This is a genomic window from Methylobacterium sp. J-088 (assembly GCF_022829295.1).
Lineage (GTDB): Bacteria > Pseudomonadota > Alphaproteobacteria > Rhizobiales > Beijerinckiaceae > Methylobacterium.
Window position 1 is genome coordinate 1 of record NZ_JAKSYH010000280.1, and the last position, 45779, is coordinate 45779.

At 68.9% G+C, this 45779-nt stretch carries 50 protein-coding genes; 30 read left to right on the plus strand and 20 right to left on the minus strand.

From position 1 onward, the window contains the following. The 5 genes from MKK63_RS31090 to MKK63_RS31110 all read left to right on the plus strand — a co-directional run. Window positions 1-610: branched-chain amino acid ABC transporter substrate-binding protein (locus MKK63_RS31090; RefSeq protein WP_244008313.1), on the plus strand; the 610-nt coding region annotated here is incomplete at its 5' end. Window positions 611-1007: 397 nt separating this feature from the next. After that, the gene (locus MKK63_RS31095; RefSeq protein ID WP_244008314.1) at window positions 1008-1931 is read left to right on the plus strand and encodes an amino acid ABC transporter substrate-binding protein; all 924 of its coding nucleotides are present in this window, start codon (window positions 1008-1010) and stop codon (window positions 1929-1931) included. 79 nt (window positions 1932-2010) lie between these two features. Further along, window positions 2011-2733, plus strand: a complete 723-nt coding sequence (locus tag MKK63_RS31100) for an amino acid ABC transporter permease (RefSeq protein ID WP_244008315.1) — start codon at window positions 2011-2013, stop codon at window positions 2731-2733. 51 nt (window positions 2734-2784) lie between these two features. Then, complete coding sequence (locus MKK63_RS31105; RefSeq protein WP_243920397.1) at window positions 2785-3477, plus strand: amino acid ABC transporter permease; 693 nt, start codon at window positions 2785-2787, stop codon at window positions 3475-3477. 151 nt (window positions 3478-3628) lie between these two features. Continuing rightward, window positions 3629-4357: an amino acid ABC transporter ATP-binding protein gene (locus MKK63_RS31110; RefSeq protein ID WP_244008360.1), complete on the plus strand. Its 729-nt coding sequence runs from the start codon at window positions 3629-3631 to the stop codon at window positions 4355-4357. A 132-nt stretch (window positions 4358-4489) separates the two neighbouring features. On the opposite strand, the gene MKK63_RS31115 is transcribed toward MKK63_RS31110, so the two are convergent. Further along, complete coding sequence (locus MKK63_RS31115) at window positions 4490-5509, minus strand: gamma carbonic anhydrase family protein (RefSeq protein WP_244008316.1); 1020 nt, start codon at window positions 5507-5509, stop codon at window positions 4490-4492. A 143-nt stretch (window positions 5510-5652) separates the two neighbouring features. On the opposite strand from MKK63_RS31115, the gene MKK63_RS31120 reads away from it, so the two are divergent. Further along, window positions 5653-6120: a molybdenum cofactor biosynthesis protein MoaE gene (locus MKK63_RS31120; protein WP_244008317.1), complete on the plus strand. Its 468-nt coding sequence runs from the start codon at window positions 5653-5655 to the stop codon at window positions 6118-6120. Window positions 6121-6126: 6 nt separating this feature from the next. On the opposite strand, the gene MKK63_RS31125 is transcribed toward MKK63_RS31120, so the two are convergent. Then, complete coding sequence (locus MKK63_RS31125) at window positions 6127-6276, minus strand: hypothetical protein (RefSeq protein ID WP_244008318.1); 150 nt, start codon at window positions 6274-6276, stop codon at window positions 6127-6129. A 204-nt stretch (window positions 6277-6480) separates the two neighbouring features. On the opposite strand from MKK63_RS31125, the gene MKK63_RS31130 reads away from it, so the two are divergent. Continuing rightward, a complete protein-coding gene (locus MKK63_RS31130; RefSeq protein WP_244008319.1) occupies window positions 6481-7626 on the plus strand; it encodes an AI-2E family transporter in 1146 nt (381 codons plus the stop codon). A gap of 141 nt (window positions 7627-7767) precedes the next feature. Here MKK63_RS31130 and MKK63_RS31135 read toward each other — a convergent pair whose 3' ends face one another. After that, window positions 7768-8997 carry an amidase gene (locus MKK63_RS31135; RefSeq protein WP_244008320.1) on the minus strand — a complete coding sequence of 410 codons (1230 nt, stop codon included), beginning with the start codon at window positions 8995-8997 and terminating at the stop codon, window positions 7768-7770. Between the two features lie 109 nt (window positions 8998-9106). Between MKK63_RS31135 and MKK63_RS31140 the strand changes: the two genes are divergently transcribed. The 6 genes from MKK63_RS31140 to MKK63_RS31165 all read left to right on the plus strand — a co-directional run bounded on the left by MKK63_RS31140 (window position 9107) and on the right by MKK63_RS31165 (window position 14389). Next, the gene (locus MKK63_RS31140; RefSeq protein ID WP_409564582.1) at window positions 9107-10096 is read left to right on the plus strand and encodes an extensin family protein; all 990 of its coding nucleotides are present in this window, start codon (window positions 9107-9109) and stop codon (window positions 10094-10096) included. Between the two features lie 169 nt (window positions 10097-10265). Beyond that, window positions 10266-10727: a hypothetical protein gene (locus tag MKK63_RS31145; RefSeq protein ID WP_244008322.1), complete on the plus strand. Its 462-nt coding sequence runs from the start codon at window positions 10266-10268 to the stop codon at window positions 10725-10727. Between the two features lie 2 nt (window positions 10728-10729). Then, window positions 10730-11392 carry a ribonuclease T2 gene (locus tag MKK63_RS31150; protein ID WP_244008323.1) on the plus strand — a complete coding sequence of 221 codons (663 nt, stop codon included), beginning with the start codon at window positions 10730-10732 and terminating at the stop codon, window positions 11390-11392. Window positions 11393-11450: 58 nt separating this feature from the next. After that, window positions 11451-12299 (plus strand): 23S rRNA (adenine(2030)-N(6))-methyltransferase RlmJ, encoded by an 849-nt coding sequence (locus MKK63_RS31155; protein ID WP_244008324.1) that lies wholly within the window; start codon window positions 11451-11453, stop codon window positions 12297-12299. Between the two features lie 223 nt (window positions 12300-12522). Continuing rightward, the gene (locus tag MKK63_RS31160; RefSeq protein WP_244008325.1) at window positions 12523-13800 is read left to right on the plus strand and encodes a porin; all 1278 of its coding nucleotides are present in this window, start codon (window positions 12523-12525) and stop codon (window positions 13798-13800) included. A 277-nt stretch (window positions 13801-14077) separates the two neighbouring features. Next, entirely contained in the window at window positions 14078-14389 is a 312-nt protein-coding gene (locus tag MKK63_RS31165) for a hypothetical protein (protein WP_244008326.1), read from the plus strand. 129 nt (window positions 14390-14518) lie between these two features. Here the strand turns inward: MKK63_RS31165 and MKK63_RS31170 are convergent, their stop codons facing one another. After that, entirely contained in the window at window positions 14519-15064 is a 546-nt protein-coding gene (locus tag MKK63_RS31170) for a GNAT family N-acetyltransferase (RefSeq protein ID WP_244008327.1), read from the minus strand. 190 nt (window positions 15065-15254) lie between these two features. Here MKK63_RS31170 and MKK63_RS31175 point away from each other — a divergent pair, with 190 nt between their 5' ends. After that, window positions 15255-16751, plus strand: a complete 1497-nt coding sequence (locus MKK63_RS31175) for a peptidoglycan DD-metalloendopeptidase family protein (protein ID WP_244008328.1) — start codon at window positions 15255-15257, stop codon at window positions 16749-16751. Between the two features lie 63 nt (window positions 16752-16814). Here MKK63_RS31175 and MKK63_RS31180 read toward each other — a convergent pair whose 3' ends face one another. After that, on the minus strand, window positions 16815-17168 hold the full coding sequence (locus MKK63_RS31180) for a YidB family protein (protein WP_267423054.1): 354 nt from the start codon (window positions 17166-17168) through the stop codon (window positions 16815-16817). 152 nt (window positions 17169-17320) lie between these two features. Here MKK63_RS31180 and MKK63_RS31185 point away from each other — a divergent pair, with 152 nt between their 5' ends. After that, window positions 17321-17581 (plus strand): hypothetical protein, encoded by a 261-nt coding sequence (locus MKK63_RS31185; protein WP_244008330.1) that lies wholly within the window; start codon window positions 17321-17323, stop codon window positions 17579-17581. A gap of 1 nt (window position 17582) precedes the next feature. Here the strand turns inward: MKK63_RS31185 and MKK63_RS31190 are convergent, their stop codons facing one another. Next, window positions 17583-17990, minus strand: coding sequence for a YidB family protein (locus MKK63_RS31190; RefSeq protein WP_244008331.1), 408 nt, complete (start codon window positions 17988-17990; stop codon window positions 17583-17585). 122 nt (window positions 17991-18112) lie between these two features. On the opposite strand from MKK63_RS31190, the gene MKK63_RS31195 reads away from it, so the two are divergent. The 6 genes from MKK63_RS31195 to MKK63_RS31220 all read left to right on the plus strand — a co-directional run bounded on the left by MKK63_RS31195 (window position 18113) and on the right by MKK63_RS31220 (window position 23590). Next, complete coding sequence (locus MKK63_RS31195) at window positions 18113-18994, plus strand: alpha/beta fold hydrolase (protein ID WP_244008332.1); 882 nt, start codon at window positions 18113-18115, stop codon at window positions 18992-18994. 132 nt (window positions 18995-19126) lie between these two features. Then, window positions 19127-19459 carry a preprotein translocase subunit YajC gene (gene yajC, locus MKK63_RS31200; RefSeq protein WP_244008333.1) on the plus strand — a complete coding sequence of 111 codons (333 nt, stop codon included), beginning with the start codon at window positions 19127-19129 and terminating at the stop codon, window positions 19457-19459. A gap of 57 nt (window positions 19460-19516) precedes the next feature. Continuing rightward, window positions 19517-21121, plus strand: coding sequence for a protein translocase subunit SecD (secD, locus tag MKK63_RS31205; RefSeq protein WP_244008334.1), 1605 nt, complete (start codon window positions 19517-19519; stop codon window positions 21119-21121). A 237-nt stretch (window positions 21122-21358) separates the two neighbouring features. Further along, a complete protein-coding gene (gene secF / locus MKK63_RS31210; protein ID WP_244008335.1) occupies window positions 21359-22300 on the plus strand; it encodes a protein translocase subunit SecF in 942 nt (313 codons plus the stop codon). Window positions 22301-22313: 13 nt separating this feature from the next. Further along, on the plus strand, window positions 22314-22712 hold the full coding sequence (locus MKK63_RS31215; RefSeq protein ID WP_244008336.1) for an Mth938-like domain-containing protein: 399 nt from the start codon (window positions 22314-22316) through the stop codon (window positions 22710-22712). Next, a complete protein-coding gene (locus MKK63_RS31220) occupies window positions 22712-23590 on the plus strand; it encodes a phytoene/squalene synthase family protein (RefSeq protein ID WP_244008337.1) in 879 nt (292 codons plus the stop codon). Before MKK63_RS31215 ends, MKK63_RS31220 begins: the two co-directional genes overlap by 1 nt. Window positions 23591-23643: 53 nt before the next feature. Here MKK63_RS31220 and MKK63_RS31225 read toward each other — a convergent pair whose 3' ends face one another. From MKK63_RS31225 to MKK63_RS31255, 7 genes are all read right to left on the minus strand, one after another. Beyond that, window positions 23644-23955: a DUF6883 domain-containing protein gene (locus MKK63_RS31225; RefSeq protein ID WP_244008338.1), complete on the minus strand. Its 312-nt coding sequence runs from the start codon at window positions 23953-23955 to the stop codon at window positions 23644-23646. Window positions 23956-23981: 26 nt separating this feature from the next. Beyond that, on the minus strand, window positions 23982-24233 hold the full coding sequence (locus MKK63_RS31230) for a DUF4926 domain-containing protein (protein ID WP_244008339.1): 252 nt from the start codon (window positions 24231-24233) through the stop codon (window positions 23982-23984). Window positions 24234-24279: 46 nt separating this feature from the next. Beyond that, window positions 24280-24876 carry a protein-L-isoaspartate O-methyltransferase family protein gene (locus tag MKK63_RS31235; RefSeq protein WP_244008361.1) on the minus strand — a complete coding sequence of 199 codons (597 nt, stop codon included), beginning with the start codon at window positions 24874-24876 and terminating at the stop codon, window positions 24280-24282. A gap of 62 nt (window positions 24877-24938) precedes the next feature. After that, window positions 24939-25703, minus strand: coding sequence for a 5'/3'-nucleotidase SurE (surE, locus tag MKK63_RS31240; RefSeq protein WP_244008340.1), 765 nt, complete (start codon window positions 25701-25703; stop codon window positions 24939-24941). After that, entirely contained in the window at window positions 25703-27127 is a 1425-nt protein-coding gene (serS, locus tag MKK63_RS31245; protein WP_244008341.1) for a serine--tRNA ligase, read from the minus strand. The genes surE and serS overlap by 1 nt, the downstream gene beginning before the upstream one ends. Window positions 27128-27211: 84 nt before the next feature. After that, window positions 27212-27574: a YybH family protein gene (locus MKK63_RS31250; RefSeq protein WP_244008342.1), complete on the minus strand. Its 363-nt coding sequence runs from the start codon at window positions 27572-27574 to the stop codon at window positions 27212-27214. Window positions 27575-27652: 78 nt separating this feature from the next. Further along, a complete protein-coding gene (locus MKK63_RS31255) occupies window positions 27653-28096 on the minus strand; it encodes an OsmC family protein (protein ID WP_244008343.1) in 444 nt (147 codons plus the stop codon). Window positions 28097-28372: 276 nt separating this feature from the next. On the opposite strand from MKK63_RS31255, the gene MKK63_RS31260 reads away from it, so the two are divergent. Beyond that, complete coding sequence (locus MKK63_RS31260) at window positions 28373-29248, plus strand: ATP-binding protein (RefSeq protein WP_244008344.1); 876 nt, start codon at window positions 28373-28375, stop codon at window positions 29246-29248. On the opposite strand, the gene MKK63_RS31265 is transcribed toward MKK63_RS31260, so the two are convergent. From MKK63_RS31265 to MKK63_RS31275, 3 genes are all read right to left on the minus strand, one after another. Then, on the minus strand, window positions 29249-31297 hold the full coding sequence (locus tag MKK63_RS31265; protein ID WP_244008345.1) for a TonB-dependent receptor: 2049 nt from the start codon (window positions 31295-31297) through the stop codon (window positions 29249-29251). It lies immediately after the preceding gene. A 521-nt stretch (window positions 31298-31818) separates the two neighbouring features. Continuing rightward, a complete protein-coding gene (gene dut / locus MKK63_RS31270; RefSeq protein WP_244008346.1) occupies window positions 31819-32289 on the minus strand; it encodes a dUTP diphosphatase in 471 nt (156 codons plus the stop codon). Then, window positions 32286-33167, minus strand: coding sequence for an HpcH/HpaI aldolase/citrate lyase family protein (locus MKK63_RS31275; protein ID WP_244008347.1), 882 nt, complete (start codon window positions 33165-33167; stop codon window positions 32286-32288). The genes dut and MKK63_RS31275 overlap by 4 nt, the downstream gene beginning before the upstream one ends. Window positions 33168-33278: 111 nt before the next feature. Between MKK63_RS31275 and MKK63_RS31280 the strand changes: the two genes are divergently transcribed. After that, window positions 33279-34028, plus strand: coding sequence for a DUF429 domain-containing protein (locus tag MKK63_RS31280; RefSeq protein WP_244008348.1), 750 nt, complete (start codon window positions 33279-33281; stop codon window positions 34026-34028). Between the two features lie 12 nt (window positions 34029-34040). On the opposite strand, the gene MKK63_RS31285 is transcribed toward MKK63_RS31280, so the two are convergent. After that, window positions 34041-34409 carry a hypothetical protein gene (locus MKK63_RS31285; protein WP_244008349.1) on the minus strand — a complete coding sequence of 123 codons (369 nt, stop codon included), beginning with the start codon at window positions 34407-34409 and terminating at the stop codon, window positions 34041-34043. 35 nt (window positions 34410-34444) lie between these two features. Here MKK63_RS31285 and MKK63_RS31290 point away from each other — a divergent pair, with 35 nt between their 5' ends. Together MKK63_RS31290 and MKK63_RS31295 are read left to right on the plus strand one after the other, a co-directional pair. Further along, window positions 34445-34960 (plus strand): NUDIX hydrolase, encoded by a 516-nt coding sequence (locus tag MKK63_RS31290; protein WP_244008350.1) that lies wholly within the window; start codon window positions 34445-34447, stop codon window positions 34958-34960. Between the two features lie 42 nt (window positions 34961-35002). Next, window positions 35003-35668 (plus strand): carbonic anhydrase, encoded by a 666-nt coding sequence (locus tag MKK63_RS31295; RefSeq protein ID WP_244008351.1) that lies wholly within the window; start codon window positions 35003-35005, stop codon window positions 35666-35668. 118 nt (window positions 35669-35786) lie between these two features. Here the strand turns inward: MKK63_RS31295 and MKK63_RS31300 are convergent, their stop codons facing one another. Then, a complete protein-coding gene (locus MKK63_RS31300; RefSeq protein ID WP_244008352.1) occupies window positions 35787-36491 on the minus strand; it encodes a DUF4142 domain-containing protein in 705 nt (234 codons plus the stop codon). A 255-nt stretch (window positions 36492-36746) separates the two neighbouring features. On the opposite strand from MKK63_RS31300, the gene MKK63_RS31305 reads away from it, so the two are divergent. The 5 genes from MKK63_RS31305 to nudC all read left to right on the plus strand — a co-directional run bounded on the left by MKK63_RS31305 (window position 36747) and on the right by nudC (window position 40881). After that, the gene (locus MKK63_RS31305) at window positions 36747-37892 is read left to right on the plus strand and encodes an acyltransferase family protein (RefSeq protein WP_244008353.1); all 1146 of its coding nucleotides are present in this window, start codon (window positions 36747-36749) and stop codon (window positions 37890-37892) included. Between the two features lie 25 nt (window positions 37893-37917). After that, window positions 37918-38781 carry a universal stress protein gene (locus MKK63_RS31310; protein WP_244008354.1) on the plus strand — a complete coding sequence of 288 codons (864 nt, stop codon included), beginning with the start codon at window positions 37918-37920 and terminating at the stop codon, window positions 38779-38781. A gap of 85 nt (window positions 38782-38866) precedes the next feature. After that, window positions 38867-39472: a hypothetical protein gene (locus MKK63_RS31315; protein ID WP_244008355.1), complete on the plus strand. Its 606-nt coding sequence runs from the start codon at window positions 38867-38869 to the stop codon at window positions 39470-39472. 78 nt (window positions 39473-39550) lie between these two features. Next, on the plus strand, window positions 39551-39970 hold the full coding sequence (locus MKK63_RS31320) for an HIT domain-containing protein (protein ID WP_244008356.1): 420 nt from the start codon (window positions 39551-39553) through the stop codon (window positions 39968-39970). A gap of 8 nt (window positions 39971-39978) precedes the next feature. Beyond that, entirely contained in the window at window positions 39979-40881 is a 903-nt protein-coding gene (nudC, locus tag MKK63_RS31325) for an NAD(+) diphosphatase (RefSeq protein ID WP_244008357.1), read from the plus strand. A gap of 313 nt (window positions 40882-41194) precedes the next feature. Here nudC and cysG read toward each other — a convergent pair whose 3' ends face one another. Both cysG and MKK63_RS31335 read right to left on the minus strand, forming a co-directional pair. After that, the gene (gene cysG / locus MKK63_RS31330) at window positions 41195-42667 is read right to left on the minus strand and encodes a siroheme synthase CysG (protein WP_244008358.1); all 1473 of its coding nucleotides are present in this window, start codon (window positions 42665-42667) and stop codon (window positions 41195-41197) included. 107 nt (window positions 42668-42774) lie between these two features. Then, a complete protein-coding gene (locus MKK63_RS31335; RefSeq protein WP_244008359.1) occupies window positions 42775-45471 on the minus strand; it encodes a nitrate reductase in 2697 nt (898 codons plus the stop codon). Window positions 45472-45779: the final 308 nt, after the last annotated feature.

Sequence of the window (45779 nt, forward strand, 5' to 3'; positions counted from 1 at the left end):
CAAGGGTCTGGCCGACGAGACCCTGAAGGCGCTCAAGGCCAAGGGCGGCAAGGACGTGATGTACGAGGGCATCAACCCGGGCGAGAAGGATTATTCGGCGCTCGTGTCCAAGCTGAAGTCGGCCAATGTCGATGTCGTCTATTACGGCGGCTATTACACCGAGGCCGGCCTGATCCTGCGCCAGATGCGCGACCAGGGCCTGAAGGCGCCGATGATGGGCGGCGACGGCATGGTCGACCGCGAGCTGGTGTCGATCGCCGGCCCGGCCGCCGAGGGCACGCTGACCACGTTCCCGCCGGATGCCCGCAAGAACCCGAACGCCAAGGCGGCGCTCGCCGCCTTCAAGGCCAAGAACATCGATCCCGAAGGCTACACCCTCTACTCGTATGCAGCCGTTCAGGTGCTAGCCAAGGCCATGGCCGAGACCGGCTCCAGCGACGGCAAGAAGCTCGCCGATTGGCTGCACCAGGGCAAGGCGGTGGAGACCGTCGTCGGCCCGATCGCTTACGACAAGAAAGGCGACATCACGCGGCCCGACTACGTCATGTACGAGTGGAAGAAGGGCGCTGACGGCAAGATCGACTACACGGGCAATGAGCTGACCAAGTAAGACCGGTCGGTTCTCCGATCCCGTGAGTCAGTCCGACGCCGTTCCGCACCCTGTCCGCGGGGCGGCGTCGTCGTTTGAGATGCGGTGCATTCGTCAGTCTTGTTGGCGGATACGCCGTCGAGCCCCCGTGCGTACGCCTAAGAAGTGTGCATGATGCCGCCGGCACGAGCGGCAGGCCGGCTCGGCGCTTCGGAGGAGTTCATGAGGGGGGCTGGTATCGCGTCTGCGCGTATGCATACGAGCTTGGCCGCGCCCTATCCGCATTCAGCCGCGTTCGCGCGCGGCGCCTCGATCCTCCTCCCGGCACCATCATTGCAAAGGCGTCGCCCGAGCGGGCGAGCCTGTAGGCTCAGCCGCCTGCCGACACCGTTCGGCCCGATCCAGGAGTTCCGTACCGATGCAGTCTGATATCGCTCGCCGCGGCGTTGCCGCGGCGCTGGGTCTGACCCTCGCCCTCGCCCCCGTGAGTCTCCGGGCCGAGGAGCTGACCGGCACCCTCAAGAAGGTCAAGGATTCCAACGCCATCGTCATCGGCTACCGCGACGCGTCCGTGCCGTTCTCGTATCTCGGCGGCGACCAGAAGCCGGTCGGCTACGCGCTCGAGATCTGCAACAAGATCGCCGCCGCCGTGAAGACCAAGCTCAACCTCCCGAACCTCGAGGTGAAGCTCAACCCGGTCACCTCCGCCACCCGCATCCCGCTGATGGCGAACGGCACGATCGACCTGGAGTGCGGCTCGACCACCAACAATGCCGAGCGCGAGAAGCAGGTGTGGTTCACCAATTCGCACTTCCTGACCGCCACCCGCTACGTCTCGAAGAAGTCGGCCAACCTGCACACGATCGAGGACCTGAAGGGCAAGACCGTCGTGTCGACCTCGGGCACCACGAACATCAAGCAGATCAACGAGGCCAACACCGAGCGGAAGCTCGGCCTGACGATCCTGCCGGCCAAGGACCACGCCGAGGCGTTCCTGATGGTCGAGACCGGCCGCGCCGCTGCCTTCGTGATGGACGACGTGCTGCTCGCCTCGCTCGCCGCTTCCTCCAAGGACCCGTCGGCCTACGAGATCTCCACCGAGGCCCTGTCGAAGCCTGAGCCCTACGGCATCATGCTCCGCAAGGACGACACGGAGTTCAAGAAGGTCGCGGACGAGGCCACCGCCAAGCTCTACACGAGCCCCGAGGGCAAGGCGCTCTACGACACGTGGTTCACGAAGCCGATCCCGCCGCGCAACATCAACCTCAACCTGCCGATGAGCGCGGAGATGAAGAAGCAGTTCACGACCCCGATCTCCAGCCCTGATCCGGCAGCCTACTGAGACCCGGTCGGCACGACGATGCGCACCGCGGGCGAGGGCCTGCGGCGCGCCTCTGGAAGTTCACAGTAGAAGCGGCGCGATGAACTACAACTGGAACTGGCGAATCTTCTTCGATGCCTCGCCGGAGGGCAATGGCACCTACCTCGACATGCTCTTGTCGGGGCTTCTGTGGACGATCGCGACCGCGCTCTGCTCGTGGATCATCGCGTTTTTCCTAGGCTCCCTGATCGGCGTGCTGCGCACCCTGCCATCGAAGCCCGCCAACGCGATCGGCACGGCCTATGTCGAGTTGTTCCGCAACATCCCGCTGCTGGTGCAGATGTTCCTCTGGTACTTCGTGATGCCGGAGGTCGTGCCGACCCGGATCGGCGACGCGATCAAGCAATTGCCCGACGCGCCGTTCTACACCGCGGTGGTGTGCCTCGGCTTCTTCACCGCCTCGCGGGTGGCCGAGCAGGTCCGGGCCGGCATCCAGGCGCTGCCGCGGGGCCAGCGTATGGCCGGCACCGCCATGGGCTTCACCACCTATCAGACCTACCGCTACGTGCTGCTGCCCAACGCCTACCGGATCATCCTGCCGCCGATGACCTCGGAATTCCTCAACAATCTGAAGAACACGTCGGTGGCGCTGACCATCGGTCTCTTGGAGCTCACCGCCCGGGCCCGCTCGATGCAGGAATTCTCCTTCCAGGTGTTCGAGGCATTCACGGCGGCCACGATCCTCTACGTGATCATCAACCTCGTGGTCGTCACGGCGGCGACCTTCCTGGAAAAGGCGCTCGCCATCCCCGGTCAGCGCTGAGGATAGCCCGCCCCCGACCACCCGCCCGACGGCCACCGCGAACAGGCGCCGATGCTCTCGAATTTCGACTTCTCCGTCATCGTCTCCTCCCTGCCCTACCTGTTCGGGCAGGGCATGGTCTTCACCGTGACGCTCACCGCCATGGCGGCCGTCGGTGGCGTGATCATCGGCACCTTGCTGGCCATGGCCCGGCTGTCGGGCGTGCCGGGGCTCACCCAAGTGGCCAAGGGCTATGTCGAGCTGTGCCGCTCGCTGCCGCTGGTGCTGGTGATCTTCTGGTTTTACTTCCTGGTGCCGTATATCGGCGCCTACCTGACCGGGGGCTCGACCCCGATCCAGGTCGGCGCTTTCCCGTCGGCGCTGATCACCTTCATGGCCTTCGAGGCGGCCTATTTCTCGGAGATCATGCGGGCGGGCATCCAGTCGATCCCCAAGGGCCAGACCGCTGCCGCGCAGGCTTTGGGAATGAATTACTGGCAGACCATGGGCAACGTCGTCCTGCCCCAGGCCTTCCGCAACATGCTGCCGCTGCTGCTGACCCAGACCATCGTGCTGTTCCAGGACACGTCGCTGGTCTACGTTCTGTCGCTCACGGATTTCATGGGCGCCGCCTCGAAGGTGGCCCAGCGCGACGGCCGCCTCGTCGAGATGTATATCTTCGCGGCGGTCGTCTACTTTGCGATCTGCTTCTCGGCCTCGTTCCTGGTGCGCCGCCTGCAGCGCCGCGTGGCCATCATCCGCTGACCGACACTGGAGACCGCCGATGACCTCGTCCCCGATGCCGGCCCCGCACGCCACCGAACCCGCCGCCGAGGCGGCCTACGCGCCGACGGATGCGGGCCTGCAGCCCGGCCACCTGATCTACGGTGCCCCCGTGGCGGCGCCCGGCGAGACGATGATCGCCATCGACAACATCAGCAAATGGTACGGCGACTTCCAAGTGCTGACCAATTGCACGACCAAGGTCGCCAAGGGCGAGGTCGTGGTGGTCTGCGGCCCCTCGGGTTCGGGCAAGTCGACCCTGATCAAGTGCGTCAACGCCCTGGAGCCCTTCCAGAAGGGCCAGGTCACGGTGGCGGGCACCAAGGTCGTCGACAAGGCGACCAACCTGCCCAAGCTCCGCTCGCGGGTCGGCATGGTGTTCCAGCATTTCGAGCTGTTCCCGCACCTGTCGATCACCGACAACCTGACCATCGCCCAGCGCAAGGTGCTCGGCCGCAGCGCCGAGGACGCCAAGAAGCGCGGGCTCGACCTGCTCGCCCGGGTCGGGCTGGGTGCCCAAGCCACCAAGTTCCCGGGCCAGCTCTCGGGCGGCCAGCAGCAGCGCGTGGCCATCGCTCGGGCCCTCGCAATGAACCCGGTCGTCATGCTGTTCGACGAGCCGACCTCGGCGCTCGACCCCGAGATGGTCGGCGAGGTGCTCGACGTGATGGTGGAACTCGCGCGTGAGGGCATGACCATGATGGTCGTGACCCACGAGATGGGCTTCGCCCGCAAGGTCGCCGACCGGGTGATCTTCATGGATCGCGGCGAGATCGTCGAGGACGCCAAGAAGGAGGACTTCTTCGGCAGCCCCCGTTCGGAGCGGGCGCAGACCTTCCTGTCGAAGATCCTGCAGCACTGATCGAGACACGTGACGCGAAGGATCCCGAACGCTCCACCATCCTGATCCACTGGAGCGAAGCGTAGGTCTCTTCCAGGGACGCTGCTCTTGCATCTCAGGATGCGGTTGTGGGTGGCTCAGGAAGCACGGTTGCTAACCCAGCGCTTCCTGCGCCACGCGGTACTCCCGCCCGTGCCGGCAATAGCCCTCGACGATGCGGATCATCGTGGCGCGCTTCTCGGCGTCCAGCGGTGCGAGAATCCGCGCCGGGCGGCCGCCCCAGAGATAGCCGGCCTCCAGGATCTGGCCGGGATCCGTGGTGGCGCCGGCCGCCAGCATCACGTCATCGGCGATCAGGGTGCCGGGCGCGATCGCCGCGCCGATCCCGATAAGCGCCCGGGCGCCGATCCGGCTATCGGCGATCCGTACGTTGTGGGCGATCGTTGTGTCGCGCCCGATCACCACGCCTTCGCCGCGGGTCCGGATGAGGGTGTTGTCCTGAATGTTGGTGTCGGCGCCGATCACGATCGGCCCGGCTTCTGCGTTGAGGTCGCAGCAGAACAGCACGCTCGATCCCGCGCCCAAGCTCACCCGCCCGCGCACGGTCGCGGTGCGGGCCACGAACACGCTGGCCTCGACCTCGGGGGGATCCCCGGCGGGCGGCGTGGGCCCCTCGCCCATCCGCTCGCGCAGACGTTCGGCGCGCTCGGCGACGTCTTCGGCATTCACCGGCTGCTTCGGCCGTGCCGGGCTGCCCGCATAGGCGAAGCCGCCGGGCAGCTGCGCCCGCGGGAAGACGGTCGAGCCCGCCTCGATCACGGCGCCGTCGCCGATCTCCGCCCCGTCTAGGATCACCACGTCGTCCTCGATCACCACATCCGAGCCGACCGTACAGGCATGCACGACGCTGTTGCGCCCGACGGTCACGCGGTCGCCGACCTGCGTGCCCCGCGCCTGGGTGGCGATGTGGACGGTGGAGCGCGGTCCGAGCCAGAATCGCTCACCTAGAATGACGCTCTGCCCGTCCGCGCGGATGACGGCGTCGTCGCCGATCCAGGACTGGGCGCCGATGCGGGCCGCGCCGATCACCGTGCTGCCGCGGCCGCACCAGACGGGCCGGCTCGCGAAGTCCGGCACGACGCCGTCGTAGGGCAGGATGAGCTCGGGGGTCACGTGGATATCCTTCTCCACCGCCGGCCCGGGGCAAAGCTCCCCGGGGCCGGCAGGGTGCGGCAGACCGTGTCATATAGAGGCATCGACCGGTGTGACAGGCAGGGGGCTGGCAGGAGCCGTCGCCGACGCCTATGGACCGGAGCATGAGCGCGCCCGTCCCGAGCATCGCCATCCAGGCCGAGCCCTTCGACACCGCGGCCGAGATCGCCCGCATCACCGCCGATCTCGGGGGTCGAGCCGGCGCCGTCGTCACCTTCTCGGGCTTGTGCCGGGACGAGGACGGCCGCCTGGCGGCGCTGGAACTCGAACATTACCCCGGCATGGCCGAGGCGGAGTTGTCGCGCGTCGCCACCGAGGCGTCGTCGCGCTGGCCGCTCCAGGCCCTGCGGATGATCCACCGCTACGGACGTGTGAGCCCGGGCGATGGAATCGTTCTGGTGATCGCGGTTTCGAGCCACCGGGTCGCCGCCTTCGAAGCGGCGAGCTTTTTGATGGATTATCTCAAGACCCGGGCGCCGTTCTGGAAGCGCGAGCACCTTGCAGACGGCACGACCGGCGCCTGGGTCGAGGCGACCGCGCAGGACGACGCCGCAGCCGGGCGCTGGGGCTGAGCCGGCCTACACGATCAGCGCGTTGAGCAGCACGGCCAGGACGCCCCCAGCGATGGCGATGCCCATCAGGACAACACTGCTGAGCTGATCGGCGGAATCGACCGTGTGGCCAGGGCCGAGGGAACGGATCGGCGTCTCGCCGTAATGGTCGCTCATCGCGTGTCTCCTGCTTGTGCCCCGTCGGGATCGGTCCGGCGGCCGCAACCAACGCGCGAACGACCTTTCGGTCCCCGGTCTGGGGATTACGGGTGTCTGTCATCCGCGCGGAAACGCGCGTCCGTGAATCGCACTTACCGCGCCGCGCGCACTTGACCCCGGGTGGCACCGCGGCGTTCGTGGAGCCGCACTGCGGGAGCGATGATGTTGGACAGGAAGCTTCAGGACGTCGAGGGCCCGGTCAGGCCGTGGCGCGGTGCGGCGCCGCTCGCCGCCTCGGGCATTGCGGTCGTCTGCTTCGCGGCGGCGCTGGCGCTGGCCTGGATGTCGGTGGGTACGCTGCTGCTGATTTTCGCCGGCGTGCTGTTGGGCGTCTTCCTCGACGGTCTGACGCGCGGGCTCGGCCATGTCCTGCCCCTGCCCCGTGGCCTGCGGCTGACCATCGCCAGCCTCGCCGTCGCGATCGCAGTTCTGGCCTTCGGATCCTATGGCGGCGCCACGATCGTGCAGCAGGGGCGCGACCTGGGCACCACGATCAAGGATCAGGCCGGAACGGTGACCGGTTGGCTCTCCGCGCGCGGCATCGATGTGCCGTCCTTCGCGCCGCAGGGCGGCGGCAAGGACGGCTCGACCGAATCCGGCCAGCGGGAGGGCGGACTCGGCGGCCTCGCCAACGGCCTCCTGAAGGGCAGCGGCTCGATCGTCTCGGATGCCGGCAGCGTGCTGGGGCCGGCAGCCGCGGTGATCCTCGGGCTGTTCGACGCGCTGGGCAATCTCCTGGTGATCGCCTTCCTGGGGCTCGCCTTCGCGGCCGATCCGAAGGCCTACCGGGACGGCGTCGTACGCTTCGTCCCGCCGCAGAAGCGCTGGCGGGCGAGCCAAGTTCTCGACGGGGCGGGCGAGACCCTGCGGCACTGGCTGTTCGGCCAGCTCATCATCATGGCGGTGATTTTTCTGTGCACCTGGGCGGGGCTGGCCTTCCTGGGGATCGGCGGTGCGCTGATCCTCGGCCTCCAGGCCGGCCTGCTCGCCTTCGTGCCCACGGTCGGCCCACTGGTGGCCGGCCTCGTGATCGTGCTCGCCGCCCTGGCTTCCGGCACCAAGGCGGTCATCGGCGCGATCGGCGTCTACCTCGCCGTGCAGTGCCTGGAGAGCTATGGCCTGACGCCGTTCATCCAGAAGCGCGCCCTCGACATCCCGCCAGCCACGATCTTCGCCGGGCAGCTGATCCTCGGCGTGATCTTCGGCCTCTGGGGCATCGCCCTGGCACTGCCGCTGATGGCGGTGATCAAGGTCCTGTTGGAGCAGCTCTACGTCGAGGACACCCTCCACGAGCAGCCGAGCACGTGAAGGTCCCTGTTTCGAAAGGTCGAGATTTTTCGTGGGTGCAGGGCAAAGCTCTGCTGGGCTCGGGCAAAGCCCGATCGTCGGGGCCCTGCCCCGACACCCCGCCAAAGGGCTCGCCCTTCGGGAACCCCTGACTGGGCCGCGCTAGCGCAGGGCGTCCTCGAGCATCCGGGCCACGGCCAGGGCGCGCCCGTCGTCGCCGAAGCGGCCGATGACCTGGACGCCGATCGGAAGCCGGTCGCCCGGTACCGGTACGTTCACGCAGGGCACGCCCATCAGCGTCCAGAGCTGGTTGAAGCGCGGATCGCCGGTCGCTGCGAGCGTCGCGGGGGCCGGTCCCGGGGCCGAGAAGGTCAGGATCGCGTCGTAATTCGCGAACAGGTCCTTCAGCACCCTTCGGGCCCGGTGGGCATGGCGGCGGGCATCGTCGTACGCGGCCGGCGCGATCGCGGCGCCGGAATCGAGATGCGCCCGGACGAGCGGCGGTAGGGCTTCGGCCTGCGTGTCGTACTCCCAGGCCAGCGCCAGCCGACCTTCGTAGTTCTGGATGATCCGATGGCGCTCCCAGGCCTCGGCCAGCTCCGGCGGCAGCATGAGGTCGGTCACCTGCGCGCCCGCGCGCTCGGCCGCCAGTCGGGCCCGCGCCAGGGCGGTCTCGGCCTCCGGCTCCGGCGCCTCGGCGAAATCCTGCCGGACGAGGCCGATGCGCGGCGCGGATCCTGTCTCCGCCCCTTCGATCTGCGGCCGGCCGGTCACCAACGCCAGGGCGTGCGCGACATCCGCGACGCCGGCGGCGAACAGGCCGACGGTATCGAGCGCCCAGGAATAGGTCTTCACCCCAACCGTCGGGATCAACCGGAACGAGGGCTTCACCGCCGCGCAGCCGCAATAGCTCGCGGGCCGGATCACCGAACCCGCCGTCTGTGTGCCCAACGCCAGCGGCAGCATCCCGGCGCCGACCGCCGCGGCAGACCCCGCCGATGATCCCCCGGGCGTGTGGCCGGGATCGTGCGGGTTGACCGTCTCGGTCGGATCGCTGCTGGCGAAGGCCGTGGTGGTGGTCTTGGCCAGCGCCACCGCGCTGAGGCGCTTCAGGCGGGCTACGACGGCAGCGTCCCCCCGCGGGTGCCAGCTTTGGTAGATCGGCGAGCCCATCTGGGTCGGCAGGCCGGCGCTGTCGATGATGTCTTTCACGCCCACCGCGATCCCTGCGAGCGGCCCCGTCTCCGCGATCGTGGGTGCCGCGTCGAGGGTGACGAAGGCGCGCAACGTCGGCTCCCGGGCAGAGATCGCCGCCCGGCAGAGATCGATCGCGCCCGTGGGCGTCAGGGTGCCGGCAGCGATGCGGGCGCGGAGATCGAGGAGCGAGAGCATTTTGTATTCAGTGCTCCGGACGGGGTCTCTGTCAACTCAGCCACAGGTCCGGGCATTCGGGAAACGGCGTTGACGAACGCTTTACGCGACCATGCGCATCGTCCGTGTCATGTGGCGTGGCGTATCCCTGATTTCGGCCCTGGCGCTGTTCGGCGCAGGGCTCACCGCGTGCTCGATCAATCATTTCGAGCGGCGCGAGCCGTGGCGCGACCAGGCGGAGCAGGTCTGCCTGGCCAAGAAGCTGGTTGAGCCCACCGAGTTCATCACGCCGGTGGCGGCGATGGACGGTCCGGGCCCCTGCGGCATGCAGCAGCCGTTCCGGGTGACGCGGCTCGGCGGCGGCTCCGTGCTGATGAAGCAGCGCATGACCCTCGGCTGCCCGGCGCTCGCTGAGGCCGAGGCTTGGCTCGCCGACACGATCCAGCCCGCCGCCAACCTCTATTTCGGCGTGCCGGTGGCCGAGATCAACGCGGGCTCCTATTCCTGCCGGGGCCGCAACAATCAGCCCGGCGCCAAGCTCTCCGAGCACGGGTTCGGCAACGCCATCGACGTCATGTCGGTCAAGCTCGCCGATGGGCACGTGATTACCGTCAAGGGCGGGTGGCGCGGCACGGAGGCCGAGCAGGGCTTCCTGCGCGAGATTTTCCTGGGCGCCTGCCAGCGCTTCTCGACGGTGCTGGCGCCCGGCTCGAACGTGTTCCACTACGACCACATCCATGTGGACCTCGCCCGGCACGACCCGCGGGGCCTGAGGCGGATCTGCCAGCCGCTGATCAAGTTCACGCCGCAGCTCGGCACTGGAGTCGAGCGGCCCCTGTCGCGCCCGGTGCCACCGCCGCACCAGCCCGCCGCCCCGCAGGCCCCGGTGGATGTCGAGGAGGACGATCCCTACAGCGTCGCGCCGATGTCGAAGGCGGCGAGCCCGACCCAGGTCGCTCGCGCTCCGGCACGCCTGCCGGCGGCGACGGCCTACACGTCGGCGCCGCCGGTCCGATCCGCCCCGCGTGTCGCAACCGCCTCTCCGGAGGAGCCCGCTGGGGCCTACGACGAGCCGCTCCAGCTCGGCGCGCCGACGGCCGGAACCGGGCCGATCTACTGAGGCGACTTCGCGCTGCGCGTGGAATCGTTGACGTAGCCGGCGATCACTGTAGCGGCGAGGCCGCACCCGCCGTCAAAAGGGCTTTTCAGGCGCGGCCAGAGCTTGACTGGCGGGCCTGCCGAGTCATCGTCCTGGGATGCAGGACCGTACATCCGCCGAGGCTCGCGCCATGCGTTCGATCCGTCACGGCCTCGCCCTCGGGCTGGCCCTCGTCGCGCTGGCGCAGCCGGCGCTTGCCCGCTCGGCGCGCGAGGATATCGAGCCCGCCGAGGAGCGGGTCTTCCCGTTCGATGCGCAGATCCCAGCCTGTCAGGATCCCTCGGTGCTGGAGCGGGTCTCGACAAACTTCGCCGAGAAGGAGGCGAAGTTTTGGAACTCGTCGATGACGATCCTGTCGTTCGACACGATCGAGCGCACCGCGTGGCGCCCCTGGGGGCTCGACACCTATCCGCGCCGATTCTGCACCGCCACCGTGACGACATCCGACGGCATGCGCCGCAAGGTCGACTACTCCGTACGCGAGAGCCTCGGCATCATCGGCGCGACCTGGGGCGTCGAGTTCTGCGTCCACGGGCTGGACCGTGAACTCGCCTACGCCTACGCCACCGCCTGCCGGATGGCGCGACCCTGATCATGCGGGGGCTCGCAGCCTGTCTCGCCAGCCTGCTGATCGCCGGGCCGGCCACCGCTCAGGATTACGGCGGCTTCGCCCGACGCGGCAGCCCCGGCGAATTCGACTTCTACGTGCTGGCCCTATCGTGGTCCCCGACCTACTGCGCGGGCACGGGCGAGCGCCGGGACGACGTCCAATGCGCGCCGGGCCGCGGGCTCGGCTTTGTGGTCCACGGGTTGTGGCCGCAATACAGCCGGGGTTACCCCGAGAACTGTTCCGCCGTGGTGCGCGCACCGACCCGGCAGGCGATCGAGGTGGCCGGGCAGGTCTACCCGAGCGAGGGCCTCGCCCGCTACGAGTGGCGTAAGCACGGTACCTGCTCGGGCCTCGATCCGGCGACTTACTTCGCCGCCGCCCGGGACGCCCGGCTGGCCGTGACGATCCCGGATGGCCTCAAGGGCGGCGGCCCGTCGCAGACGCTGGCGCCGATCGAGATCGCCCGCCAGTTCGTCGCCGCCAATCGCGGCCTGCGCCCCGACATGATGGCGGTCACCTGTACCCGGGGGCAGCTGCAGGAGGTGCGGATCTGCTTCGGCAAGGACCTGAAGGGGTTCACCCCCTGCCCCGAGGTCGCTCGCAGCAATTGCCGCGCGCCTGAGATCTCCCTAGACGCAGCGCGCTGATTTTTTTTCGACCGCAGGCGCTGGACCCGGGTCGCCGGATCCGCTTCACCGCAACCCCATGAATTATCGGCACGCCTTCCACGCCGGCAACCATGCCGATGTGCTCAAGCATCTCGTCCTGGCGCGGGTGCTCGAACATCTGCGTCTCAAGGACAAACCGTTCCGGGCGCTCGACGCCTTCGCGGGGCTCGGCGTCTACGACCTCACGGCCGACGAGGCGTCCCGCACCGGCGAGTGGCGGGACGGCTGGGGCCGCATGGAAGAGCCCTTTCCGCCCGCCGTCGAGGCGCTGCTCGCGCCCTACAGGGCGGCGGTGGCGGCAGTGCAGGCGCGCCACGGCACAACCGCCTATCCCGGCTCGCCCGCCGTGATCCGCGAGGCCCTGAGGCCCGGCGACAAGGGTGTGTTCGTCGAACTGCATCCGGCCGATGCCGCGACCCTGCGGGCGCGCTACGAGCGCGATCCGCGCACGAAGGTGATGAGCCTCGACGGCTGGACCGCGGTCAAATCCCAGATCCCGCCTCCCGAGCGGCGCGGCCTCGTGCTGATTGACCCGCCCTACGAGGTGCCCGGCGAGATCGAGCGGCTCGGTGCCCACCTCGCCCGGGCGGTGGCGAAGTGGCCGACCGGCGTGTTCCTGGCGTGGTACCCGATCAAGGATACCGCGGCGCTCGACCGTATGGTCGGGGAGCTCGATGCCGCCCTGCCCCGCCCGGCGCTCCGCCTCGACCTGCTGATCGACCGGCCGGACGATTCGACCCGACTCACCGGCAGCGGCTTGATCGTCGTCAACCCGCCCTGGCGTCTCGCCGAAGAGGCGCTGCTGTTCCTGCCGGCCCTTGCCGAACGTCTGGCTCGACAGGACTTCGGAGGGTTTCGCTGTGATTCGATAGGCGCGCAGAGCTGAACCCGCAGAATTCGCGCAACTTTCATGACGTGCTGATCCGGACCCGCAGGCTAAGCGACCCGCCGATCCCGTTTTAGTTGCGTCAAAGACACATTTGAGCAGCATCGGTCAGCCGTGATGCTAAAATGCTCAAAAAATAAGCAACTGCCGTTTGTTTGATTTTGTGTCATTTGCTGGTCGATGTCAGCTTGACCGTAGACGAACCATAACGAGCGGCGACATCATGCTGACCCGATCCACCCTGTCCGGCCTTGCCGCTGTCCTGCTGTCTTCGACCAGCCTCCTGGCGGCCGATCTTGCTGCGCCGGCCCCCGTGCCCGTGGCGCCCCCGGCCGAGCCGTGCAAGGCGACGCTTCTCGGCCCGACCTACGGCGGCGTGATCAAGGCGAACCCGAACCCGACCTGCTTCGCCGCAGGCCCGCTGGGCGACCTCTATGTCGGTGGCGCTGTGACGGGTTACGGCTACACGCAGACCAATTCGTTCAAGTCGTTCGCGACGCCGGCGGCGCCCGATGATCGGGATCGCTCCGCGCGGTTCGACTTCTCGAACATCCAGGGCGTCATCCAGAAGCCCGAGGGCGCGTTCCAGTTCTACATCCAGGCCGGCGGCTACTCGATCCCGCAGCTCGGCTTCCCGACCCTCGGCACCTTCACGCAGACCGACCTGCTGTTCGGCCCGGTCCCAGTCGCCTTCGGCAAGATCCAGATCAACGACGAGTGGTCGATCCAGGGCGGCCGGCTGTTCACCCTAATCGGTAGCGAACTGCTGTTCACCTACCAGAACCTGAACATCAACCGCGGCCTCCTGTTCGTGCAGGAGAACTTCATCAACCAGGGCGTTCAGGTGAACTACAGCAGCGGCCCGCTGTCGGTGTCGCTGGCCGGCACGGACGGGTTCTTCTCCAACGAGATCACGTGGTTCACCGGAAACGTCGCCTACAAGCTCGACGACTACAACACGATCGGCGTGAACGGGGGCCTCAACCTCGGCCGGACGAATTCCTTCGCCCGGAGCGCGCGCTACCAGTTCGCGACGCCGGGCTTCCAGCAGAACAGCGGCATCTTCGACATCAACTACACCTACGCGAATGGTCCGTGGATCATCTCGCCGTACTTCCAGTTCACCAACGTCGAACGCGATCCGCGCGTGGGCATCAACGCCTCCGCGTCGACCTACGGCGGCGCCCTGCTGGCGGCCTACTCGTTCACCGACAACTTCTCTCTGGCGGGCCGCGTCGAGTACACGGAGCAGACCGGCGTGCGGGGTGGATCGACCCCGAACCTCCTGGGCTTCGGCGCCGGCAGCAACGCCTTCTCGGTAACCGTGACGCCAACCTTCACGTTCGACCGGTACTTCTTCCGGGTCGAGTACGCGCATGTCGAACTCGGCAACATCACCCGCGGCAACCTCGCGGAGGGGAGCCTGGGCACCGGCTTCGGCCGGACCGGCAACCGCACCTCCCAAGACCGCTACATGGTCGAGACCGGCATCACCTTCTGATCCGCAACTCAGACCGGCCGCTTCGGCGGCCGCTAGAAGCCCCCGTTCACGAGACGGGGGCTTTTTTTATTTCGATTTCTTTTAGGCCTCTGCGTGTAAATACCAATATGCAAAATATTTAATCCGTATCAGCATACATAGTTTGATGTAAGTAGTCCGTTATTACGCTTTTGTGCTTAGTAAGAGAAACGATGTGTGGATGATCACTTGAATGTCCATGCCAATGTCATGTACTTCTCCTCGCTATCGGGCTGCGGCCAGATCGGGAAACTTGGAGATGTTCGTGATGGAGGCTTTGTCCGCCACCCTTTGGAGCTTGGCGGTGCCGGGCATGACGCCGAAGGCGCTGCGCGCGGCCGTCCGCGAAAAGCATCCCGAGGCTTCGAAGAAGGATATCGTGCGCGCGGCGTTCTACGCGCTGATCGAGGCGCGGTCCCAGGACAATCAGGCCGTGGACGCGCTCCACCAGTTCGCCCTGGCCGAGCGGATACCGTCCGACGAGCCGCCCATGACGATCGGCAAGCGGCGGAAGAAGAAGCAGCGCCAGGCCGTCGAATCGGCCGTCCCCGAGGCCGCTGCTGCGGCTTGAGCGGCCCGCACATCAAGGCGCCCGGTCTCATGACCGGATGCGAGAGCAAAGCTAGATCGCATACGGCTCTCAATTCGCGATGTGACGCACTTCTCCGCCGGACCAATGTCCCCTTCGCTGCAGAGCGCTCTAAGTCCGCCGGAGCAACCGCCGGCCGGGCCGGTGGCCCTCCTCACCCGTGTCTCGGAACCCGAGTTTCGCCAGAAGCCCCCAGGACGCGACGTTGGCGGGGCGGCATTCCGCCACGATGGTGCGGCTCGGGAAGCGTCTCACGAGAAGGTCGATGATCGCCGAAACCGCCTCGAACGCGAAGCCGCGTCCGCGCGCGGCGCCGCCGATCCAGTAGCCGATCTCGATCACGCCGGCGCCGCGCAGATGCGTGCCGACGACGCCGACAAGGTCACCCCCGACGGTCCCCGTTGCCGGGCCTGTCCCGCGGATCCAGGCGCCCAGGAAGCGGTCCTGTCCCCGCCGCCCGCTCAGGATCAGATCCTGGGCGTCCTGCAGCGTGAAGGGTGTCGGCAGAAAATCCACCGCGGCGGTGATCGCCGGGTCGTCCGTGAGCCGGCGCACGGCGTCGGCATCCTCAGGCTGCAGCGCCACGATCGACAGGCGCGCGGTGTCGATCCCGGGCAGGTCGCTGAGGGTGGCGCGGGCGGCGCGGATGGTAAACATCTCTCCGAGATGGGGTGCCGGACGGTGCAGAAAAGGCACGGTCAGGCCCCCCGCGATCATCCTGAAATGGGTCGCGAATACAGCGCCGCCCTCGGTGAGGGGGGCACAGTCGTGCGGAACGGGAACGGTTGCTTAACCTGAATCCGTCTTCATTGGGGCATCAAGTTGCGTCAGGCAAACGGGTGCGTCGATGCGGGTGCGCGGTAAGGGTCGGATGTTGCGGACGCTGTCGCGGGTCGCCCTCATCGGTATCATCGGTGGGGCGGCAGCCGCTTGTTCCTCGGACGCGTCGCGCCTGAGCAACCCGTTCTCGAATCCATTCGATTCGGAGCCGGCCGCCACCGGCAGCCTGCCGGACGGCGGCCTCAAGTCCGTGCCTCCGGTCCGCACCGGCCGGATCCAGTCGGAGGCGCTAAGCGCCCCCGGAGCATCGCGCACCGCCAGCGTTGCGGCCCCAATCCAGCCCCATGCGTCGGCGCCCGCGACCCGCGTCGCGTCGACCGGGCAGGTCGGCTGGAACGCCCAGGGCGGCACCCAGATCACCGTGTCGCAGAACGACAGCCTGAACCAGATGTCGACCCGCTACGGCGTTCCCGCCTCGGCGATCCTGTCGGCCAACGGCCTGACCAGTGCCAACCAGATCACCCCCGGGCGGCAGATCGTGATTCCGGTCTACAACGCCTCGGGCATGAACCCGGCCGCCGCTCCGATGACCGCCCGCCCGGCCCGGGCGGCGGAGGAGAAGCGCGAGGATTCCAAGCAGGTCGAGGGCAAGCTGGCCGCCAAGCGCGAGGATGCCGCTCGAGAGGCGAAGCGCGAAGAGGCCAAGCGTGACGAGGCCAAGCGCGAGGAGGCCAAGGAGGCCGCCAAGGAAGCGGCCAAGCGGGTCGCCGACAAGGAGACAGAGCGCAAGGAAGCGCTGGCGCGCGATGCTGCTGCCCGCAAGGTTGCCGACACCAAGTCCCGCAAGGAGACCGTGAAGGAAGCCGCGAAGATGGATGCGAAGGCGGACGACAAGCCGCGTCATGTCCGACCGGGGCAGCTCGCCAAGGCCGACGAGAAGAAGCCGGACCCGAAGGCCGAGGCGAAGGCCAAGGCCGAAGCGAAGGCAATGGAGGCCAAGGCCGAAGCCAAGGCCGCCGCGAAGGCCGAGGCGACCCAGAAGCTCGCCGAGGCCAAGGCCGCCAAGGAGGCGGCGCAGAAGGCCGCCGCCGCCGAGAAGGTCGAGAAGGTTGCCGCCAAGGAGGCGCCGAAGGCTGCCGCGCCCGTCGCTCCGGCGAAGCCCGAGCCTGCCGCCACCGGCTCGGTCGCCGACGCCTCCGAGAGCTTCCGCTGGCCCGCCAAGGGCCGGGTGATCTCGGGCTACGGTACCTCCGGCAACGAGGGCATCAACATCGCGGTGCCGGAGGGGACGCCCGTCAAGGCCGCCGAGGAGGGCACCGTCGCCTATGCCGGCTCGGACGTGAAGGGCTACGGAAAGCTGGTGCTGGTGCGTCACGCCAACGGCTACGTCTCGGCCTACGCCCATAACGGCGAGCTTGACGTGAAGCCGGGCGAGAAGGTCAAGCGCGGCCAGGTGATCGCCAAGTCCGGCGCATCGGGCAACGTAACCTCGCCGCAGCTGCACTTCGAGATCCGCAAGGGCGGCGCGCCGGTCGACCCGATGTCCCAGCTCGCCAGCAACTGAGCGGTCCGTTCCGATCAAAGCGAGCGGCGGTCCCGAGGGACCGCCGTTTTCGTTTCCGGAGGCTCAGGCCTTCGGTTCCTGCAAGGTTCCGTCGGGGCTGTGGTGATCCACGGCCTGCGGCAATGCCTCGGCCAGGGCCGGGAAAAGCTGATCCATCGGGATGCCGAGCTTCTGCGCCATCTGGCGAACCTGCTCGTTGTCCAGGACCTTGTGCAGATCGTCCGCGGTGATCGGCTCGTTCGGGCCGCGGCCGAGCCAGGAATTCACCTGGCTCTCGTAGCCGGATCGGCGCAACTGATCGAGCAGCGTGTTGAGGCCGCCAGGCAGTACCTGCTGGATGATGCCGGGCAAGGCCTTCAGCGCCATCTGGCCCAGCGAGCCGCCAAACGCGCCGCCAAGTGAGTCGAGCAAGCTCATACGGGTCCCCCGTCGATCAATCAGTCCAGTCTCAGTCTAGGGCACTTTGCCGACCGGGGGAGGCCGGCCCCGGGTGAACCGCAATTTAGTCGACAGCGTCGCCAGCTTGGCCCGGAATGCCGACCCGGTTCCCGCTCCCTGGTCGCCCGGTCATGAGATTTCTCGCCCCATCCCTGCTGCTCGCGCTCTGGGCAAGTGCGGCTTTGGCGTTGCCGGCCGAGACCGCCGGGCCGGCAACGCAGGACCGCGCCCTAGCGGACGCGGTGTTCGTCCGCCCGCTTTACGGCACCTACCGGCATTGCGGGGGCGCCTGCCTCAAGAGCGGCGAGCTGTCCTGGTTCTGCTTCCAGAAGCAGAGCTGCTACCTGAGCTGCGCGACCGCCCCGCCCCTGATGCGATGCGCCGTCCCGTAGCTCAGCGGATCTGCGTGCTGAAATTCGGCTGCGGCTTCAGCGCGCCGTTCTCGCTCTGCGCCGCCACCGCGGCCGGCAGGAACTCCGCGAGGGCGGTGGCCACCCGCCCCTCGGGGATGCTGAGGTCGTAGGCCAGACGCGTGGTGACCGCGTCGGGCAGGCAGGCCGCGACGGCGGAGGTCGGAACGGCCTGCCGTTCCTCGGGCAGCGCCCCCGCCGACAGCCAGGAGTCCACTGCCCCGCCGTGGCCGGTCTCGCGCAGGCGATCGAGGAAGGCCACGAGGCCGCCGGGATAGAATTTCGCCAGCGCCAAGGTCAGCTTGCCGCTGCCGGTATCCTCCAGGGCGCGGTCCATTGCGGCCACGACATCGCCGATCAGGTTCTTCGCACCATCCAGCAGGCCCATCATCGTCCCCCGTCACGCTTGCGTTGCGTGTCGAAAGGTCGGGCGCAAAACGCTGCCGGCAAGCGCATGCAGCGAATCCACGGCGGATCACGTAAGCTGCGCGGCGCGAAGCAGCGAGATTCGTCATGAAAAGTGTGCGCGCCGGCGTGCTGGAGGTCGCCTATCGGGAAGCCGGACCGCCGGACGGACCGGCTGCCGTTCTGCTCCATGGCTTCCCGTACGACGTCCACGCCTACGACGTCGCCGCCGAGCAACTCGCCGCTGCCGGAGTGCGCTGCCTGATCCCGTACCTGCGCGGCTACGGCCCGACGCGATTTCTCGATCTCGCTACGCCGCGTTCGGGCGAACAGGCTGCGCTCGGAGCGGATCTCCTCGCCTTCCTCGACGCCCTCCGCATCGACCACGCCGTGCTCGCCGGCTACGATTGGGGCGGCCGGGCGGCCTGCGTGGTCTCGGCCCTCTGGCCGGACCGGGCGAAGGGCTTGGTGAGTTGCGGCGTCGGCTACAACATCCAGAACATCCCGGCCGCCGGGCGGCCCGTCGCGCCGGAGGCCGAGCATCGGCTCTGGTATCAGTATTACCTCCACGGCGAGCGCGGCCGCGCCGGGCTGGCGGCTAACCGCGAAGCGTTCTGCCGCCTGCTCTGGCAGCTCTGGTCGCCAAGCTGGGCCTTTGACGCCGAGACCTTCGCGCAGACCGCCCGGTCCTTCGACAATCCCGATTTCGTGGACGTGGTGGTCCATTCCTACCGCCACCGCTTCGGCCTCGTGCCAGGTGATCCGGGATTGGTCGCGATCGACGCGCAGCTTGCGGCGCAGCCGGAGATCGCGGTGCCGTCGATCGCGCTGCTTGGCGCCGATGATGGCGTCGGGCCGCCGTCCGCGACCGACATCGATGCGCGTCACTTCATCGGCCCCTATCGGCGTGAGATCGTCGCGGGGGTCGGCCACAATTTTCCGCAGGAGGCGCCGGACGCCTTCGTGGCGGCAGTGCGCGCTCTTCTCTGACGGCCTCACAGGGGTCCGTCGCTTCGACGTTGCTTTCGGGAAGCCCCTGGCTATAGTCCGCGCGCTTTTCGATAGGTCTGTCAGCGCCGAAAACCGGCGGCAGGCCCGATCGCCATTTGCAGGAGACGCTCGTTGATCACCCCCGCCTTCGCGCAAGGGGCCACTACGGCCGCTGGCGGAGCGGAGATCGCCTTTCAGGTGATCCCGTTCGTCCTGATCTTCGTGATCATGTACTTCCTGATTCTGCGACCGCAGCAGAAGCGGGTCAAGGACCACCAGACCCTGCTGAAGGCCGTGCGCCGGGACGACACGGTCGTGACCAATGGCGGTCTAATCGGACGCGTGACCAAGGCGTCGGACGACCAGCCCGAGATCGAGGTGGAGATCGCCCCGAACGTCCGCGTGCGGGTCGTCCGTTCGATGATCTCCGAAGTCCGCGCCAAGGGTACCGTGAAGGCTGCCTGATTTCCCGATTGAAACGGCCGGCGTAACGCGCCGGCCCAAAAGAGAAAAAGACGGCCGATGCTGCGCTTCTCCCGTGCGAAGATCATCGCGACGCTGGGTCTGATCCTGGTGGGGCTGATGCTCGCCGTGCCGAGCTTCTTCTCCCCCGAGCAGCGCAAGGGCTTCGTCGCCAGCCTGCCGCCATGGTTCCCCACCTGGATCGTGCCGACGCGCGCCATCGTGCTCGGTCTCGACCTGCAGGGCGGCTCGCAACTCCTGCTCGAAGTCGATCAGAACGAGTTGATCGCCTCCCAGGCCAAGGCGCTGCGCGACGACGTGCGCCGCACCCTCCAGCAGGAGAACGTTCGCGCCGATGGCGGCATCGGCCTGCTCCAGCGCGGCGTGCAGGTGAAGATCGCGGATGACGCGGCCCGCGCCAAGGTGCTGCCGAAGCTTCAGGACCTGTCGCTGCCGATCACCACGTCGATCGGCCAGACCGCCGCGCGCACCCTCGACGTCACCGAGCAGCCCGGCGGCCTGATCCGCCTGACGCTCACCGATGCCGGCATCACCGACCGCACCCGGCGGGCCGTCAGCCAGGGCATCGAAGTCATCCGGCGCCGCCTGGATTCGACCGGCACCACCGAGCCGTCGATCCAGCAGCAGGGCGCCGATCGGATCCTGATCCAGGTGCCCGGCGAGCAGAATCCCGAGCGCCTGGAAAAGCTTCTCGGCTCTACCGCCAAGCTCGAATTCCGCATGCTGGCCGACAGTCCGTCCGGCGACGTCGACATGCTGCCCTCCAAGGACGAAAAGGGCGCCAAGGTCCCGGTCGAGCGCCGGGTCATGGCCGATGGCGGCGAGTTGACCGACGCGCAGCCGTCCTTCGACCAGCAGTCCCACGAGCCGATGGTGAGCTTCAAGTTCAACCTGCGGGGCGCCCAGCGCTTCGGTCAGGCGACCTCGGAGAATGTCGGGCGGCGCATGGCGATCGTGCTCGACAACGAGGTGGTGTCGGCCCCCGTGATCCGCTCGGCGATCACCGGCGGCTCGGGCCAGATCACCGGCAACTTCACGGTCCAGCAGGCCAACGACCTGTCGGTCCTGCTCCGGGCCGGTGCGCTGCCGGCGAAGTTCACCGTGGTCGAGCGCCGCGTCGTCGGGCCCGGCCTTGGCCGCGACTCCATCCAGGCCGGCAAGCTCGCGACCCTGGTGGCGGCAGCCCTCGTGGTCGCCTTCATGTTCGCGACCTACGGCACCTTCGGCTTCATCGCCAACATCGCCCTGATGGTCCACGTCGGGTTGATCCTGGGCCTGATGTCGGTGCTCGAAGCCACGATGACACTGCCCGGCATCGCCGGGATCGTGCTGACCATCGGCACCGCGGTGGACTCCAACGTGCTGATCTACGAGCGCATGCGCGAGGAGCAGAGGGCCGGACGCTCGCTGATCTCGGCGCTCCAGGCTGGCTTCGACCGGGCCTTCGCCACCATCATCGACTCGAACTCGACCATGGCGATCGCCGCCCTGATCTTGTTCTTCCTCGGCTCGGGCCCGGTGAAGGGGTTTGCCGTGGTCTTCATCCTCGGCATCCTGACCACGGTCATCACGGCGGTGACGCTGACACGGATGATGATCGCGGTGTGGTACAAGACCTTCCGACCGAAGGCCCTGCCGTTCTGATTTTTTTGGAGGGTCGACGCAGGAAGCGCGGACGGCGCGACGGACCCCCTCTCCCGTGCGGGAGAGGGTTGGGGTGAGGGACCGGAAGTCTCGGGATCGAGCCACAGGATCGATGCGCCCACGAGGCGCTTCATTCTGAGAGTTCTCGACCCTCACCCTGTCCCTCTCCCGAACGGGAGAGGGGACCCGCGCCTCGCCGACCTTTCGTCGCGACTGTCCGCGAACAGAGACACGACCATGCGCCTGCTCCGCCTCTGGCCCGATGAATCGCATTTCGACTTCATGCGATTCCGGCGCTTCACCTTCCCGCTCTCGGCGCTGCTCTCGCTCGCCACGGTGGTGCTGTTCCTGACCGTCGGGCTGAATTTCGGCATCGACTTCAAGGGCGGCACCCTGGTCGAGCTGCAGGCGAAGTCCGGTACCGCCGATGTCGCGGGGATCCGCCATACGGCCGCCGGCTTCGGCTTCGGCGAGCCGGAGGTGCAGGAACTCGGCAACCAGGGCACCGTGCTGGTCCGCCTGCCGCTCCAGCCCGGCGAGCAGGGCCAGACCGCGGTGATGAACAAGGCGCATGCCGCCTTCGACCAGGATTACGATTTCCGCCGCACCGAGACCGTCGGCCCGCGCGTCTCCGGCGAGCTGGTGCAGTCCGGCACGCTCGGCGTCGTGCTCTCCGTCGTGGCGGTGCTGCTCTACCTCTGGTTCCGGTTCGAGCGGGAATTGGCGCTCGGCGCCATCGTCGGCACGCTCCACGATATCGTGCTGACGGTCGGCGTGTTCATCATCACCCGGATCGAGTTCAACATGACCTCGATCGCGGCGATCCTCACCATCGTGGGCTACTCGCTCAACGAGACGGTGGTGGTGTTCGACCGGACCCGCGAGCTCATGCGCCGGTACAAGACCATCCCGACGGTCGACCTGCTCAACCTGTCGATCAACTCGACCATGTCGCGCACGGTGATGACCTCGATCTCGTCCGGCCTGTCGCTGCTGGCGCTGGTGCTGTTCGGCGGCGAGGCGATCAAGGGCTTCGCCACCGTGATGCTCTGCGGCGTGCTGATCTGCACCTACTCGGCGATCTTCATCTCGACTCCGGTGTTGATCTATTTGGGGCTGATGCTCTCGGGTGCCCGCGCGGCGTCAGAGCGCTCCGGCGTCCCGCAACCGGCGGAGTAGTCCTTTTTCCGCGATGGCCGATCAGCCAAATCCGAAGACCTTCGACTCCGGCTTCGTGCCGGGGCGCCACATCATCGACACCTACGGCAATGGCGGCTTCCGCTTCGCCGGGATGTCGCATCGCGGCTCGATCCTGATGCTCCCCTCCGGCGTGCGCGCCTGGGACGTGACGGAGCCGCGGGGCATCGACCGGACGGCGCTCCGCCCGGTCCAGGCCGAGTCCGCGGGGATCGAGCTGCTGCTGGTCGGCACCGGCCTCGATATCGCGGCGATCGATCCGGTCCTGCGCGGCTGGCTCAAGGATTTCGGCGTCGTGCTCGACGTGATGCAGACCGGGGCCGCCGCCCGGACCTACAACATCCTGGTGGCCGAGAACCGTAAGGTTGCCGCCGCCCTGATCGCGGTGGCCTGATGCCGGAGGTGGAGGGCCAGACAGCCGAGACCGGGCTCGCCTTTGCGCAGTCCCACTGCGAGGGCCTCGTGCGGGACGGCGATCCGGACCGCTATTATGCGACCCTGTTCGCGCCGGCCGCCGCCCGCCCCCACCTCTTCGCGCTTTACGCCTTCTCGCTGACCATCGCGCGGGTGCGCGAGGCCGTCTCGGCCCCGATGGCCGGGGAGATCCGCCTGCAATGGTGGCGCGACGCCCTGCAGGGCGAGGCGCGGGGCGACGTCCGCGCCAACCCGGTTGCTGCTGCATTGGAAGAGGCGATCCGGGTGAACAGCCTCGGCCGCCAGCCCTTCGTCGACCTGATCGATGCCCGGGTGTTCGACCTCTACGAGGATCCGATGCCCCGGGTGAACGACCTGGAGGGCTATTGCGGCGAGACCGCCTCGGCGCTGTTCCGGCTGGCGAGCCTCGTGATCGGCAGCGGCACCGAGCCGGGCGGCGCGGGGGCGGCCGGGCATGCCGGGGTCGCCTACGGCATCGCCGGCCTGCTGCGCGCCATGCCCTGGCACGCCCGTTCGGGGCAGGTCTACCTGCCGACCGAGATCCTCGATCGCTACGGCGTCACCCGCGAGGACATCGTCACGGGCCGTGGTGGTCCCGGCCTGCTCCGGGCCTGCGCTGACCTCCGCGCCCTCGCCCGGCAGCACCTCAAGGCCTTCGAAGCGGCGCGCCCGACCATCGCGCCCTCGGCCGGGGCCGCTTTCCTGCCGGTCGCCCTGGTGGAGCCGTATCTCGCCGCCATGGAACGGGCGTCCTACGATCCGCTCAACACACCCGTCGAGCTCCCGCGCTGGCGCCGGCTGTGGCGGCTGTGGCGGGCGGCGCGGCGGGTGGGTTGAGCTACCGTTGAGCGTCGGTAGACCCAGCGCAACGGTACGAACCGTACGCGCCGTCATCCGGTCATCGGGACAGCCGTGACGAAATGGGCGTTCCATCGGGCATCGATGCGCCACACCGTCCGCACATGGGGATTGCGGCCGTCCGGCGTCGTGATGGGTCCCTCGAAGATGACTTTGACGTCCCCGCGTGCGGAAACCGTTTTGCCGACAAACGTATCTTCGGATGGATGAGCGAGCAGCGACGTGGAAAGGATCAGCGGGTCGCCGATTCCGAAGCCGAAGCGCTTGAAGAACCGTGCTTTCGAGCCGCCTTCAATGTGAGTTTCGTCCAGCAGATAGCCGTCGATCTTGCGCGGATCGAGCAATTAGTTTTGCGGACAGTTCGGCAGGCTCAAGGGGCGGCGCGTTTCACGAGGCGCAGATCTCTCGCCTCGACGGTGGCAAGCGCGCCACTGGGCTGTGCGAACTCGACCTCGTAGGCTTCGCCGTCACGCCAGATGCCGACGATAGTTCCTTCGGTGCCCGCTTCCATCGCGACGCCGTCATCCGTCGTCGCGGCAGCCGTCAGCACGACGCGGTCAAGATCCCGGAGATCCGACCCCAGCTCATTGCGTCTTACAATGTAAAGCGCATCGACCGTCATGCCGGTAGGATGAGGGGTCTGCGATCGCGATGCAAGGCCCACCCTGTCAGAGCACCCGCGCCAGCCCCGGCATCAGCGCCGGCAGTCGGACCAGCACACCCGGTTCCGGCTCGGCCTCCGGCGATGCCAGGACCGCCACCCGACAGATCCCATTGCCGCTCAGGCCGGTCACGAGCCGGCCGCCGGGTTCGAGCGCCGCGCGCCAATGCGGCGGGATCGCTTCCACGCTGCCATGCACGAGGATCCGGTCGAAGCCGCCATCCGGCAGCTCCTGTGCGAGCCCGTCCGCCCGGACGACATGCGCCTCCGGCAGCGCAGCGAGCCGCCGCGTCGCCTCGACCGCGAGCGTCACGGAGCGCTCCAGGCTCAGCACCGCGCCGGCCCCGAGCCGAGCGAGCAGTGCCGTCACGTAGCCCGAGCCGGTGCCGATCTCGAGCATGCGCTGGCCCGGCTCGACGCGCAGCAGGGCCAGCATCACCGCCACCGTGGACGGCGCCGTCATGGAAGCGCCGCAGGGCAGCGGCAGGGCGATGTCCCGCCTGGCATGCTCCCGGTACTGCTGGGGCGCGAAAGCCTCCCGCGGCACCTGCTCCATCGCCCGGAGCACCGCGGTGTCGCGCAGGCCCCGGCCCCGGAGCGCCATCACGAAGGCCGCGTTTCCGGCAGCCGCCTCCAGGCTGCCGAGATCGATCGACGTCCTTTCGATCACTCGGCAAACGCCTGCGCGAAGCGCGTCAGGGTCGGCTCGTCGGTGAGGTCGAGGCGCAGGGGCGTCACCGAGATCCGCTTCTCGGCAATGGCCTTCAGATCCGAGCCGTGACCCGGCTCGAACCGGGCCTTGGCGAAGGCCAGCCAGAAATACGGGTTGCCGCGCCCGTCGACCCGGGCGTCGATCGATAGCAGCGCCTGATTGCGGAAACCCTGCGCCGCCACCGCGATGCCCTGCACGTCGGCCGGCTCGCAATCCGGAAAATTCACGTTGACCAGGATGCCGGGCTCGATCCCGGTCGCGAGGATTTTCTGAATGACCTTCGGCCCGTGCGTCCGCGCGCAATCCCATTTGAGCGCGCCGCGCCCGCCCGCCCCGTAGGCTTGGCTCAGGGCGATCGAGCGGATGCCCAGGATCGTCCCCTCCATGGCGGCCGCGATCGTGCCGGAATAGGTCACGTCCTCGGCGACGTTCTGGCCGCGGTTCACCCCTGACAGGACGAGGTCCGGCCCGTGATCGGCTAGGATGTGGCGCACGCCCAGGATCACGCAGTCCGACGGCGTGCCCTTCACGGCGAAGCGCTGCTCCGAGACCTGCCGCAGGCGCAGCGGATCGTTGAGCGAGAGCGAGTGCGAGACGCCCGACTGGTCGCTCTCCGGCGCTACCACCCAGACGTCGTCCGACAACTCGCGGGCGATCTCCTCCAGGGTACTGAGTCCCGGCGCGTGGATGCCGTCGTCGTTGGTGACCAGGATGCGCATCAGCGGGTGCCCTCGATCCGGTTGAGCCCGCCCATGTAGGGGTGGAGCACCGACGGGATCGTGATGCTCCCGTCCGGGTTCTGGTAGTTCTCCATCACGGCGATGAGCGCGCGGCCGACCGCGACGCCCGAGCCGTTGAGGGTGTGGACATAGGCGGGCTTCCCGTCCTTGCCCCGGTAGCGGGCGTTCATCCGCCGCGCCTGGAAATCGCCGCAGACCGAGCACGAGGAGATCTCGCGGTGAGTGCGCTGGCCCGGCACCCAGACCTCGATGTCGTAGGTCTTCTGGCTCGCGAAGCCCATGTCGCCGGTGCAGAGGGTCATCACCCGGTAGGGCAGATCCAGCTTCTTCAGCACCGCTTCCGCGCAGGTGAGCATCCGCTCGTGCTCGTTGGCAGATTCGTCCGGCGTCGTGATCGAGACCAGCTCGACCTTGTTGAACTGGTGCTGGCGCAGCATGCCGCGGGTGTCCCGCCCCGCCGCTCCGGCCTCGGCCCTGAAGCACGGGGTGAGCGCGGTGAAGCGCAGGGGGAGTTCCTCCTCGCGGAGGATCGACTCGCGGACGAGGTTCGTAAGCGGCACCTCGGCGGTGGGAACGAGCCATCGGCGAGAATGCTTCAATACTATCTCTCGGATACCGCGCAGCTCATTCTGTTTTGCAGCCGCCGCCGCCTCGCTCTCCGACTTTGCGACCGGATCAACGGAGTCAAGATAAGCGATAGCGTCAGAAACTCCGCTATCAATCTCACCAACATTGGCGGCGAAAAACTGATCGTCCTCGAATTTCGGTAGCTGCGCCGTCCCGAACATGGCTTCGTCACGCACCAGCACCGGCGGCGTCACTTCCAGATATCCGTGCTCCTGCGTGTGCAGGTCGAGCATGAACTGGCCGAGCGCCCGCTCCAGCCGCGCAAGCTGGCCCTTAAGCACCACGAAGCGCGAGCCCGACAGCTTGGCCGCGGCCTCGAAATCCATCAGCCCGGCAGCCTCGCCGAGTTCGAAATGCTCCTTGCCCTCGGTCAGCCGCTCGCGGGTCGAGGCGTGGCTGCGGTAGAGGACGTTGCCGTGCTCGTCGGCGCCTTCCGGCACATCGGCCTTCGGCCGGTTCGGGATCGCGGCGAGCCGGTCGAACAGAGCCTTGTCGGCCGTCTCCTGCGCAACCTTCAACTCCGGCTCGGCCGCTTTCAACTCTGCGACCTCTGCCATCAACGCAGCGGCGTGATCCTCGTCCTTGGCCTTCTTGGCGCCGCCGATCTCCTTGGCGAGCGCGTTGCGCCGCTCCTGGTTGGCCTGCGCGGCCGAAACCGACGCCTTCCGCGCCTCATCGAGCGCGATCAGGTCGGCCGAGAGCGGCGCGAGGCCCCGGCGGGCGAGGTCGCGGTCGAAGGCGTCCGGGTTGTCCCGGATGGCGCGGATGTCGTGCATCGAGTCGGCTCGGGTCTGTCGCGCGGCGTCGGCGCGCGGGCCTCGCTTTGCCGCATCGCGTCCGGTCGGACAAGCGCGCGCCGGTCAGTCCTTCGGCGGTGCGAGCTTGAGCTGGTCGATCACCCAGAGCCACGTCCCGTCCGCCTGCTCGCGGGCGACCTCCACCGAGAAGGCGCCCTTGGGCAGCCGGGCGAAGGTCAGGGCCAGCGCCCCGGTGCGCAGGGGCGGCAGGGTCTCCGGGCTCGGGAAGTCGGATTTCCGCGCCAGCAGGTCGGTGTAGAAACTGCGGATCTCGGCGTGTCCGGTGGCGACCACGCGGCCGGCTGCCAGCACCGCGTCGGTCTCATAGAGGGCTACGAGCCCATCCACGTCGCCCGCATTGGCGCGCTGGTTGAACAGGGCGGCCAGCGTTTCGGGGGCGCGGGCGGGCTCACGGGTCTCCGACATGGCGTCTCCTCATCCGGTTCGGCCGACCGGTTCGCGTTGCGGGAATGCGCCGTGCGGCGGATCTTTCCGCCGGCGGGCTCATTTCAGGCTCTTTCCGTCGCGATCCGTCACCGAGACGGAGACTGGGATCCCGTCTTTCACGCTCTCCGAGACGGTGCAGAACCGCTCGAACTGCTCCAGCACCCGGTCGATCCGCGGCATCTCGGCGGCGACTGCACCCAGGCCAATCCGCACGTCGATTCCGGCGATGCGCAGGCGGCCCTCGGCGTTGCGGTCCATCCGGCATTGCGCCTCGGCGACGACGCCCCGCGCGTCCTGCCGGAACTTTCCCAGCGCGAAGACCAAGCTGGCGCAGAGGCAGTTCGCGACGCCGGAGATCAGGATCTGCTCGGGGAACGGCCCGGTCCCGCCGCCGATCGGGGGGGCCTCGTCGGTGACGAGCGCCGGCAGAGCGGCGCCGAAATCCACGGTGAAGACGTAAGCGTCGACCTGGGTGATTCGGATCGTCGGTCCCGCGTCCATCGCTGTCCTCGTCATCGGTTCAGGCAAGTCGAGCGACGATCTGAGTGATGCGACGGGCCCCCTCTCCCGTGCGGGAGAGGGGGCCCGCGATCGATCTCCTCAAGCCATCGCGAGGGCCGGTCGGAGGCCTATCGTTCCGATCCTCGCGAAGTCTCCAACGCCCGATCGCGGTTCGCGTTCGGATGGTTGCGCCATGCATCCGCAACCGGATGCTTTCCGCCGATCTTCCCCGTAGAACCGGCCCCTGACCGCCGTGAACCCGAACCCCCCGATCCGATGACGAGCGCCCCGACCCTCGACACCCTGATGCCGCTCCTGGAGCGCATCGCCACCGCGCTGGAGCGGGCCGCGCCACCGACCCCGCCGGCCTTCGACCCGAACGCCGCCGACGCCTTTCTGTGGGGACCGGAGCGCCGGCTCACTCCGGTGCCCGAGGTGGCCCGCGTCGAGATGCGGCTGCTCACCGGCATCGATCGCGCCCGCGACACCCTGGTGGAGAACACCGAGCGCTTCGCGCGCGGCCTGCCGGCCAACAACGCCCTGCTGTGGGGCGCCCGCGGCATGGGCAAGTCGTCGCTGGTGAAGGCGGCCCATGCGGAGATCAACGCCCGCCGGCCCGCCGGATCGCGACCGATGAAGCTCGTGGAGATCCACCGCGAGGACATCGAGGCCCTGCCCGACCTGATGGCGCTGTTGAGGCCGGATCCGCACCGTTGGCTGGTCTACTGCGACGACCTCTCGTTCGATGCCGACGACACCTCGTACAAGTCCCTCAAGACGGCGCTCGACGGCGGTATCGAGGGGCGGCCCGGGAACGTGCTGTTCTACGCGACCTCCAACCGCCGACACCTGCTCGCCCGCGACATGATGGAGAACGAGCGCTCCACCGCGATCAACCCCGGCGAGGCCGTAGAGGAGAAGGTCTCGCTCTCGGATCGGTTCGGGCTTTGGCTCGGCTTCCATAAGTGCACCCAGGACGAGTATCTGGCGATGATCACCGCCTACACGGAGCGCTACAATCTCGCCGTGCCGCCCGAGACGCTGCGGGCGGACGCCCTCGAATGGGCCACCACCCGCGGCTCCCGCTCGGGGCGCACCGCGTTCCAGTTCATCCAGGATCTCGCCGGGCGGCTCGGCAGGACGCTGGATTGATCAGTAATCCACCGAGGCCGACAGCCAGACCGTGCGCGGTGCCCCGAGGATCAGGGCGCCGTTCGGGTTGGCGATCCAGGAGTGGCTGTCGGCGATGTTGCTGACACTCGCCCTCAGCGTGACGGGCTTGCCGCCGATCGCCGTGGCATAGCGTAAGCCGAGATCGACCGAGGTCCAGTCCGGGATCTTCTTCAGGCCCGTGGCGGCGCTGCCGGCATAGGAGGCGCCGGTATAGACGAGCGTCGCGGTGCCCGTCAGGCCGCGCAGGAACGGCACGTCCCATTCGAGCCCGGTGGTCGCCTGGAAGCGCGGCGCGCCCGTGGCCGGGCTGCCGTCGTAGGCGCCGCCCGGCGACTTCGCCCAGCGGGCGTCCAGGAGCGTCGCACCCGCGATGACGCGCAGATCCGGCCGCACCTCACCGAAGACGCTCCCCTCGAAGCCGCGATTGCGCTGGCTGCCGCCGGGGCTGAACCGGTTGGTCGTGGGGTCGGTGGTGCCGGTTGGGTTGGTGATCTCGAAGGCCGCCAGCGTCACGCCGAAGGTCTGGAAATCGAGTTTTGAGCCGATCTCGTATTGCCGGGTCCGGGCCGGGGCGAACACTTGGTTCACGTTGACCGCGGTGCCCGGCGCCCGCAACGCGGTCAGCCCCTCGACCGTATTGGCGTAGAGCGACAGGACCTGCGTCGGCCGCAGAACGATGCCGAAGGCTGGGGTCGTCGCGCTGCGGTCGTAGGCGGAACTGACCTGACCCGTCACCGGTGCGTAATTGCCGGCGTCGATCTCCTGCCGCCGAACCCCGACCAGCAGCTCGACCAGCCCATCGGCGAAGGTCATCGTATCGGCGAGGCCGACGCTGGTCAGCCGGTTGTAGCTCGACCGGCCGCGGGGGAACGAGGTTTTCAGGACCGGCTGACCGGGCGAGAGCCGCCGCACCGGCGCGGAGATGTTGGTCAGGTAGTCGGGATAGGTGATCTGACCCAGCGACAGGGACTGGTCGAGGGCGGTCGCGGTGAACACCGCCTCGTGGCGGATTTCGCCGGTCTCGAACCGGGCTCGCGCCCCCGCCTCGCCTGAGATCGTCGCGGTATCCCCGGTCTGGAACACGGAGTTCGACTTCGTGAGGCCGGTCACGTCGAGCAGTGAGAAGGAAGGGTTTTCCCGCTTGGCGTAGGTGAAGCTGTTGACGCCCAGAGCACCGATCAGCGTGATGTCGGAGGTCAGGTCGTATTCCGCGCGGGCCAGGCCGGTTAGGCTGTCGGAGCGGGAGAAATCGTAAGCCTGGGACATGTTCCGGCGCGGGTCGGGCGCCCGGGGGATGCGGAGCAGGCCCGGGGCCGGGAGGCCGCCCCGCGTCTGGCTGTCGTAGGCGTCGTGCTGATAGATCACGTCAGCCGAGAGCCGGAGCCGGTCGCCAGCGTAGTCGAGGCCGAGCGAGCCGGCGGCGTTGCGCTGGCCGGTGCGGTCGATCGGCGTGTCGCCACCGAGGCCCGCGGCGTTGATCCGCACCCCGACCTGCTTCGCGTCGCCGTAGCGCCGGGCCACGTCGATCTCGGCTCCACCGCGCGTCGAGGAGGCATAATCCACGGTGACCCGGTTCAGAGGCTCGTCGCCCGCGCGCTTGGTGACGACGTTCACGGTGCCGGCGATGCCCCCGTTCAGCGGCACCCCGAACAGGAAGGCCGCCGGACCCTTCAGGATCTCGACCCGCTCCAGCGGGGCCGGGTCGATCCTGTAATCCGGCACGAGGCCGTAGAGCCCGTTCAGCGCGAATTCCCGGTTCTCGATGCGGAAGCCGCGAATCGCGACGGCGTCGTAGCGGTTGCCGCTGCCGATCGCGGCGCGCACCGACGGATCGGTCCGGGTCAGGAGATCGCCGACGCTGATCACTTGGCTGTCGCGGATCGACTTCTCGGTGTAGCTCGCCGTGCTGAACGGTGTTTGCATGTAGTCCCGGTTGCCAAGCAGGCCGAGCCGGCCGCCGCGGGCCACCTGCCCACCCGCGAAGGACGGCGGAAGGCCGCCCGCCCCTGCCGGGCCGTGCGACTCCACGGAGAGCGTATCGAGCTGGACGGACGCGTCGGGTGCATCCTCGGCGCGTGCCGCGGTGGTTGCGACCGGAAGTAGGGTTATCAGTAAAACGAGCCGCCGCGCGTGTCGGGCTCTTTTGAGTTCGGACGAAGATGAGAGCATATCGTCTACTTCTGGCACGGCGACACGATCTGATCTGCCGAAACAGTCAGGTCAGGCGGACGTGTTGTGTTAGAAATCTTGTCGATTGAGCCGTTATCGGGCGAAAAACCCTTGATCAAGCGCTATGTTTTAGAATGAATTCAAAACGAGATTTGCGCTCTGTTTCGCCGGAGCGATGATAAAATAATATGACAGCGCTGAATGTCCGAAGACTTCCGCAAAAGCTATCACCCAAGCTTATGGCGCCGTGAACTCTACTCGCAGCGCGCAGATACGCTCACATCGAATTTGGAGCGTTACAGGCAGGGCGACAGGATCCATCTTGGCTGTTCAAGCCCCCGGTGGTGGAACGAACGGATCGCGCGGCGCCGGGCGCGGAGTCAGCGCCCGCTCGACCCGAATCCGCTCGCGCCGCGCTCCGAGCCCGGGCCCGCCTCGCCCTCCAGCACGGTCAGGACCGGCCGGGCGATGCGCGTGAACACCAGTTGGGCGATCCGCTCGCCGGGCTCGATCCGGATCGGGGCGGCCTCGGCACGGTTCCAGGCGGAGACCATCAGCGGCCCCTCGTAATCGGCGTCGATCACCCCCGTGCCGTTGCCCAGCACCAGCCCCTCCCGGTGGCCGCGGCCGGAACGCGGGAAGATCAACCCGCACCACGCCGGATCGCGAATCAGCACGCTGAACCCGGCCGGGATCAGAATCGGTGCCCCCCGCGGCGGAAGCTCCAGCGGGGTGTCCAGGCAGGCATGCAGATCGAGGCCGGCGGCTGCAGCCGAGCCCCAGCGCGGAAAGCCCCAGCCGGTCAGGCGCGGGTCGAGGATCCGCAGTCCGACTTCGGGCAGCGCGCTCACCCGCCGAGCCGTTCGATCGCGTTGGCGAGCGCCAGAATGCGCCGGGCCGACTCCACGTGCAGGCGCTCGACCATCTTCCCGTCCACGGCAACCACTCCGCGATCGCGGTTCTCCGGTGCTTCGAAGACGTCGAGCATCCGCCGCGCGCCTGCAACGGTTGCGGCATCCGGCCCGAAGGCGGCATTGGCCGGGCCGATCTGGCTCGGATGGATGAGCATCTTGCCGTCGAAGCCAAGGGCGCGGCCCTGCGCGCATTCGGCCTCGAAGCCGGTCGCATCGTTCAGATCGGTGAAGACGCCGTCGATCGCCTCGATCTCGTAGGCCCGCGCGGCGGCGAGCACCGTCATCAGCCAGTGCGTGAGCGCAGCCCGCCCCGGCGGTGGGATCCGCGCCGCCTTCAGCAGGTCGTTCGGGCCTATCACCAGAGCGGCGAGCCGCCCGTCGACGTCCCGCGCCGCCCCGGCGATCTCGGCGGCGTTCACCACTGCCATCGGCGTCTCGATCATCGCCCAGACCCGGGTTGCCGCCGGCGCGCCGAGCCGGCGCAGGCGTGAGCCGACGGCGATCAGCGCGTCGGAGGTGCGTACCTTCGGCACCAGGATGGCGTCCGGGGCGGCGGGGCCGAGGGCCTCGAGATCGGCCTCGCCGTCTTCGGTCTCCGGCGAATTGATCCGCACCACGACCTCGCGGCGGCCAAAGCCCCGGGCGGCTACCGCAGCGGCAACCTGCGCGCGGGCTGCCTCCTTGGCCCCCGGGGCTGTCCCGTCCTCCAGATCGATCAGGATCACGTCGGCGGGCAGCGTGCGCGCCTTTTCCAGCGCCCGTGCGTTGGAGCCGGGCATCGCCAGCACGCTGCGGCGGGGACGGATCTCGCTCATCACGCTTCTCCCGATTCGGCGGCGGCCAAGCGATGCGGATAGCGGTCCGCGCCAGCCCGGACAAGAACGCAGCCCCGGCCAGGTTCCGGCGCGGGCCACAGGAGGATCGCGATGGCGCGGTGGATCGCGGGACTCGATGGTTGCCGCGGTGCCTGGGCCGGGGCCCTGCTCGATCTCGACGACCCCGACCGGCACCGCTGCGCCCTGTTCCCGGACGTGGCCGCGATCCTCGACGCGCCGGAGCGGCCTCTGGTGATCGGGATCGACGTGCCGATCGGCCTGCCGGACCGGATCGTCGGTGGCGGCCGGGCGGCCGATCGGGCGGCGCGCGCCAAGCTCGGCCCGGCGCGGTCGTCGGTCTTCCCAATGCCGCCGCGGGCGGCCATTTACGCTGCCGACTACGACACCGCTAAAGCCCTGTCCCGGGCGGCGAGCGACCCGCCCTTCGCGCCCTCGATCCAGGGCTACAACATCTTCCGCTATGTCCGCGCGGTGGACACGCTCCTGCGGGCTCGGCCAGACTTGCGCGACCGGATCCACGAGGTTCACCCGGAGGTGGCATTCCACGCCCTCAACGGCGACCGGCCCCTCGGCCTCCCGAAGAAGGGGCGCAACGCCCGCCTGGGGCTCGATCGCCGGCGGGAACTCCTGTCCACGGCGGGGCTGCCGGCCGCGCTGCTCGACGCCCGGGCCAAGGGAGTCCCGCAGGACGACCATCTCGATGCGCTGGCCGCGCTGGTGGTGGCGCAGGATATCGCTTTGGGCCGAGCCCGGCCGCTCCCCGACCCGCCGGCGCGGGATGGGCACGGCCTGCCCGTGGTGATCTGGGCACCGGCCCGGCGGGAGACGCCGATCCCGTGAAACGAGCGTGCGTCAGCGCCGCGCCGCCTGGGCCGGCGGCGGCGTGAACGCGCCGCTCCAAGCGGTGGTCTGATTCGTCGGTGACGCGAAGACCGTGATGAACGCTCCGGTGCCCTTCAGGCCCGCGAACGCGACCGTCGCCTTCCCGACCTTGAACGTGCCCGTGCCTTTCACCGTGCCCTGCCCCCGGTCCATCGTCACCGGCTCCACGGTGGTGACCGGGGCGTTATCGAAGGGCTGGTTGGGGCTCCTGTTGAGGCCGGAGCCGCGCTCCGCATCGCGGCCGGTCGGAGCTGACGTCTCTGGCCACGTGTCATGATCGTCGGATGGCGCGGCGGCGCTTTGAGGCCGAAGCGATACAGCAAACGGGAACACATCCATGTCCGGCGCGATCCTTGCGCCCTAGCTTTGACCCCATGAAAGCTGCGCCCACTCTCGCCATCCGCCACGTCGCCCGGGCGATCGTGCTCGATCCGCAGGACCGGATCCTGTTGATCGCTTACGCCTCCGTGCACGCCAAGGGGGCGGACGGGTCGCCGCTGCGGTTCTGGTTCATGCCTGGCGGCGGCCTTGAGCCCGGCGAGGATCACGTCACTGCCTGCCGCCGGGAACTCGGAGAGGAGATCGGCCGCACCGACGCGGCGATCGGCCCGCAGGTCGCTGCGTGCGACGGGCCGTTCCATCTGTTCCGCCAGCCCCGGGATGCCCGCGAGCGCTACTTCCTCGTCCGCCTGCCCGACGACCAGGTCGACACCAGCCGCCTCGCCGAGACCGAGGACAACCACGTGCTCGGCACGCGCTGGTGGCCGATCGCCAAACTGCGCGCGAGCGGCGAACGCGTCGAACCGGCCGGCCTCGCCGATCTCGCGGCCGATCTCGCCCGCGGGATTATCCCGGCCCAGCCCCGCGTTCTGACTTGGCAAAGATCCTGATTTCAGCTGTATCACGATCGATAACGCAACGGAGCTGCTTTGATGTTTCCTGTCTATTTGACTGAAGGGTATCGATCGTTCCTTGAGCAGCGCTTTCCGGCCGAACGCCGCCGCTTCGCGCAACTGGCCGAATCGCAGAAGCCGGAGATCCTCGTCATCAGCTGCTGCGACAGCCGGGTCTCCCCGAGCGCGATCTTCGATGCCGGACCGGGCGAGCTGTTCACGATCCGCAACGTCGCCAACCTCGTGCCGCCCTATCAGCCGGACGAGAATTACCACGGCACCTCTGCGGCACTGGAATTCGCTGTCCAGGCCCTGGAGGTGAAGCATATCGTCGTGCTCGGCCATGCCACCTGCGGTGGCGTGAAGGCCTACGCCCAGAAGGCGAAGCCCCTCTCCGAGGGGAACTTCATCGGCAAGTGGGTCTCGCTCGTGGAACCCGCGGTGGCGAAGGCCGGCGATCCCGAGGCGCCGAACTACCTGACGCGCCTCGAATACGCCGTGGTGGCGCAGGGCCTCGAGAATCTGATGACCTTCCCGTTCGTCAAGGAACGGGTCGATGACGGCCGGCTCCAGCTCCACGGTGCACATTTCGGCGTGTCGACCGGGTCCCTGGTCGTGCGCGATCCGAAGACGGGGGCGTTCCAGCCACCGCTCGACACGGCCGGCCTGCAGGTCCGCTCGGCTGCCGCCGTCACGTGTGACTGACATCGTGGCGGCGCAGCAACTTTCGCCGCGCACACCTAAAAAAAAAGGCGGCTCGCCTGTGCGAGCCGCCTGTCCTGCCGGCCCAGCTCATGCCAGGCCGACACGATCGCAGTGGACCTTACCGGGCGCCAGCCAGACGCTGCGCGTGGTCGTAGTGCATCTGCAGGGCTGGAAGGGCCTGCTGGGCGTAGTTGCGCAGGGCCGGGTTTGGACCACCCTGAGCGTAGGCCTGGGTCATCGCGATGGCCATCTGGTGGGCCTCGATCTGCTGCGTTGCGTAGAGCCGGTCGAAGCGCGGGCCGGGCGGGGTTGCCGACAGCTCGGACAGCATCGCCTGCTGCTGCGGGCTCGGCTGCACCAGGGTGGAGGCCCCCGTCGCCATCATGTCACCGCCGCCGAGACGACCGCCGGCCGCAGCACCGTTCGCCGCGCCCGTGCCCGCACCCTGGAGACCGCCGACCGGGCCGCCCGACAGGGTGCCGCCGACCACGCCGGTCGCCGCACCGACGCCGGCGCCCACGGCGCTTCCTGCCACCGCGATCGGAGCCGTGATCAGTCCGCCGAGGCCCGGATCGCCCCCCGCCATTGCTCCGGGCTGCCCGCCGGCCAGCGCCACGTTAGCAGCCTGATGATCGCGGAGCGCCTCCTGGGCATAGGACCGGATCCGCGGGTTGCGCGACTTGGACAAGGCGATCTGCGAGGATTGGATCTCGAACGCGTTCGACTGCATCGACTGCAGACGGAAATCGTTGGCGCTCTGCGCCAGCGCTGGCGTCGACAGAGCCAGAACAAGTGCGGAGGCGGCGGCGTAATTCTTCAGCATCAGAAACCTCGCTACGAGATGGATGCGCAAACGGGCATGGGATATCCGGCGGAGATCGAAGACCTCACGCGGCGCGTTCGCGATATACTCTGTCAACGGGACCAACGACCTATGGTTCCTGCCGGTTTCACCCCGGATCCGGCCCGTGGTTGAGGTTTGGCCCAGGCGCGCCTGCGCCGGCGTCCCGGATTTCGGCTGCCCCGGGAGCCGGGTGGCGGGACCTAGGACTCGCCCGCGCCGATTGCTGAGCGCCGGATGATCCTCGTCCCGATCCAGATCCTGCGCGGCTGCGCCGCCCTGATGGTGGTCTGGCACCACACGCGGCACGAAGTGGAACTCCTGGCGCAGCGCGGCGGCCCGGCTTTCGATCCGGGCACTCTCCTGCCCTGGTGGGGCGGTGTCGACCTGTTCTTCGTGATCTCCGGCTTCGTCATCGTCCTGGCGAGCGGAGCCCTGTTCGGAGTGCCTGGCGGCCGGGCCCGCTTCCTGGCGCACCGGATCGCCCGGGTGGTGCCGCTCTACTGGCTGCTGAGCCTGGTCTATCTCGCCCTCGCCCTGGCCCGTCCGGACGTCCTCGGGGAGGCTGCCGCCCTCGTCCACGATCCGGCCGCCCTGCTGGCGAGCTTCCTGTTCTGGCCGGCTGCCCGACCGGACGGCACGATCCAACCGCTCTACGGCCTCGGCTGGACCCTGAACTACGAGGCCTTCTTCTACGGGCTGTTCGCCGCCGGGCTCGGCCTGGGGCGGCGCGGCGCGATGGTCTGGCTCGTCGCGGCCCTGGTGCTCCTCGTCACCGCCGGGACCGTTCGGCCGGACCTGCCCCTGCCGCTGCGCTTCTGGGCGAACCCGATCGTACTCGAATTCGCTGCCGGGGCCGGGCTCGCCCTCGCCTATCGGAGCGGCGTGCGACCCCCCGTTCCGCTTCGTGCCGGCCTGGCGGGGCTCGGCCTCCTCGGCCTGATCCTGGCGGCCAGGCTGCTCGCCGATCTCGGCGAGGCCGACGGCTTCGTGCGCCCGCTCCTCGTCGGCGTGCCGGCCGCCCTGCTCGTGACATCCGCCCTGGGGCCGGGGCGCGACGCGGCGCAGGTTGCGCGTCTGCCGGCCCCGATCCGCGCCCTGGTGACGCTCGGCGATGCCTCCTACGCCCTCTACCTCGTGCATCCGTTCGCCCTGCGCCTCGTGCGCGAGATCCTGGTGCGGATCGGCCCGGCGCAGGCGCTGCACCCGTACGGCGGCATGGTGCTGATGCTGGCGGCGAGCGTCGCAGCCGCCCTCGTGATCCACCGGTTCGTCGAGACGCCGTTGACCCGCCGGTTTCGGCGGATCCTCGACCCCGGGACCGCGCAAATCCGTGTGCCTTCCGGTGCGGACCCGGTTCCCCACGGGCGCCTGCCGGATTAGCTTCGATCCCGAGGAGGACGAAGCCATGAAGACGCTGCTCGTACCCGTCGCGATGCACGACGCCCTACCCTCCGTGTTCGAGACGACGCGGCTCGCCGCGACGCGCTTCGGCAGCCTGATCGAGGGGGTTTCGCTGCGCCCGGCGCTCGCTGAATACGTCCCCGTCGATATGGTCGGCGGCATGACGTGGCTACGGGACGAGGAGGCCGACCGGGCCGAGGCCGAGGAGGCGGGTGGCCGCTTCGTCGCCTTCATGGATGCAGCCGGCATCCCCCGCCACGCCCGCGACGGGCTCTGCATACCGGAGCGGGTGCCGGATGCCGGGCCGCGCTACCGCTGGCGGCAGGACGTGCCGACCGGCGATGCATTCCTCGGCCAGTACGCCCGGCTGTTCTCCGCCACGGTGGTGGGCCGCCCGGGCACCACCGACAACGCGCCGCGCATGACCACCTTCGAGACCGCCCTATTCGAGAGCGGCCGGCCGATCCTGCTCGCGCCCCCCGCCCCACCGGCGAGCCTGGGCGACGCCATCCTGATCGCCTGGAACGGCTCCACCGAGACCGCACGCGCCGTCGCCTTCGCGATGCCGCTTCTGCGCAAGGCCCAGCGGGTGCTGGTGCTGAGCGTCGAGGGCGGCATGGTCCCGGGCCCGACCGCCCAGGACCTCGCTCAGGCGCTGGCTTGCGAGGGGGTTGAGGCCGGGCATCGCGCCCTGCCGGCGGGGCGGCGCGCGCCCGGCGAGACCTTCCTGGCCGAGGCCAAGGCCTTCGGCTGCGACCTGCTTATCAAGGGCGCCTACACCCAGAGCCGCCTGCGCCAGATGATCTTCGGTGGCGTCACCAGCCACGTGCTGGCCCATGCCGACATGCCGGTGCTGATGGCGCATTGAGCTGCCGGACTGCATCCACCGGCGGGAACCGGGGCAATTCCCCTCGCGTTCGGCTCCGGCCCGCCCAGACCCCGCAAGGATACCCGTGACGAGCCTCTTGAAGCGCAGCCTCCTCGCCGCCCTGATGATGGCGGCGTCCGTCACCGCCGCGCGGGCCGAGCCCATGGTGGCCCGGTTCCGGGGGACGGTGGTGCGGGCCGAGTCCGACCGCATCCAGATCCGGCGGCCGAGTGGCAGCACCCTCACCCTGCGCATGGATCCGAAGACCCGGGTCTACGCGGTGAACGGGTTGGACCTGCGGGCGATCAAGCCCGAGAGCTATGTCAGCGTGATCGGCGTCGCGGGCGCGGACCCGCGTCGTGCCACGGCTGTGACGTTGTACTCGCCCTCCGAGCGCGGTTTCGAGGCCGGGACTCAGCCGTGGGATACGGCCCCCGGGGCGACGCTGACGGCCGGCAGGGTCGCAGACCTGCAGCGCGGTTCGACCCTGCGGCTGGCCCTCTCCTATGAAGGCGGGCAATCCGCGTTCGAGATCCCGAACGATACGCCGGTGACCCAGTTCTCACCCGGCGAGCGTGCCCTGCTCCAGCCCGGCGCGGCCGTGACGATCTTCGCCGGGTCGGACGCGGACGGTGCCCTCGATGCCGGGACGATCGCAGTCGGCCGACAGGGCGCCATCCCGGGCCTGTGAAGTTTCGGCGCGGGCCGCGTCATCGTTCCCGCGCTCGGACCGCGCGCGGGATGCAAAGCTGCGCTACATCGGTTTGCGATGACCGATTCCGCCTTCGCCCTCGATCCGCGCTTGGCCGCCGACACCGTTGAGGTCGGTGACCTCGCCCTGTGTCGGGTGTTGCTGATGGACGATGCCCGGTTCCCGTGGCTGATCCTGGTGCCGCGCCACGCCGACCTCACAGAGATCACCGACCTGCTCGAGCCGGATGCCGCGACCCTGTGGCAGGAGATCCGCATCGCCACGGGTGTGATGCAGGCCTTGGCCAAGCCCGACAAGGTGAATGTCGCGGCTTTAGGCAACGTCGTGGCGCAGCTCCACTTTCACGTGGTCGGCCGCTTCCGGTCCGATCCAGTCTGGCCCGGCCCGGTCTGGGGGTTCGGGACGCGCACGCCCTACCCGCTCCATGCCCGCGCGCAGCTCATCGAGCGCGCCGGCGCCCTGTTCTCCGCAGCCTGACTTCGCGCATGACCGATCCCCGCGACACCCTCGGCTTCGTCCGGAACCGCCTCGACCGTCATTCGGCCGAGCAGCCCGAAGAGGCGGTGCCCGCCGTCGATGCGCCCGATGCGCGCCTCGTCCTGCTGTGCGGCGACCGGTTCGTGCTGCGCGGGGACACCACGCTGATCGCACCCGATATCGCAGCGGACCTCCTCACGGGCACGCGGATCTTCCTCGGGTATCGGGACGGACGGCCGGTTTTCGCGCAGGCTGCGCCCGCAGAAGCCGCGGAGCGCTTCGCGGGGGACGACACCCGCACCCTCGACTTGCGCAGCATTGCCACCGACTCCGCCGTGGAGGCGGAGGAATTGGGCCTGCTGGCGGTCGCCAAGTCGATGCTCGACTGGCATGCCCGCCACGGTTTCTGCGCCAATTGCGGCACCGCCACGGAGTCGAAGGCCGGCGGCTTCCGGCGGGAATGCCCCTCTTGCGCCGCCCATCACTTCCCCCGGGTCGATCCCGTGGTGATCATGCTGGTGCGGCGGGGCGATGCCTGCCTGCTCGGCCGCGGCCCGCATTTCCGGCCGCACATGTATTCCTGCCTCGCGGGTTTCCTGGAGCCCGGCGAGACGATCGAGGACGCCGTACGCCGCGAGGTGTTCGAGGAGACGCATATCCGCGTCGGTGCGGTGACCTATCGGACCTCGCAGCCCTGGCCGTTCCCGTCATCGCTGATGATGGGCTGCGCCGCAGAGGCCTTGGATGGGGCCATCGTGACCGATCCGGCCGAGCTGGAGGACGCCCGCTGGTTCAGCCGCTCCGATGTCGCCGCCATGCTGGACGGTACCCATCCGGAAGGCATTCAGGCCCCGCCGCCCATGGCGATCGCCCACTACCTGATGCGCGCCTTCGTGGCCGGCAAGACCTGAGAGGCGCCTCAACCCGGCTGGCCAGCGCTCCGGCTCGAATCGTCCGCGGGGTTGATAAAGTTCAATCTGAACGGCCCAGAGCCGTTGGATTGCAGTCTCATCGGCTCGGCGGTGGTCCATAACGAATAGGGCATGTCTTCCGGCCTGCCGATCGGATCGAATCCAGGCCCGAGGAACGATACTCAATGTGATACTGAATTTTCGAGCGTGACCCACAGTTTGCCAGCGCCAAGCGCACGGCTGACGCGATGCCCCCAGGGTTACATCGCTTCGCTCGAGACAACAGAGCGTAGTACCGCCGGAGAAATCAGTTTCAGACCGCCACGCGGTTCTGCTCCGCCTTGGCCGACACCGCGCTCCGCATGTGGGAGAATGCCTCGCCCACCATCAGCAGCGCCGGCCCATCGACGCCCGAAGCCTCCACCCGGTCGGCGAGGTCGGCGGCGGTGCCGCGCACGGCCTGCTGGTTCGGGCGGGTGGCGTTGAACACCAGCAGCGCCGGAGTTGCGGGAGCAAGCCCCTCCTCCACCGCACGGGCCAACAGCGCCCGCAGCGTGCGCTTGGGCATATAAACCACCGTGGTGACGCTCGGATCGGCAAGCGCCCCCCAGTTCAGGTCGTCCGGCAGGGCGCCGCGGCGGTCGTGTCCGGTCACGAACTGGAGGCGGCGGGCCGCGTCGCGATGGGTCAGCGAAACGCCCAACGCCGCCGCCGCGCCCTGCGCCGCCGAGACGCCTGGCACCACCGTGACCGGAATGCCGGCAGCCCGGCAGGCCTCGATCTCCTCGCCGGCCCGGCCGAAGACCAGCGGATCACCGGATTTCAGACGCACCACCTGCTTGCCCGAGCGGGCGAGCTGCACCATCAGCGCGTTGATGTCGTCCTGGCGGCAGGACGGGCCGTGGCCGGTCTTGCCGACCAGCATGGTGCGGGCCTCGCGGCGGGCGTAGTCCAGGATCTCGGGGGCGACGAGGTCGTCGTACAGGATCACATCGGCGTTGCGCAGAGCCCGCAGCGCCTTGAGGGTCAGGAGCTCCGCGTCACCCGGGCCAGCGCCGACCAGCGTCACCGCTCCGCCTTTCGGCGCGGCCTCGGTTTCGCCGAGCAACTCGGTAAGGTCCGCGTCGGTCGGCGCCCGGTCGGGCTCTGCGAAGGCGCGGTCGGTGAACCGCTCCCAGAAGGCGCGCCGCTCCGCAAAGCCATGGAAGCGCGCCGTCACGCCGTCCCGCCAGTCGCGGGCCGCGCCCATCCAGCGGGCGAATCCACGGGGCAGCATCGCCTCGATTCGGGCGCGCACGGTCTGGCCGAAGACCGGGGCGGCACCCTCCGTCGAGATGCCCACCACCAGCGGTGAGCGATTGACGATGGCGCCGAACTTCACGTCACAGAGATGCGGCCGGTCGACCGCATTCACGATCGCGCCGGTACCGCGGGCGGCCGCCACGAAGGCGACGCACTCTGTCTCGTCTTCCATCGCGCCGATGCAGAAGGCCGAGCCCCACAGGTCGTCGGGGGTCCAGGCACGTTCGTGCAGCACCACCTGCCCGTCGACGATCTCACCCGGGACCGCGCGCAGCTCCTCGCTGGGCTCGGGGGCGTAGACGTCGACATGGGCGCCGGCGGCGGCGAGCAGCTTCACCTTCCAGGGCGCGCCGCCGGAGGAGCCGGCGAGCACGACCCGCTTGCCGCGCAGGGGCACGAAGACGGGCAGCACCGCCAGCGGCTCCAGACCGGCGGCTTTGGTCTCGCGGGGCGCGCGGGCCGCGCGCAGGGGGGTCTCGGTCACGGGCCTGTCCTGAATCGTCTCGAACCGGCCTCTCCCGTCCACACCTCAGGAAAAGGTGATCGGGTTGGACGGGCCGGTCTGTCCTCGCACCGGAGTGTATCAGACAATCACGCCGCGCGGGCGGTCTGCCCGGCCAGCATCTTGCGGATCTCCGGTATGCAAGACCCGCAATTCGTTCCGGCCTTGCAGACGGCACCCACCGCCTCCACCGATCCGGCGCCCGCCGCGATGGTGGCAGCGATCACGTCGGCGCCGACGCCGTGGCAGGCGCAGACCACCGGGCCCGCTGATGCGGTGGCGGCACGCCCCGAGAGCAGCGCGAGGCGCTCGGGCGTCTCGGGCTCCTCTGCGGCGAACAGGGCCTTGGCAGCCTCCCAGTCGGGGCTCGCACCGGCGGGCGCGTAGGCAAGGCTGGCGACGAGGCGCGTGCCGTCATAGACCGCGCAGCGGTAGCGGTCGCGGGCGTGGTCGGCGTACTCAGCCAGCTCGCAGCCCCGCAGCGCTTCGCTCTGGATCAGCCCGCGCACCATCATGGCGACGGCCCGGGAGCTGTCCTGGGTGGCGAACTGCACACCCCAGCCGCCGGTGATCGCCGCCCGCGCCCACCACCAACCCTCCGGCAGCGCCACCTGCGCCCGGGACAGCAGGAAGCCTCGGGCGCGATAGGCCACCGGAGCGATCAGGGCCGGCGTCGCCTTCAGCTCCGGTTGGCCGGAAACCGGATCCGGCATGCCGCGTACCAGGGCGCCGACCCGGGCCTTCGACGCGAAGGCGCCGCCCCAGTGCATCGGCATAAATAGGTTGCCCCGCACCACCGTGTCGGTGACCGTCACCTCCAGCTCAACCTCGCCGTGCTCGCTGGCGAGCCGCGCGATGCCGCCATCCGTGAGCCCGTACGCGGCTGCGTCGTCCGGATGCACCTCGACGAACGGGACGGCGCGGTGGGCGGAGAGGCGCTGGCTCTTCCCGGTGCGTGTCATCGTGTGCCAGTGATCGCGCACCCGGCCGGTGTTGAGCACGAAGGGGAATGCCTCCGACACCGCCAGCGCGAGGGCCGGAGGCTGCACGGCGACGAAGCGCGCGCGCTGGTCGAACGTGTAGAACCGCCCGTCACCGAACAGGCGCGCCTTGCCCTGCGGCGCGCCCCTCGGTCCCGATCGCTTCGGGATCGGCCATTGCACCGGCAGGTTCACGTCGTAGGCGGCGTCGCTGAGGTCTGTGAGCGCGCCGAGGTCGAAGTCGCGGGTGCCGTTGTTCTCGTAGGCCGAGAGCCCGGCATGCTCGCGGAAGATCGCGGCAGCGGAGTCGAACGCGAAGGCCCGGCCGTGGCCGAGCCGGCGGCCGACCTGCGCCAGCACCGCCCAGTCGGGCCGGGCCTCGCCTGGGCTTTGCAGGAACCGGCGCTGGCGCGAGATCCGGCGCTCGGAATTGGTGACCGTGCCGTCCTTCTCGCCCCAGGCCTGTGCGGGGAGCAGTACGGTGGTCTTGCCGAGACCCTGCGCAGTGTCCGAATCCGCCACCGCCTCGGAGACCACGTACAGGTCGAGGCCGTGAAGTGCTTCCCGGATCATGTCGGCCCGCGGCATCGAGACCAGCGGATTGGTGCCCATCACCCACAGCGCCTTGATCTTGCCCCGCGCGACCGCCTCGAACAGCGCCACCGCCTTCATGCCCTCGCCGGTGATGATCCGCGGGGCGCCCCAATAGCGGCGCACCCGGTCGACCTCCTCGGGGGCGAAGTGCATGTGGGCAGCCAGCATGTTGGCGAGCCCGCCGACCTCGCGCCCACCCATGGCGTTGGGCTGGCCGGTGAGCGAGAACGGCCCGGCACCGGGCTGCCCGATCCGGCCGGTGATCAGGTGGCAGTTGATGATGCTGTTGCCCTTGTCGGTCCCCTGTGCCGATTGGTTCACCCCCTGCGAGAAGGCCGTGACCACCCGGCGCGTGCCGGCGAACAGGGCGTAGAAGGCCGCGATCTCTGCCTCCGCCACGCCGGTGGCGGCAGCCACAGCGGTGACGTCCGGCGCAATCTGGCGGGCGCGGTCGAGGGCTGCATCGAGGCCGGCGGTATGGGCCTCCACGAAGGCGCGATCACGGAATCCGTTGTCGGCGAGGTAGACCAGCAAGCCCGAGAACAGCGCGGTGTCGGTCCCCGGCCGGATGCCCAGGAACAAGTCGGATTCCTGCGCGGTCTGGGTCCGGCGCGGATCGATGACGACGAACTTGGTGCCGCGGCGTTCCTTGGCATCGGCCATGCGGCGGAACAGGATCGGGTGGCACCACGCGGTGTTGGAGCCGACCAGCACGATCAAATCGGCCTCATCGAGATCCTCATAGCAGCCCGGCACCGTGTCGGAGCCGAAGGCCCGGCGGTGGGCCGCCACCGCGCTCGACATGCACAGCCGCGAATTGGTGTCGACGTGCGGCGTGCCGATGAAGCCCTTCGCGAGCTTGTTGGCGACGTAGTAATCCTCGGTGAGGAGCTGCCCGGAGAGGTAGAAGGCGATCGATTCCGGCCCGTGCTCCTCGGCGACCGCGCTGAGCTTTTCCACGATCGTGTCGAGGGCCGCATCCCACGAGACCTGGCCGCCGTCGACCTGCGGGTGGAGCAGGCGGTTCTCCAGCGACAGGGTCTCGCCGAGCGCCGAGCCCTTCGAGCACAGGCGGCCGTAATTGGCCGGATGCTCGGAATCACCCGCGATGGCGGCGCCGCCCTGCCCGTCCGGGGTCACGAGCACGCCGCACCCGACCCCGCAATAGGGGCAGGTGGTCCGCACCGTCGGCGCCGCCGCAGGCTGGGTCATGGATACAGTCCTCGAAGATTCGCGCCGCCGTTTCCCTCCCCCCTCTGCGGGGGAGGGTGGCCCCCGAAGGGGGTCGGGAGAGGGGGCGACGGTGACGGATGGAGCGCGGCCCGTCCCGTTGAGCCTTTTCCGGTACCCGGGTCCCCTCTCCCGCCCCGCCTCCGCGGGGCACCCTCCCCCGCAGAGGGGGGAGGGTTTTGCCGCTCAGTACACGTCCGCCTGATACCGGCCGGCCTTCCTGAGCGCCGCGAGATATGCCACCGCGTCCTCCGGGCTCTTGCCCCCGTGCTGCGCCGCCACGTCGATGA

What these genes read in the sequence shown, in the direction of transcription:
- MKK63_RS31125 (WP_244008318.1), bottom strand. Translation starts at nt 6,276, where the DNA reads ATGAGCGACCATTACGGCGAGACGCCGATCCGTTCCCTCGGCCCTGGC.
- MKK63_RS31155 (WP_244008324.1), top strand. Translation starts at nt 11,451, where the DNA reads ATGAATTATCGGCACGCCTTCCACGCCGGCAACCATGCCGATGTGCTC.
- MKK63_RS31135 (WP_244008320.1), bottom strand. Translation starts at nt 8,997, where the DNA reads ATGCTCTCGCTCCTCGATCTCCGCGCCCGCATCGCTGCCGGCACCCTG.
- MKK63_RS31305 (WP_244008353.1), top strand. Translation starts at nt 36,747, where the DNA reads ATGATCCTCGTCCCGATCCAGATCCTGCGCGGCTGCGCCGCCCTGATG.
- MKK63_RS31170 (WP_244008327.1), bottom strand. Translation starts at nt 15,064, where the DNA reads ATGTTTACCATCCGCGCCGCCCGCGCCACCCTCAGCGACCTGCCCGGG.
- MKK63_RS31220 (WP_244008337.1), top strand. Translation starts at nt 22,712, where the DNA reads ATGCCGGAGGTGGAGGGCCAGACAGCCGAGACCGGGCTCGCCTTTGCG.
- MKK63_RS31320 (WP_244008356.1), top strand. Translation starts at nt 39,551, where the DNA reads ATGACCGATTCCGCCTTCGCCCTCGATCCGCGCTTGGCCGCCGACACC.
- MKK63_RS31130 (WP_244008319.1), top strand. Translation starts at nt 6,481, where the DNA reads ATGTTGGACAGGAAGCTTCAGGACGTCGAGGGCCCGGTCAGGCCGTGG.
- MKK63_RS31105 (WP_243920397.1), top strand. Translation starts at nt 2,785, where the DNA reads ATGCTCTCGAATTTCGACTTCTCCGTCATCGTCTCCTCCCTGCCCTAC.
- MKK63_RS31150 (WP_244008323.1), top strand. Translation starts at nt 10,730, where the DNA reads ATGCGGGGGCTCGCAGCCTGTCTCGCCAGCCTGCTGATCGCCGGGCCG.
- secF (WP_244008335.1), top strand. Translation starts at nt 21,359, where the DNA reads ATGCGCCTGCTCCGCCTCTGGCCCGATGAATCGCATTTCGACTTCATG.
- MKK63_RS31290 (WP_244008350.1), top strand. Translation starts at nt 34,445, where the DNA reads ATGAAAGCTGCGCCCACTCTCGCCATCCGCCACGTCGCCCGGGCGATC.
- MKK63_RS31285 (WP_244008349.1), bottom strand. Translation starts at nt 34,409, where the DNA reads ATGGATGTGTTCCCGTTTGCTGTATCGCTTCGGCCTCAAAGCGCCGCC.
- MKK63_RS31145 (WP_244008322.1), top strand. Translation starts at nt 10,266, where the DNA reads ATGCGTTCGATCCGTCACGGCCTCGCCCTCGGGCTGGCCCTCGTCGCG.
- MKK63_RS31140 (WP_409564582.1), top strand. Translation starts at nt 9,107, where the DNA reads ATGTGGCGTGGCGTATCCCTGATTTCGGCCCTGGCGCTGTTCGGCGCA.
- serS (WP_244008341.1), bottom strand. Translation starts at nt 27,127, where the DNA reads ATGCACGACATCCGCGCCATCCGGGACAACCCGGACGCCTTCGACCGC.
- MKK63_RS31295 (WP_244008351.1), top strand. Translation starts at nt 35,003, where the DNA reads ATGTTTCCTGTCTATTTGACTGAAGGGTATCGATCGTTCCTTGAGCAG.
- MKK63_RS31300 (WP_244008352.1), bottom strand. Translation starts at nt 36,491, where the DNA reads ATGCTGAAGAATTACGCCGCCGCCTCCGCACTTGTTCTGGCTCTGTCG.
- MKK63_RS31175 (WP_244008328.1), top strand. Translation starts at nt 15,255, where the DNA reads ATGCGGGTGCGCGGTAAGGGTCGGATGTTGCGGACGCTGTCGCGGGTC.
- MKK63_RS31185 (WP_244008330.1), top strand. Translation starts at nt 17,321, where the DNA reads ATGAGATTTCTCGCCCCATCCCTGCTGCTCGCGCTCTGGGCAAGTGCG.
- surE (WP_244008340.1), bottom strand. Translation starts at nt 25,703, where the DNA reads ATGCGCATCCTGGTCACCAACGACGACGGCATCCACGCGCCGGGACTC.
- secD (WP_244008334.1), top strand. Translation starts at nt 19,517, where the DNA reads ATGCTGCGCTTCTCCCGTGCGAAGATCATCGCGACGCTGGGTCTGATC.
- MKK63_RS31190 (WP_244008331.1), bottom strand. Translation starts at nt 17,990, where the DNA reads ATGATGGGCCTGCTGGATGGTGCGAAGAACCTGATCGGCGATGTCGTG.
- MKK63_RS31230 (WP_244008339.1), bottom strand. Translation starts at nt 24,233, where the DNA reads ATGACGGTCGATGCGCTTTACATTGTAAGACGCAATGAGCTGGGGTCG.
- MKK63_RS31335 (WP_244008359.1), bottom strand. Translation starts at nt 45,471, where the DNA reads ATGACCCAGCCTGCGGCGGCGCCGACGGTGCGGACCACCTGCCCCTAT.
- MKK63_RS31110 (WP_244008360.1), top strand. Translation starts at nt 3,629, where the DNA reads ATGATCGCCATCGACAACATCAGCAAATGGTACGGCGACTTCCAAGTG.
- MKK63_RS31235 (WP_244008361.1), bottom strand. Translation starts at nt 24,876, where the DNA reads ATGGCGCTCCGGGGCCGGGGCCTGCGCGACACCGCGGTGCTCCGGGCG.
- MKK63_RS31195 (WP_244008332.1), top strand. Translation starts at nt 18,113, where the DNA reads ATGAAAAGTGTGCGCGCCGGCGTGCTGGAGGTCGCCTATCGGGAAGCC.
- MKK63_RS31260 (WP_244008344.1), top strand. Translation starts at nt 28,373, where the DNA reads ATGACGAGCGCCCCGACCCTCGACACCCTGATGCCGCTCCTGGAGCGC.
- MKK63_RS31100 (WP_244008315.1), top strand. Translation starts at nt 2,011, where the DNA reads ATGAACTACAACTGGAACTGGCGAATCTTCTTCGATGCCTCGCCGGAG.
- MKK63_RS31310 (WP_244008354.1), top strand. Translation starts at nt 37,918, where the DNA reads ATGAAGACGCTGCTCGTACCCGTCGCGATGCACGACGCCCTACCCTCC.
- nudC (WP_244008357.1), top strand. Translation starts at nt 39,979, where the DNA reads ATGACCGATCCCCGCGACACCCTCGGCTTCGTCCGGAACCGCCTCGAC.
- MKK63_RS31120 (WP_244008317.1), top strand. Translation starts at nt 5,653, where the DNA reads ATGAGCGCGCCCGTCCCGAGCATCGCCATCCAGGCCGAGCCCTTCGAC.
- MKK63_RS31275 (WP_244008347.1), bottom strand. Translation starts at nt 33,167, where the DNA reads ATGAGCGAGATCCGTCCCCGCCGCAGCGTGCTGGCGATGCCCGGCTCC.
- MKK63_RS31255 (WP_244008343.1), bottom strand. Translation starts at nt 28,096, where the DNA reads ATGGACGCGGGACCGACGATCCGAATCACCCAGGTCGACGCTTACGTC.
- MKK63_RS31215 (WP_244008336.1), top strand. Translation starts at nt 22,314, where the DNA reads ATGGCCGATCAGCCAAATCCGAAGACCTTCGACTCCGGCTTCGTGCCG.
- MKK63_RS31095 (WP_244008314.1), top strand. Translation starts at nt 1,008, where the DNA reads ATGCAGTCTGATATCGCTCGCCGCGGCGTTGCCGCGGCGCTGGGTCTG.
- MKK63_RS31160 (WP_244008325.1), top strand. Translation starts at nt 12,523, where the DNA reads ATGCTGACCCGATCCACCCTGTCCGGCCTTGCCGCTGTCCTGCTGTCT.
- MKK63_RS31280 (WP_244008348.1), top strand. Translation starts at nt 33,279, where the DNA reads ATGGCGCGGTGGATCGCGGGACTCGATGGTTGCCGCGGTGCCTGGGCC.
- MKK63_RS31180 (WP_267423054.1), bottom strand. Translation starts at nt 17,168, where the DNA reads ATGAGCTTGCTCGACTCACTTGGCGGCGCGTTTGGCGGCTCGCTGGGC.
- MKK63_RS31165 (WP_244008326.1), top strand. Translation starts at nt 14,078, where the DNA reads ATGTTCGTGATGGAGGCTTTGTCCGCCACCCTTTGGAGCTTGGCGGTG.
- MKK63_RS31250 (WP_244008342.1), bottom strand. Translation starts at nt 27,574, where the DNA reads ATGTCGGAGACCCGTGAGCCCGCCCGCGCCCCCGAAACGCTGGCCGCC.